57 protein-coding genes and 2 riboswitches (2 of these 59 cut by a window edge) are annotated in these 57,671 nt (G+C 39.2%); of the genes, 48 read left to right on the top strand and 9 right to left on the bottom strand.

Features of this window, described 5'->3' with window-relative positions; all coding sequences use genetic code 11:
- A protein-coding gene (locus ACFX4G_RS19070; RefSeq protein ID WP_377576175.1) for an LLM class flavin-dependent oxidoreductase crosses the window boundary here: on the top strand, window positions 1-707 show its 3' portion. Its footprint begins 289 nt before the window's first position; only the last 707 of its 996 coding nucleotides appear in the window; its start codon lies beyond the left edge, outside the window; its stop codon occupies window positions 705-707.
- 17 nt (window positions 708-724) lie between these two features.
- Here the strand turns inward: ACFX4G_RS19070 and ACFX4G_RS19065 are convergent, their stop codons facing one another.
- The gene (locus ACFX4G_RS19065) at window positions 725-1,639 is read right to left on the bottom strand and encodes an aminoglycoside phosphotransferase family protein (protein ID WP_377576172.1); all 915 of its coding nucleotides are present in this window, start codon (window positions 1,637-1,639) and stop codon (window positions 725-727) included.
- 92 nt (window positions 1,640-1,731) lie between these two features.
- Here ACFX4G_RS19065 and ACFX4G_RS19060 point away from each other — a divergent pair, with 92 nt between their 5' ends.
- Complete coding sequence (locus tag ACFX4G_RS19060; RefSeq protein ID WP_377576169.1) at window positions 1,732-1,929, top strand: hypothetical protein; 198 nt, start codon at window positions 1,732-1,734, stop codon at window positions 1,927-1,929.
- 130 nt (window positions 1,930-2,059) lie between these two features.
- Window positions 2,060-2,473 carry a GNAT family N-acetyltransferase gene (locus ACFX4G_RS19055; RefSeq protein WP_043982969.1) on the top strand — a complete coding sequence of 138 codons (414 nt, stop codon included), beginning with the start codon at window positions 2,060-2,062 and terminating at the stop codon, window positions 2,471-2,473.
- A 40-nt stretch (window positions 2,474-2,513) separates the two neighbouring features.
- Here ACFX4G_RS19055 and ACFX4G_RS19050 read toward each other — a convergent pair whose 3' ends face one another.
- Together ACFX4G_RS19050 and ACFX4G_RS19045 are read right to left on the bottom strand one after the other, a co-directional pair.
- On the bottom strand, window positions 2,514-4,100 hold the full coding sequence (locus tag ACFX4G_RS19050) for an MptA/MptB family glycosyltransferase (RefSeq protein WP_377576166.1): 1,587 nt from the start codon (window positions 4,098-4,100) through the stop codon (window positions 2,514-2,516).
- Window positions 4,101-4,254: 154 nt separating this feature from the next.
- Window positions 4,255-4,791: an IseA DL-endopeptidase inhibitor family protein gene (locus ACFX4G_RS19045; protein WP_014459798.1), complete on the bottom strand. Its 537-nt coding sequence runs from the start codon at window positions 4,789-4,791 to the stop codon at window positions 4,255-4,257.
- Window positions 4,792-5,083: 292 nt separating this feature from the next.
- Between ACFX4G_RS19045 and ACFX4G_RS19040 the strand changes: the two genes are divergently transcribed.
- From ACFX4G_RS19040 to ACFX4G_RS18975, 14 genes are all read left to right on the top strand, one after another.
- A complete protein-coding gene (locus tag ACFX4G_RS19040) occupies window positions 5,084-5,206 on the top strand; it encodes a hypothetical protein (protein ID WP_013057357.1) in 123 nt (40 codons plus the stop codon).
- 299 nt (window positions 5,207-5,505) lie between these two features.
- Window positions 5,506-6,741 (top strand): Zn-dependent hydrolase, encoded by a 1,236-nt coding sequence (locus ACFX4G_RS19035; RefSeq protein ID WP_097823228.1) that lies wholly within the window; start codon window positions 5,506-5,508, stop codon window positions 6,739-6,741.
- Window positions 6,742-6,907: 166 nt separating this feature from the next.
- Window positions 6,908-7,546, top strand: a complete 639-nt coding sequence (locus ACFX4G_RS19030; RefSeq protein ID WP_340447600.1) for a response regulator — start codon at window positions 6,908-6,910, stop codon at window positions 7,544-7,546.
- Between the two features lie 4 nt (window positions 7,547-7,550).
- Window positions 7,551-8,672, top strand: a complete 1,122-nt coding sequence (locus tag ACFX4G_RS19025) for a sensor histidine kinase (protein WP_162214366.1) — start codon at window positions 7,551-7,553, stop codon at window positions 8,670-8,672.
- A gap of 101 nt (window positions 8,673-8,773) precedes the next feature.
- Window positions 8,774-9,712 carry an ABC transporter ATP-binding protein gene (locus ACFX4G_RS19020; protein ID WP_043982960.1) on the top strand — a complete coding sequence of 313 codons (939 nt, stop codon included), beginning with the start codon at window positions 8,774-8,776 and terminating at the stop codon, window positions 9,710-9,712.
- A 19-nt stretch (window positions 9,713-9,731) separates the two neighbouring features.
- Window positions 9,732-10,838, top strand: coding sequence for an ABC transporter permease (locus ACFX4G_RS19015; RefSeq protein ID WP_377576161.1), 1,107 nt, complete (start codon window positions 9,732-9,734; stop codon window positions 10,836-10,838).
- A gap of 1 nt (window position 10,839) precedes the next feature.
- Complete coding sequence (locus ACFX4G_RS19010; RefSeq protein WP_377576158.1) at window positions 10,840-11,988, top strand: ABC transporter permease; 1,149 nt, start codon at window positions 10,840-10,842, stop codon at window positions 11,986-11,988.
- A 245-nt stretch (window positions 11,989-12,233) separates the two neighbouring features.
- Window positions 12,234-13,424 carry an iron-containing alcohol dehydrogenase gene (locus ACFX4G_RS19005; protein WP_162214363.1) on the top strand — a complete coding sequence of 397 codons (1,191 nt, stop codon included), beginning with the start codon at window positions 12,234-12,236 and terminating at the stop codon, window positions 13,422-13,424.
- A gap of 45 nt (window positions 13,425-13,469) precedes the next feature.
- A complete protein-coding gene (locus ACFX4G_RS19000) occupies window positions 13,470-14,903 on the top strand; it encodes a GntP family permease (protein ID WP_013083445.1) in 1,434 nt (477 codons plus the stop codon).
- A 336-nt stretch (window positions 14,904-15,239) separates the two neighbouring features.
- Window positions 15,240-15,566 (top strand): IDEAL domain-containing protein, encoded by a 327-nt coding sequence (locus ACFX4G_RS18995; protein ID WP_013083444.1) that lies wholly within the window; start codon window positions 15,240-15,242, stop codon window positions 15,564-15,566.
- A 120-nt stretch (window positions 15,567-15,686) separates the two neighbouring features.
- Window positions 15,687-16,259 carry a DJ-1/PfpI family protein gene (locus ACFX4G_RS18990; protein ID WP_162214362.1) on the top strand — a complete coding sequence of 191 codons (573 nt, stop codon included), beginning with the start codon at window positions 15,687-15,689 and terminating at the stop codon, window positions 16,257-16,259.
- A gap of 71 nt (window positions 16,260-16,330) precedes the next feature.
- Window positions 16,331-17,443, top strand: coding sequence for a CdaR family transcriptional regulator (locus tag ACFX4G_RS18985; protein WP_377576153.1), 1,113 nt, complete (start codon window positions 16,331-16,333; stop codon window positions 17,441-17,443).
- Between the two features lie 128 nt (window positions 17,444-17,571).
- On the top strand, window positions 17,572-18,984 hold the full coding sequence (gene glcD / locus ACFX4G_RS18980) for a glycolate oxidase subunit GlcD (protein WP_043982949.1): 1,413 nt from the start codon (window positions 17,572-17,574) through the stop codon (window positions 18,982-18,984).
- On the top strand, window positions 18,981-20,300 hold the full coding sequence (locus tag ACFX4G_RS18975; RefSeq protein ID WP_043982946.1) for a (Fe-S)-binding protein: 1,320 nt from the start codon (window positions 18,981-18,983) through the stop codon (window positions 20,298-20,300). Before glcD ends, ACFX4G_RS18975 begins: the two co-directional genes overlap by 4 nt.
- 28 nt (window positions 20,301-20,328) lie before the next feature.
- Here ACFX4G_RS18975 and ACFX4G_RS18970 read toward each other — a convergent pair whose 3' ends face one another.
- Window positions 20,329-21,333, bottom strand: a complete 1,005-nt coding sequence (locus ACFX4G_RS18970) for an LLM class flavin-dependent oxidoreductase (RefSeq protein WP_377576150.1) — start codon at window positions 21,331-21,333, stop codon at window positions 20,329-20,331.
- A 234-nt stretch (window positions 21,334-21,567) separates the two neighbouring features.
- Here ACFX4G_RS18970 and ACFX4G_RS18965 point away from each other — a divergent pair, with 234 nt between their 5' ends.
- The 4 genes from ACFX4G_RS18965 (at window position 21,568) to ACFX4G_RS18950 (ending at window position 24,740) form a co-directional block, all read left to right on the top strand.
- Window positions 21,568-22,203 carry a DUF1796 family putative cysteine peptidase gene (locus tag ACFX4G_RS18965; RefSeq protein WP_043982941.1) on the top strand — a complete coding sequence of 212 codons (636 nt, stop codon included), beginning with the start codon at window positions 21,568-21,570 and terminating at the stop codon, window positions 22,201-22,203.
- Window positions 22,204-22,291: 88 nt separating this feature from the next.
- Window positions 22,292-22,573 carry a hypothetical protein gene (locus ACFX4G_RS18960; protein ID WP_013083437.1) on the top strand — a complete coding sequence of 94 codons (282 nt, stop codon included), beginning with the start codon at window positions 22,292-22,294 and terminating at the stop codon, window positions 22,571-22,573.
- Window positions 22,574-22,672: 99 nt separating this feature from the next.
- Window positions 22,673-23,077, top strand: a complete 405-nt coding sequence (locus ACFX4G_RS18955; RefSeq protein ID WP_043982937.1) for a YkvA family protein — start codon at window positions 22,673-22,675, stop codon at window positions 23,075-23,077.
- A 706-nt stretch (window positions 23,078-23,783) separates the two neighbouring features.
- Window positions 23,784-24,740, top strand: a complete 957-nt coding sequence (locus ACFX4G_RS18950) for an AEC family transporter (protein ID WP_025751675.1) — start codon at window positions 23,784-23,786, stop codon at window positions 24,738-24,740.
- A 69-nt stretch (window positions 24,741-24,809) separates the two neighbouring features.
- Here ACFX4G_RS18950 and ACFX4G_RS18945 read toward each other — a convergent pair whose 3' ends face one another.
- Complete coding sequence (locus ACFX4G_RS18945) at window positions 24,810-25,679, bottom strand: LysR family transcriptional regulator (protein WP_043982936.1); 870 nt, start codon at window positions 25,677-25,679, stop codon at window positions 24,810-24,812.
- Between the two features lie 113 nt (window positions 25,680-25,792).
- On the opposite strand from ACFX4G_RS18945, the gene ACFX4G_RS18940 reads away from it, so the two are divergent.
- The 4 genes from ACFX4G_RS18940 to ACFX4G_RS18925 are packed head-to-tail and all read left to right on the top strand — an operon-like array spanning window position 25,793 to window position 28,531.
- Window positions 25,793-26,374, top strand: coding sequence for a non-oxidative hydroxyarylic acid decarboxylases subunit B (locus ACFX4G_RS18940; RefSeq protein WP_165575067.1), 582 nt, complete (start codon window positions 25,793-25,795; stop codon window positions 26,372-26,374).
- A 2-nt stretch (window positions 26,375-26,376) separates the two neighbouring features.
- Entirely contained in the window at window positions 26,377-27,798 is a 1,422-nt protein-coding gene (locus ACFX4G_RS18935; RefSeq protein ID WP_377576146.1) for a non-oxidative hydroxyarylic acid decarboxylases subunit C, read from the top strand.
- A 16-nt stretch (window positions 27,799-27,814) separates the two neighbouring features.
- Complete coding sequence (locus tag ACFX4G_RS18930; RefSeq protein ID WP_116516046.1) at window positions 27,815-28,039, top strand: non-oxidative hydroxyarylic acid decarboxylases subunit D; 225 nt, start codon at window positions 27,815-27,817, stop codon at window positions 28,037-28,039.
- 21 nt (window positions 28,040-28,060) lie between these two features.
- A complete protein-coding gene (locus ACFX4G_RS18925; RefSeq protein WP_323619014.1) occupies window positions 28,061-28,531 on the top strand; it encodes a hypothetical protein in 471 nt (156 codons plus the stop codon).
- A 17-nt stretch (window positions 28,532-28,548) separates the two neighbouring features.
- On the opposite strand, the gene ACFX4G_RS18920 is transcribed toward ACFX4G_RS18925, so the two are convergent.
- Window positions 28,549-30,627: a helix-turn-helix domain-containing protein gene (locus tag ACFX4G_RS18920; protein WP_377576143.1), complete on the bottom strand. Its 2,079-nt coding sequence runs from the start codon at window positions 30,625-30,627 to the stop codon at window positions 28,549-28,551.
- 169 nt (window positions 30,628-30,796) lie between these two features.
- Here ACFX4G_RS18920 and ACFX4G_RS18915 point away from each other — a divergent pair, with 169 nt between their 5' ends.
- From ACFX4G_RS18915 to ACFX4G_RS18900, 4 genes are all read left to right on the top strand, one after another.
- Window positions 30,797-32,020 (top strand): MFS transporter, encoded by a 1,224-nt coding sequence (locus ACFX4G_RS18915; protein ID WP_162214356.1) that lies wholly within the window; start codon window positions 30,797-30,799, stop codon window positions 32,018-32,020.
- 22 nt (window positions 32,021-32,042) lie between these two features.
- Complete coding sequence (locus ACFX4G_RS18910; RefSeq protein WP_237074973.1) at window positions 32,043-33,494, top strand: M20 family metallopeptidase; 1,452 nt, start codon at window positions 32,043-32,045, stop codon at window positions 33,492-33,494.
- 237 nt (window positions 33,495-33,731) lie between these two features.
- Window positions 33,732-35,435 (top strand): NAD-dependent malic enzyme, encoded by a 1,704-nt coding sequence (locus ACFX4G_RS18905; RefSeq protein WP_237074972.1) that lies wholly within the window; start codon window positions 33,732-33,734, stop codon window positions 35,433-35,435.
- 11 nt (window positions 35,436-35,446) lie between these two features.
- The gene (locus ACFX4G_RS18900; RefSeq protein WP_043982913.1) at window positions 35,447-36,403 is read left to right on the top strand and encodes an AEC family transporter; all 957 of its coding nucleotides are present in this window, start codon (window positions 35,447-35,449) and stop codon (window positions 36,401-36,403) included.
- Between the two features lie 45 nt (window positions 36,404-36,448).
- Here ACFX4G_RS18900 and ACFX4G_RS18895 read toward each other — a convergent pair whose 3' ends face one another.
- Both ACFX4G_RS18895 and ACFX4G_RS18890 read right to left on the bottom strand, forming a co-directional pair.
- On the bottom strand, window positions 36,449-37,627 hold the full coding sequence (locus tag ACFX4G_RS18895) for an NAD(P)/FAD-dependent oxidoreductase (protein WP_013057328.1): 1,179 nt from the start codon (window positions 37,625-37,627) through the stop codon (window positions 36,449-36,451).
- A 33-nt stretch (window positions 37,628-37,660) separates the two neighbouring features.
- Window positions 37,661-38,113, bottom strand: coding sequence for a DUF1641 domain-containing protein (locus tag ACFX4G_RS18890; protein WP_013057327.1), 453 nt, complete (start codon window positions 38,111-38,113; stop codon window positions 37,661-37,663).
- 429 nt (window positions 38,114-38,542) lie between these two features.
- On the opposite strand from ACFX4G_RS18890, the gene ACFX4G_RS18885 reads away from it, so the two are divergent.
- From ACFX4G_RS18885 to ACFX4G_RS18865, 5 genes are all read left to right on the top strand, one after another.
- On the top strand, window positions 38,543-38,959 hold the full coding sequence (locus ACFX4G_RS18885) for a hypothetical protein (RefSeq protein ID WP_043982911.1): 417 nt from the start codon (window positions 38,543-38,545) through the stop codon (window positions 38,957-38,959).
- Window positions 38,956-40,239: an ammonium transporter gene (locus tag ACFX4G_RS18880; RefSeq protein ID WP_025751686.1), complete on the top strand. Its 1,284-nt coding sequence runs from the start codon at window positions 38,956-38,958 to the stop codon at window positions 40,237-40,239. Before ACFX4G_RS18885 ends, ACFX4G_RS18880 begins: the two co-directional genes overlap by 4 nt.
- 133 nt (window positions 40,240-40,372) lie before the next feature.
- Complete coding sequence (locus tag ACFX4G_RS18875) at window positions 40,373-40,570, top strand: IDEAL domain-containing protein (protein ID WP_013057324.1); 198 nt, start codon at window positions 40,373-40,375, stop codon at window positions 40,568-40,570.
- 186 nt (window positions 40,571-40,756) lie between these two features.
- The gene (locus tag ACFX4G_RS18870; protein WP_377576139.1) at window positions 40,757-41,914 is read left to right on the top strand and encodes a hypothetical protein; all 1,158 of its coding nucleotides are present in this window, start codon (window positions 40,757-40,759) and stop codon (window positions 41,912-41,914) included.
- Window positions 41,915-41,928: 14 nt separating this feature from the next.
- Window positions 41,929-42,306, top strand: a complete 378-nt coding sequence (locus tag ACFX4G_RS18865; protein WP_043982905.1) for a hypothetical protein — start codon at window positions 41,929-41,931, stop codon at window positions 42,304-42,306.
- 39 nt (window positions 42,307-42,345) lie between these two features.
- Here ACFX4G_RS18865 and brnQ read toward each other — a convergent pair whose 3' ends face one another.
- Window positions 42,346-43,701: a branched-chain amino acid transport system II carrier protein gene (brnQ, locus tag ACFX4G_RS18860; RefSeq protein ID WP_034651532.1), complete on the bottom strand. Its 1,356-nt coding sequence runs from the start codon at window positions 43,699-43,701 to the stop codon at window positions 42,346-42,348.
- 386 nt (window positions 43,702-44,087) lie between these two features.
- On the opposite strand from brnQ, the gene ACFX4G_RS18855 reads away from it, so the two are divergent.
- The 14 genes from ACFX4G_RS18855 to ACFX4G_RS18790 all read left to right on the top strand — a co-directional run.
- Window positions 44,088-45,359 (top strand): cation:dicarboxylate symporter family transporter, encoded by a 1,272-nt coding sequence (locus ACFX4G_RS18855; RefSeq protein WP_014459829.1) that lies wholly within the window; start codon window positions 44,088-44,090, stop codon window positions 45,357-45,359.
- 109 nt (window positions 45,360-45,468) lie between these two features.
- A complete protein-coding gene (locus ACFX4G_RS18850; RefSeq protein WP_377576136.1) occupies window positions 45,469-46,506 on the top strand; it encodes a M42 family metallopeptidase in 1,038 nt (345 codons plus the stop codon).
- Window positions 46,507-46,856: 350 nt separating this feature from the next.
- Complete coding sequence (locus tag ACFX4G_RS18845; protein WP_013057318.1) at window positions 46,857-47,015, top strand: hypothetical protein; 159 nt, start codon at window positions 46,857-46,859, stop codon at window positions 47,013-47,015.
- 146 nt (window positions 47,016-47,161) lie between these two features.
- Window positions 47,162-47,340: riboswitch (cobalamin riboswitch) on the top strand.
- A 118-nt stretch (window positions 47,341-47,458) separates the two neighbouring features.
- Window positions 47,459-47,638: riboswitch (cobalamin riboswitch) on the top strand.
- Between the two features lie 101 nt (window positions 47,639-47,739).
- A complete protein-coding gene (locus tag ACFX4G_RS18840) occupies window positions 47,740-48,120 on the top strand; it encodes a (2Fe-2S) ferredoxin domain-containing protein (protein ID WP_043982900.1) in 381 nt (126 codons plus the stop codon).
- A gap of 13 nt (window positions 48,121-48,133) precedes the next feature.
- Window positions 48,134-49,756 (top strand): precorrin-3B C(17)-methyltransferase, encoded by a 1,623-nt coding sequence (cobJ, locus tag ACFX4G_RS18835; RefSeq protein ID WP_377576134.1) that lies wholly within the window; start codon window positions 48,134-48,136, stop codon window positions 49,754-49,756.
- A gap of 18 nt (window positions 49,757-49,774) precedes the next feature.
- Window positions 49,775-50,686, top strand: coding sequence for a sirohydrochlorin chelatase (locus ACFX4G_RS18830; protein ID WP_075421809.1), 912 nt, complete (start codon window positions 49,775-49,777; stop codon window positions 50,684-50,686).
- Entirely contained in the window at window positions 50,683-51,450 is a 768-nt protein-coding gene (gene cobK, locus ACFX4G_RS18825) for a precorrin-6A reductase (protein ID WP_377576132.1), read from the top strand. The genes ACFX4G_RS18830 and cobK overlap by 4 nt, the downstream gene beginning before the upstream one ends.
- Before the next feature lie 5 nt (window positions 51,451-51,455).
- A complete protein-coding gene (locus ACFX4G_RS18820; RefSeq protein WP_013083415.1) occupies window positions 51,456-52,103 on the top strand; it encodes a precorrin-8X methylmutase in 648 nt (215 codons plus the stop codon).
- 3 nt (window positions 52,104-52,106) lie between these two features.
- Window positions 52,107-53,210, top strand: coding sequence for a cobalt-precorrin-5B (C(1))-methyltransferase (locus ACFX4G_RS18815; RefSeq protein WP_043982896.1), 1,104 nt, complete (start codon window positions 52,107-52,109; stop codon window positions 53,208-53,210).
- On the top strand, window positions 53,200-54,396 hold the full coding sequence (gene cbiE / locus ACFX4G_RS18810; protein ID WP_340447323.1) for a precorrin-6y C5,15-methyltransferase (decarboxylating) subunit CbiE: 1,197 nt from the start codon (window positions 53,200-53,202) through the stop codon (window positions 54,394-54,396). The genes ACFX4G_RS18815 and cbiE overlap by 11 nt, the downstream gene beginning before the upstream one ends.
- 2 nt (window positions 54,397-54,398) lie before the next feature.
- Window positions 54,399-55,100: a precorrin-2 C(20)-methyltransferase gene (cobI, locus tag ACFX4G_RS18805; RefSeq protein ID WP_013057310.1), complete on the top strand. Its 702-nt coding sequence runs from the start codon at window positions 54,399-54,401 to the stop codon at window positions 55,098-55,100.
- A complete protein-coding gene (gene cobM / locus ACFX4G_RS18800; protein WP_025751698.1) occupies window positions 55,097-55,873 on the top strand; it encodes a precorrin-4 C(11)-methyltransferase in 777 nt (258 codons plus the stop codon). The genes cobI and cobM overlap by 4 nt, the downstream gene beginning before the upstream one ends.
- On the top strand, window positions 55,870-56,994 hold the full coding sequence (locus tag ACFX4G_RS18795; protein ID WP_377576127.1) for a cobalt-precorrin 5A hydrolase: 1,125 nt from the start codon (window positions 55,870-55,872) through the stop codon (window positions 56,992-56,994). Before cobM ends, ACFX4G_RS18795 begins: the two co-directional genes overlap by 4 nt.
- 13 nt (window positions 56,995-57,007) lie before the next feature.
- Window positions 57,008-57,671 carry the 5' end (the start) of a cobyrinic acid a,c-diamide synthase CobB gene (locus ACFX4G_RS18790; protein ID WP_043982891.1) on the top strand. 719 nt of this gene lie beyond the right edge of the window, so the window shows 664 of its 1,383 coding nt (coding positions 1-664); its start codon is at window positions 57,008-57,010; its stop codon lies beyond the right edge, outside the window.

The raw sequence follows: 57,671 nt of genomic DNA, 5'->3' as shown, positions 1-57,671 counted from the left end.
TTCCAGGGCGCGTTGATTTAGGGATTGGGCGCGCGCCGGGTGGATCGGCTGAAGCAACAAATGCGCTGTCGGATAATTTTTTACAGCAAGTATTTAAAATGCCTGAACTTGTTGAAGAGCTTCTGCAGTTTTTAGACGATAAATTTCCGGCTGAACATGAATACGCAAAGCTTTCAGCTTCGCCGCTGCCTCCTATCTCTCCGGAACCTTGGCTGCTTGGCACAAGTAAGAAAAGTGCCGAGCTCGCCGCTAGAAACGGAATGGCCTATACGTTTGGACAGTTTATGAGTGAACAAGACGGTTCAGCTATTATTGATCAGTACAAACAGGCATTTCAGCCAAGACGGACCGGTGATCAGCCCTATGCCATTGTCACTGTATCGGTCATTTGCGCTGAAACAACGGAGCAAGCCCATCGCATCGCAACGAGCTCACTCGTATGGAAAATTCAGCAGGATAAAATGGAAGCAAAAGGTGTGCCTTCTATTGAAGAAGCGGCCAGCTATCCGCTGACGGAAGAAGAAGAGAAAAAAATGAAGAAGATGAAAGAAGCTATGATTATCGGAAACCCGGAAGAAGTACACGTCCGTCTTCAAGAAGTTCAAGCACGCTACGGAGCGGATGAACTCATGCTTGTCACCATTACACACGATCCGGCTGACAGATTAAAATCATATGAGCTTGTCGCAGAGAAATGCAAAAAATAAGAGCCAAATGTCGGCTCTTATTTTTTATGCCCGTAATAGTACTCAAATAAGTGCTGAAATGCTTCTATAGCACGTAAAAAAGAAGCGGCATCTTGGCGGTCCTCTATTAACCAGCACGTGGCTAGTACAGAATGAGCGTATCCCCACAGTAAAATGCGTTTTTTACTTACGTTCAGTTCTTTTACAAATATATTGATTCGATAGTCAATTGTCTCTGCCACGTTTGTCTTAGGCAGGTGATTTAAAAGAAAAGGGATAATTTCGTACTCTTTTTCTCCAATTAACCCTTTTGGATCAATTATTTTCCACGCCTCACCAGACTGTAAGATGTTATCATGATGCAAGTCGCCGTGAAGCAAAAAAAGCTGCTGAGAAGTGCGGTTTAATTCAGAGAAAACGGCTAGTGCGTGTTGAAGCGTTTCAGAAGAAAGAAAATCAATACCGCTTGGATACATTTGTGTATACTCTCGAAGCTGTTTCTCTCTTTTAACGGCTGTTTCGATAGTGGAGTCCGAGTGAGGCACGCGCCATAGAGATTTCATGAGCCTAGCAGCGATTAACGCAGCTTCTTCTTTAGTTGATAAAGAGGAAAGCGGCCATCCGGGAGATAGCTTTTCAAGCAGTAGAATGCCTTTTTCAGCATCGCTGTCCACTATTTTTACCGTGTTCTCACCAGCTAGTGCTGTCAGTGCTTCTTGCTCATGAAGCAGCTCTGAAGGCTCTACAAAGAGTTTTACAACTAGTTCGCTACCATCTGCTTTGCGCGCAGGGGCAACAAAGTGGTAAGAAAGGGGAAAGTGACTGTGAATGTTGATACGCCAGCGCTCTTCACAGTAGCGAATAAGCTGAGGAAAGCCAGTTAGCCACTTTTGACCTTTATGAGAGTGAAGGTGAGTAATCGTATCACAAAACGTTTGAGGCAACGTATGCATGCGTTTGTCTCCTTTGTTGTTTCCAATTTTTTCTGATAAACTCATCATATACGGTTTATATAGAATCTGTAAAGAAGGAGGAGATCCTACATATGAAGAAAAAGAAGGTGAAATCCCCTTGGGCTCTTGCGGGGTTCCCAGTTTATATCATTGGGTTTTCACTTTTACTTGCTGGAAGCGCACCGGAGTGGCTAGAAACGGTGAGTAAAATCATGATTGTTCTTGGAGTCATTTTGCTTATAATCGCAGAAATTGATCTTAAAAAACGAAAAAAATCAGTACAAGCCTAAAAAACTGCCGTTCGGCAGTTTTTTTATTTGGAGAAAGGGTAACAAGATAACTAGATAAAAATGTTGAATTATTATTCTGTTTGATGTATAAATATAATATATAAACAACGGTATTGAGAGGAGAATGAACGTGTCTTACGTAATAAAAAAAGAGGTTCCGTCATTTGAGCAGTTTGCAGCTTTGCATGAAGCGAGCGGATTACATAAAAGTAAAAAAGGCAATTATACAAAAGAACAGCTGTTTGAAGCCGCAGCCAACAGCTGGTTTAGAGTCGGTATTTACGACCATGAACAATTAATTGCATTTGGCCGTATGATTTCAGACGGAATTTACCAAGCGCTTATTTGCGACGTGATGGTAGATCCCACATACCAAAACAAAGGGCTTGGAAAGCAAATTATTCAAGAGCTGTTGACGAAATGCGAAGAAAGCGGAATTGAATCGATTCAGCTGTTTGCAGCAAAAGGAAAGCATCATTTTTATAAAAAATTAGGGTTTCAAGAAAGAGAAGAAGACGCGCCAGGCATGTCGCTTGTTATATAAAAAAGCTCAGTGATCAGTCATACTCACTGAGCTTTTTGTATTATGCAGTTTTTAAAACCGTACTTTTTTGAACTAAATTCCAAGCAACTTTTACTAAATAAACAACAAGCAAAACGTTTAGCATAGACGTAGCAAACATAGAAAACGGATAGGACGTACTGTTTTGCATATTGCTGTCACCGTATAAAACAAAAAAAGTGTTCATAAAAATACTGATGCTAAATCCAAGGGATAAGTAAAGCAAGTTTTTGTCTTTTAAATAAATATAAGCGAGCAAAGCAAGAGCTGCTGCTGGAAATAAGTAGCGTTCATGCATGCTTGAAGAAAACGTAAATACCCCGGAAATTTGAATAAGTGCTGCAAGAGCGGCGTATTTAAAGCTGCGCCCTTTTATATAAATAAGCCATGAAAAAACAGTTGTTGCGACGATAAAAATAAGTCCCCACGTATGATAGCTGAAAAACAGCATCGTTGCAGAGCTGTCTTTATAGTTTGCGCCTATTAAACTAAAAAAGTTATAGGCGTTAACAGAAGCATACGGGTACTCTCCAATGGTGGATGAGAATAAATCAATAATCCACGTAGGACTTTTTCCTGCTGAAAAAGGCAATAAAATCACAGCAGCAGTGAAAGCCGCCGTTAAAGCAATGCCGAAGAAATGTTTCACTTGCTTTAGGCGGATGAGCTCGAAAAACAAAATAGGCAGGATAATAATCGCCTGCGGCTTCATTAAGACCGCTGCTGTAAAAATAACGGCCGACGCATAAATTCTTTTTTCCGTAATCATTACAATTGCTAGGACAATAAGTAAAGTGAAAAATGAATCGACTTGTCCCCAAAACGTTGAATTAACTAAAATGGCCGGATTAAATAAATACCCAATTGCTAACAGATAGGCAAAAGAAGGTGCCAAGTATTTACGAGCTAAACGATAGAGTAAATAAGATGTGACGACATCTGCTAAAATAGGCGGGATTTTAATCAACAGCGAAAAATACTGCTGAAAATCCGGTAAACTGCCAACTTTCCCAACGATAAACAAGATATAAATATAAAACGGCGGATAATCGCTTCCGCTTTTAGCATAGAAATTTGAAAAATGATTAGCCGCAACCGATGCCCAGTTTTTGAAAAGAGACGCATCCATATGAGAGCCTACCCACGGAATCAGCGCAATCCGGATAAATAGTCCAGTGCCAAGTAATGACCATAAAATAACGCGGGAATGCCCTATTGAATGATGCCATTTCTTTTTCTTTAATAATCCGTAAACGAAAGCTGCTGCTATAAAAAAGCCCACCGTATAAAGAGCGAGCGGCGTTTCATAGTCTTTATTAGCTCCTTGACCTCCGGCACCGTTATCCATAGATAGATTATGAAAAGGCGTTACGTGTTCTCCGGAATTGCTAGACGAAGCGGAACCGTTTCCTGAAGGAAGACGATGATCCCTCGAATTATTATCAGGAGCAGATATACCATTCGTAATCTTTTTTAACTGATGACTTTCTTGAATCGAAAATAAATGTTCTTCTCCTTTATAGTGTGATAGTGAAACGATACTGAAAACAAATGCTAAAAGAAAAGCAGCCATTACGATAAAAGCCGTTCTTTTTTGTAGTATGTTCATATAAAATCCTCCGATGACAATGTATCGAATAAGTAGTAGTGTGTCTCCATACTATAAGGGGAGTTGGTGAAAATAAAGTGAAACTTCTTTAATAAAGAGCGGAAGAGAGAGCATAAAAAAACAAGGCCTTAGAAGACCTTGTTTTTTATATTGCTTATAGTACAGCATCAAACTTATTTACTTTCCACTGTGAACCAGATTTATAAAATGTAACGGTGCGTTTTACACTTCCTCCGTCAACTGTTGGAACCGTAAATTGATAAGAGCGGACATCGGCACGTTGATAAGTTAGTTTTGCTTTTGCTTTGTTCCACTCTAGCATGCTGAATCCGTCACCGACAGGACGAGCAAGCTTTCCGTTATATGTGATGTAGCGATAATTTGTTAATCCTTTTTGAATAGCACTGTTTGTAAAAGTTTCAGATAAGTAGCTTACTAGTTTGCTTTTTGTATTAAAATCTTGACAAAGATATGAGTACTGAGTGCCTTTATAATTAAATGTTTTTTGAGTACATAAATTACCTTTAGATCCATGAAGTGCATTCCAGAAATGGTTGCTTGCGTTTGCTGCAATTTTTACCGCATTAGTCGTTGATAGATTTTGTGATGCTGCTTGAGCTGTAACTCCTGTGCTTAGTGAAAAGAAAAGAGCAAGTGATGCTAAGATTATTCCAAATTTTTTCATTTCCATTTCCCTCCTACTCATTCATTGAAATATATGTAACATTCATGCTGTTAATATTACAATTGTTACATTTATATTACAATACTTCTTTAAAGAAATAAAGAGTATTTCTTATATATGTTTGAATTATTCCCGTATTTTCTTAAATAAAACGTAGAATTAAAAGAAAACATATAAACAGTATGTCAATTATGTGTCACATATTTCGTCGCTTTACAAGTTCGTATATAATAGGAATAAACCGACCAGTATGCTGATGTAGGTAAATAGGTCAGGCACAAAAGGAGAACGTAGACTAATGGGTGTTTCAGAAGTAACATCAGGAATTATTATTACCACTGCTGTAATTGCTATTGTGATTATTACAGTCGGTGTTTTAGCTACAATGATTGCGATTGCGAAGAAAGCAAATAAAAAGTAAGTATGTAGAGGAGAGTTAGTATAATAACTAATTCTCTTTTTTTTGAAAAAAACCTATCGCTATTTTTATAATAAAAATGCATAAATAACGCGTGCATTATTCATAGAAAAAAGCAGGAAATTTACGTTTTGAAGCTAATAGATACATAAGGCAAACTGCGCACTTTCATTATAAAAATAATGGAAGGGGTTCTAACAGACTTCAAGTGATATCGCCTATTTTATGTCATAATGAATGATATTCATTAACACAGCATCTTAGACGCACTTTATAACCAAATAATGAGGAGAGTGGTTGAGTTGCAACGACAAAAAGTAGCAGTGAATGGAGAAAGGTTAAAAAATACGCTTGAACGATTTGCCGATTATGGACGAACACCTAATAACGGTGTAACCCGCCTAGCGCTGTCAGAAGAAGATCGCCTAGCACGAGATTATTTTTGCTCATGCTGCCGGGATCTTGGAATGGATATTAAAATCGATGACCTTGGATGTATTTACGCCACGCTTGAAGGACTAGAAGATAAGCCGCCTGTTGTGATTGGCTCACACATGGACAGCGTAAAAAAAGGCGGAAGGTTTGATGGAATCCTCGGTGTAGTTGCAGGGTTAGAGTTAGTAAGGACGCTGGTTGAACATAATATTAAGCCGAAGGTGCCGATTATGATTGTTAACTTTACGAATGAAGAAGGAGCGCGTTTTGAGCCTTCTATGATGGCTTCAGGTATTTTATCGGGCAAGTTTCAAAAAGACGTTATGATGAAGAAGACAGATGTTGACGGCGTGACGTTTAAGCAAGCCCTTCAATCATGCGGATATGAAGGCGATACGAGTAACCGTCTTACTGAAGCATCGGCATTTGTAGAATTACATATTGAGCAAGGGCCTATTCTAGAACGAGAAGCCAAATCAATCGGTGTAGTCGAGTGCGTGCTCGGAATGGTATGCTATGAAATTGAAGTTACCGGGGAGTCAGATCACGCCGGGACGACGCCGATGGACATGCGGAAAGACGCGCTTTTTGCAACTAATAATTTAATTGCTGAAGCTCGTCATGAGCTCGGCAGATTAGATTCAAATTTAGTCTATACAATGGGTCGTATGAACGTACTGCCTAATATTCATACCGTTATTCCAAATAAAGTTATTTTTTCGCTTGAAGCGAGACATACGGATGAAGATGTCATTGCATCTGTGGAAAAAATTATTCAATCACTGCCTGATCAAGCGGAGCTGTTAGAAGGCTGCGAAGTGCGGGTGACCAAGCTTTGGGGTCGCGATACCGTGTGGTTTGATAAAACGGTTTGCGATGAAGTGGAAGAGTCGGTTCGTTCCCTTGGCTATTCCTACAAGCGAATGGTAAGCGGAGCTGGACATGACGCACAGTTTTTAGCTAGCTATATTCCGACGGCTATGATTTTTATACCGAGCGTAAACGGAAAAAGTCATTGTGAGGAAGAGTTCACTCCTTGGGAAGAATGTGAAAAAGGTGTAAACGTACTTTTAGAAACAGTGATTAAGTTAGCTCAGAAGTAATGAGATAAAAGAGTAAACCTGCGGAGGTTTGCTCTTTTTTAGTGCTTAGAAAGACTGTGAACTATCGCATTGAACTTTTGGTTTATTATGGCTACAATAAATGAGAAGCATCCGGATGGATGTGAAAAAAGGATGTGAAAAAAGTGAGGTCTTCTCACTTACAGAAATGAAAATTACTATTATTATTGCAGATGATAATTCATTTATTCGAGAAGGAATGAAAATTATATTAAATACATACGAGGAATTCGACGTTGTTGCTACTTTAAAAGATGGTCAGGAAGCCGTTCAATATTGCAAGAATCATTCCGTTGATATTGCATTGTTAGATGTAAGAATGCCTGTTATGGACGGTGTAGAGGCTACAAAGCTTATTTCAGAGTCAACGAAAGCAAAGCCACTTATTTTAACTACGTTTGATGACGATGAATATATAATTGATGCCGTAAAAAACGGAGCTAAAGGCTACTTGTTAAAAAATACAGAACCAGAGCGCATTCGAGACGCAATCAAAAGCGTGTTCAACGGACATACGGTTCTTCAAGATGTTGTGCTAGATAAGATTAAATCAAGTTTAAACGCTGTAACTGAGCGCGAGTCAAAAGCGGATATGACCCAGTTTACAGAGCGCGAAACGAGCATTATGACGCTGATTGCCAAGGGGCTTTCAAATAAAGAAATTTCTAAAACACTTTTTATTTCAGAGGGTACCGTAGCAAACTATATTAGTTCGATTTTAAGTAAAACGGGACTTGAGCATCGCACTCAAATTGCTATTTATTACTTAACGGGTAAAGGGAAGTAGGGCTATGGAAGTCGGATTAATGATGACTAAGCTCATCCTTATACTGTTTTTGGCTATTACGTACATTCAGTTTAATTATGTACACTCGATTTCAGCTATTGTGTTAGCACTGCTTCTTTACAGCTGTGTTAATATTGCAGCGTCCATTGTGAAAAAGAGCGCGTTCAAGCGCATGTTTATTGTTAGTTCAATTGTCCTTATTCTATATTGTGCGTATAAACTTCATCCTTTGTTTTTTCTTCTTTTGCCGCTAAACCTTTGTGAGCTTATTGGAGAATCAGTCGTGAAAAAATGGATGGTGCTGCTGATTGTTTTGCTTCCAATGCTGCTTGTTCCCTCTGACATTAGCGCGCTGTATGTGTTAGTCGCTGCGCTTACTTTCTTTATTTATACAGGAGCAGCTCGCTATCAAAAGAGGACAATCAATTATGAACAAAAGCTCGATGAAATGAGAGTAAGTATGCAAAAGCTGCAAAAGCATGTGAATGAAAATAAAGAGTATGTGAGACAGTCTCAATATGCTTCAAAATTAGAAGAGCGAAATCGATTATCGCAGGAAATTCACGATAAGATTGGTCATTCAATGACAGGAGCGCTTATTCAAATGGAGGCAGCAAAGCATGTAATGAAGCAAGATGAAGAAAAAGCGCTGTCTCTTCTTCAAAATGCAATTACAATTTCGAAAGAAGGCATTGAAGAAATCAGGTTAACGTTAAAAAGTATAAAGCCTCCCGCTGAGCAAATAGGAATCAGCAGGCTTAAATTATTTATTGGTGAATTTGAGGCTAAACATAGTATCGCAATGCCTCTTGTATACAAAGGTAATTTGGATCTTATCACCCCTCTTCAGTGGAAAATTATCCATGAAAATATAACGGAAGCTATTACGAATGCCTTAAAATATGCAGAAGCAACGATGATTGCCATTGAGCTTCATGTACTAAATAAAATGGTTAAAGTAGAAGTCAAAGACAATGGAAAAGGGGCTCACTTGTTTCAAAAAGGCCTTGGCATTGCAGGAATGGAAGAGCGAGCTGCTTCCATTAACGGAACGGTGATCGTTGACGGGGCAAACGGGTTTTCTGTTACCACACTGCTGCCGATAGGTGAGAAACTTCATACATAAATAATGAGATTTCTCATGGAGAAAAGGTGAACTTATGCACTGACGTAAGTTTGCCTTTTTTTCATAAAATAAGGATATACCAACACACTAGAGGTGAAATGATGAACGTATTATCAATTCAAAAATTAACAAAGAAATTTGGAGATTTTATTGCGGTAGATAATTTGTCTTTACAAGTAGAAGAAGGAGATATATTCGGCTTTTTAGGAACAAACGGAGCAGGAAAAAGCACAACGATTCATATGGTAGCTAGTCTGCTTCAAAGCAACAGCGGCGATATTGAAGTACTTGGGAAAAATATAAAGAAACACCGAAATTTTGCAAAGATGAACATTGGAATTGTTCCGCAGGACTTAGCGATTTATGAAGATTTGACAGCCTATGAAAATGTGAAGTTTTTTGCAGGTCTCTACGGATTAAGAGGGTCACTTCTTAACGAACGAGTCGAAGAAGCTTTAGCGTTTGTAGGGCTTTTAGATAAACAAAAGGCGTATCCGAAAAGCTTTTCAGGAGGAATGAAAAGAAGGTTAAATATCGCATGCGCAATTGCTCATCGCCCGAAGCTTATCATTATGGATGAACCGACGGTTGGCATTGATCCTCAGTCGCGAAATTATATTTTAACATCTGTAAAAAAGCTAAATGAAATGGGAAGCACAATCATTTATACCAGTCACTATATGGAAGAAGTAGAAGAGGTATGTACAAAAATTGCGATTATTGATCATGGCAAGATTATTGCTGAAGGAACAAAAGAGCAGCTGAAAGCTATTATCACTGATACAAAAGATATTTGGATTGAAGTAAAAGAAGCGGACGATATAGATTGCAGCGGTCTAAAAGAAATTCCGGGCGTAACAGCCGTTACGTATGAAGATGGAATCATTAAAATTAATTCAAGCGCCGAAGTGAATAACTTGAACAAAGTCATTCATTATTTAATGACGCATCATATCGAAATTAAAGCAGTTAAAGAACAAGCCCCTAATTTAGAGACGGTCTTTCTCACGCTGACAGGGCGCAGTTTAAGAGATCTATAAAAGAAAGGAGGAATAACGAATGAATATTATTGCAATTGCTTTGAAAGAAATGAAAAGTGATCTGCGAGATAAGCGTGCATTTATCTTTATGATTCTCTTTCCGCTGGTTCTTGTCCTTATTTTAGGAACAGCTTTGTCTCAAGCCTTTAATAACGATATGAAGATAGACGACAGTTATGTTCTCTATAAAATCGACACAAGTAATGAAGAATCTGCTGCTTTTAAGCAGTTTGCTGCCCATGCAGAAAAATCGGGCATTCACTTTAAAGCGCTGAAAAAAGATCAGAATGGAAAAAAAGAAGTAAAAGAGCAGCGCTATACAGCTTATGTAGAAATGAAAGACGGAGACATTCATCTCTACGGAAATGAAGAAAACAGCATTGAATTCAACATGGTCCAAGGTATGTTAAGCACTTTTGTGGATAAGTACAATGTGGCTATGGAAGTGGCTAAAGTAAACCCTCAGCAAGTGGATAATCTGCTCCGTGCGTCTAAGCATGACTATATTCAAGAAACATCTCTTCATTCTCAAAAACAGCCAAATTCAATAGACTACTACGCCATTTCAATGACAACTATGATTGTTTTGTACGGATCTATCTCAGCGAGTTATTTAATTAGAGGAGAGCGTATGCGAAATACAGCTAGTCGATTAGTAGCCGCGCCGGTTAAAACCGCTGAAATTTTTGTCGGAAAAATTTTAGGTACTGTTTTGGTTCACGCCATTTGTGTGTTAGTCGTCATTATGTCGACTAAATATTTTTTTGATGCCAACTGGGGAGATCATTTACTCTTAGTACTCGTAATGTTAGTATCTCAGATTCTTTTTGCCATTAGCTTTGGGTTAGGAGTGAGCTACCTTACGAAGACGGAAGCGGCGTCAAGAGCAATTATTATGGTTGTTATTCAAGTGTCGTGTATTGTGGGAGGAACCTATTTTCAAAATGAATCTGGAGAGGGATTCGTCAATGTATCACCTTTAACCTGGATGAATAATGGACTTATTAAATTGATTTATACAAATGATATCGGCGCTTCTCTTTCAGTTATCGGGTTGAACGTAGGCTTCTCTATTTTATTCCTGGGCATAGCAATTGTGCTTTTGAGAAAAAGAGAGGGGTTATAACATGAAAAATATCATGTGGCTTGTCACAAATATGCTAAGAAATATGCTGCTTAGAAACAAAAGGACGCTTGTGCTTGTTATTGGTTTGCCTATTGCAGGGGTTTTAATGTCCGTTCTTATTTATGGAAATGCAGGAGGGACTTCGGTGAATATCGGAGTTGTCAATCACGACTCAACGGATATTACAAAAGATACCGTTCAGTTTTTAAAAGGGCTGCATAAAACAAATGTTAAAATACTCACTGACAAAGAAGTGGATCATGAGATTACGTCAAAGAAAGTTGATGCGGTTATTACCTTTGAAAAAGGGTTTTCTGACAGCGTCAAAGCGAACAAACCAGATCATATTACAATCACTTCAATAAAAGGAGCAGAAGTAACGAGCTTTATTAAGTCTTATTTGTATCAATATATTGACAATATTTCTTCGCTGAATCAAGCTGCTGAAGGCGACGATGCGGCGTTTAAACAAATGTATGAGAATTATCAAAAAGCGCCATTCCACGTCTCGACGCATGCCCTTAAAGACAAAGGAACCGATCAAAACATTGTCAAGCAGACAATTGGATATTTAATCATGTTTATGCTTTTTTCTGCGGTGAATTTATCGGCTCTTATCACAAAAGAAAAAGAGCAGCGAACGTATTTTAGACTGTTAGCTTCGCCAGTTAGCGCAAGGCAATACATGATATCCAATGTTATTACAAATATGATTTTATTAACTCTGCAAGTAATGATTACACTTGTTTGTATTATGACTCTTTTTCACGTAGATATGAACATTCCCGTATGGCAGCTGTTTTTCATTTTAGTTTTGTTTGGTCTAGTAGCCATCGGCTTGTCTCTTGTAATTATCGCTTTTACAGAAAGTTCAAAAGCAGCGAATGGTCTTCAGACGCTTATCATCACGCCAACTTGTTTACTGTCCGGCTGCTTTTTTCCGCCTGAATTTATGCCGGATGTGATGCAGAAAATAGCCGACTTTCTTCCTCAAACGTGGGTATTAAGTACGTTAAAAAGTGTTCAACAAGGAGCTGATTTAAGCAGCCTATGGTTAAATATCAGCATTTTACTAGCTTTTGCACTTGTTTTTTTCCTGCTGTCTATTTATAAATTAAATCGAAATAATACTGTTCAAAAGTTTATTTAAATGGTAAAGTCAGAGAATACCTCTGGCTTTTTTTGTAATTTTTAAAAAGTTACAAAAAAAGATTGAAAAATATAAGATGAAATTTTAGAATGAAAGAGGAAAGGGGTATACAAAAAGAGAATAAATAGGGGAGAAAAACGAAGTTCATGTTGGTTTTTTGCACAAATAAATGAAATCGCTTACATAAGTCAGCATGAAAGTACGGAAGGAGAGATTGTCAGCGAGATAACAAAGGGGGAAAAACAGTGGGAATTTATGAACTACTTGTACCACGCACGGTTTTATATGGAGAAGGATCATTTTCTAAAATTGGAGAACAGGCTGCACTGCTTGGGACAAAGGCATTGCTTATAAGTGATGACGTTATGGTGAAAGCAGGCAATGTAGAAACTTGCCGTCGTTACTTAGCAGAGGCTGGCATGGACTGTGCCGTGTATACAGGCGTAAATTCAGAGCCGACAGATATTCATCTAGATGAAGCGCTTGTTATATGTAAAACGGAGCAGTGCGATGTGGTTATTGCCTTAGGGGGAGGCAGCTGTATCGATACTGGAAAAGCGGTTGCCATTATGATGACAAATGAAGGGCATCTACGAACGTATTTTCAAAATCAACAAGAGTTTCAAGATAGTCCTCTTCCTTTGGTTGCCGTGCCTACGACTGCTGGAACAGGCTCAGAAGTGACGAAAGCGACGGTTATTACAGACACGGCGTATGATGTAAAAATGATGCTCGCAAGGCCTCAATTATTGCCTGATACAGCCATTGTTGATCCGTTATTAACGCTATCATGTCCGAAACACGTAACGGCAGCTACAGGAATTGATGCACTCAGTCATGCAGTGGAAGCGTATTTGTCTAAAAAAGCACATCCTTTTACAGATTCACTTGCGCTTCAAGCAATTGAGTTAATCATGAAAAATATCCGTCTTGTGTATAGAAATGGAGAAAATGTTCAAGCAAGAAACGAAATGGCCTATGCATCTATGCTGGCAGGAATGGCATTTTCAAATTCATCTGTTGCTCTAGTGCACGGTATGTCAAGACCTATTGGCGCGTTATTCCATGTGCCGCACGGTATTTCTAATGCGATGCTCCTGCCTGCGGTTTTGGACTATACAAAAGAGGCTTCAATCGATCGTTTAGGTGAAATAGGACAAGCTCTTTTTCCGAACGTATCATATACAAAAAAAGAGGGAGCAGATGTGTTAATTGAAGCCATCAAGCAGCTTTGTATCGACTTAGAGATTCCTAATCTTCAATCGTGGGGCATTGATCGCCAGCTATTTTACGCGGCGGTTGAGAAAATGGCAGCGGATGCGATTCAAAGCGGAAGTCCTGCTAACCATCCGGTTGTACCGACGGCAGAAGAAATTATCCAGCTGTATTACACGTGCTATGAATATGAGTTTGAGTCTGCACTTTATAAAAAATAAGATAAATTCAAAACAAATTGAATGAGGGATGAAAGGGGAAACGTTATGGATTTGCTGATTATTTTGCTGTCTCTGGGGCTTTTAATGCTGGTTGCTTACCGCGGATTTTCAGTTATTTTGTTTGCTCCATTGTGTGCGCTGCTAGCTGTTATTTTAACGGAACCAAGCTATGCACTCCCGTTTTTCTCAAACGTTTTTATGGAGAAAATGGTTGGGTTTATTAAAAACTACTTCCCTGTCTTTCTATTAGGAGCAGTCTTCGGGAAAATGGTAGAAATGTCTGGAGTCGCTGAATCGATTGCGAAAACAATTGTTAAAGTAGTAGGGGCTAAACGCGCCATCTTGGCTATTGTTTTAATGGGAGCAATCTTAACTTACAGCGGGGTAAGTTTATTCGTTGTTGCGTTTGCAGTTTATCCGTTTGCGGCTAACTTATTCCGCGAAGCGAATATTCCAAAACGATTAGTACCGGGAACGATTGCATTAGGAGCTATTTCGTTCACCATGGATGCACTTCCGGGTACACCGCAAATTCAAAACGTTATTCCAACGACTTTTTTTAAAACAGACATCTATGCTGCTCCGACACTGGGGATTATCGGATCGGTGATTGTCTTTAGCTTAGGTCTTTGGTATTTAGAAAGCCGAAGCAAAAAAGCAAGAAAAGCTGGAGAAGGCTACTATGGGTTTAATAATGAACTAGCGGCTGCTGCAGAGCTAGAAAAAGAGTCTGTACCTTCTACAGAACCTAAATATGAACCTAGCGTAGCAAGACAGATTCTTGCATTTGTTCCGCTCGTGCTTGTAGGGGTGGCAAACAAATTTTTTACTGTTTCTATTCCAAAGTGGTACCCAGACGGTTTTGATTTTGCCAAAATTGGTCTTGAAGCGTTCGGAAAAGTAGATTTAACCGCAGTTGTTGGTATTTGGTCAGTGGAATTGGCACTTGTTATTGGAATTATCACAACGATTGCGTATGACTGGAAGAGAGTGACCACCGGTTTCCAAGCTGGTCTTAACGCAAGTATTGGCGGAGCGCTTCTCGCTGCGATGAACACGGGAGCTGAGTATGGCTTTGGAGGCGTCATTTCATCTCTTCCTGGCTTTGCAACCGTTCGTGATGGTATTTCACATACCTTTACAAATCCGCTTGTCAATGGAGCCGTTACGACAAACATTTTAGCCGGTATTACAGGCTCTGCTTCTGGAGGTATGGGAATTGCGCTTAGTGCGATGGGAGATAAGTATGTAGAAGCTATTAATCAGTACAACATTCCTCCTGAAGTTATGCACAGAGTTGTAGCGATGGCATCAGGCGGTATGGATACGCTTCCTCATAACGGAGCTGTTATTACCCTACTTGCTATTACCGGGTTAACCCACAAGCAGTCTTACCGAGATATTTTTGCCATCACTGTTATAAAAACGCTTGCATGTTTCTTAATTATTGGAATCTACAGCTTAACTGGACTCGTCTAACAAATAAAGAGGCTGAGTTTAGTTAAAGAAAAATCCGAACGATGAATCGTTCGGATTTTTTTATTGTTGTGGTGAACATAGATTTCATGTATATAGGTGCTTTTAGCGGTTGATTGGAGCGGAGCCTTGCACGGAAATCAGTAGCGGTTTCACAAGGAATCTTTATCTCCTTTGTTTGTCTATAGGTTGCAGTGATTTAGTTGTATATCAAGCTTTTGGCTCTAAAACAGATTCTTTGACTTTCTAAACTGTAAGTATTATGATTACACTACTTTCTGCAGTACTATATGCCGTTACATTAATTCTTAGCATGTTTATGAAGAAAGGAGAATGACTGTGAAGCTATTTGAAGGAAATTTAAAAGTAGGCGATTGGGTCAAAGGAAAGTCTCGCGACGGTGAACTTATATACGGATATATTAAAACGATTAATCCATCTAAAAAAGCAGCACTAATTAACGTTGTAAAAAGTGATGATGAAAAAATGGTCGGCACAACCATTGGCATGATGGATGAAAAAATAGAGAAGCTGCCCCTTCAAAAAACAGCGCACGAAGAGCAGATTCTTTCATTGATTGATCTTGCGCTGCTAACGAAAGACAAGGCTTGGTTTAGTGAATTAACAGCTGAATTAAAAAGATTACAAGATAAAAAGCAAGGCTGACATTCCTGATAAGGAATGAAGGCCCTGCTTTTTTTATTATTCATAGGGGAAAAGCAGGAATGGAAAGCAGCTTGCGAGAAGAAGTAAGTGACAATATTAAGAAAGAAAAGGTGATAAAAGATGAGTAAACGTGTCTTGATTTTAACAGGAGATGCCGTGGAGGCTTTAGAAGTTTTTTATCCGTATTATCGCTGTTTAGAAGAAGATATTCAGTGTACCATTGCTTCTCCCGTGAAAAAGAAGCTTCAAACGGTTGTTCATGATTTCCTTCCAGAAATGGAAACATTCACTGAGAAAACGGGATATAAAATTGATTCTCACGCTTCTGTTGATGAAGTGGATCCTGCCGATTATGATGGTCTTATTATTCCTGGAGGACGGGCGCCTGAATACATTCGAATGAACACAAAAGTTCAGGAAATTGCTGCGCATTTTTTAAAAGAAAATAAACCTTTAGGCGTTATTTGTCATGGTCAGCTCGTGTTAACGACGGTTAGAGAGTATATGCAGGACAGAGAAGTGACAGCGTATCCTGCTTGCCGACCGGAAGTAGAAGCGGCGGGTGCTGTATTTGTTGAACAGACGCTTCACGTAGACAGAAACCTAGTAACCGGGCAAGCTTGGCCGGATTTACCTAAATTTATGAAAGAGTTTTTTAACGTGCTAAAAAAAGCTGAAAAAGTGAACGCATAATAAAAAAAGCGGGCTGAGAGAAAACCATTCTTTCAGCTCTTTTAATTGATGATAGGTGAGGTGTAAACAACGTGCAGCTAGTGTCTGAACTGTCGAAGAAAATTATAAAAGAAGTACAGCTTGTGATAAAAGAACATGTAATTGTAACGGATACACGCGGAATTATTATTGCGTCTACAGAAGAAAAGCGGGTTGGTTCTTTTCATGAAGGCGCGTGGAACGTGATGCAAAAAAAGAAAAAACTATATATATCTAAAAAAGAAGCAGCTGATTTAAAAGGAGTTAAGCCAGGAATTAATTTGCCTATCAGTTATCAAGGAGACGTTATTGGCGTTATTGGCATTACAGGTATTCCAGAAGCTGTTGAGCCTTTTGCAGACATTATTCGAAGATTAACAGAGCTAATTATTCGCGAGGCATATTACATAGAAACAAAGGAATGGGAAAATAAAGGAGTAGAAGCTTTTTTTCGTGAATGGATTTATAGCCAGCAGGTAGATGCAGAATTTATTGAACGAGGCCATATTTTAGGAGTACAAGTAGACAGCTCTTATTGCTGCACGCTGTTTCAAATTGATTCATCTCTTTCTAAAAAGAAGCAGCAGCAGGTACAGGAAATGATTCGCTACTGGTTTGAAAGTCATAAAGGTCAAGGAGATTATATCGCAAATTGGGGGTACGATCGCTTGCTTTTACTTAAAGAGGTTGTAGGTGAAAAGGCAAGGCAAGGATTTAAAGAAGAATTAATAAAATGTCAGCAGTATATTCAAGCAAACAACCAAGTTATGATCACTATTGGTATAGGAAAGCCAGCGGAGCAATTTAATTTGCATGCTTCATATGAAGAAGCGAAAAAAGCGCTTAAAGTGGCTTCAAAACGTCAAACCGTTGTTTTTTATGAGGAGCTGCTGATGGACATGATGTTAGAAGACGTTTCTGAACCTGTAAAAAAGGAATTCTTGAGTCGAGTGCTTTCTTCCATTCAAAAAGAAAAAGAGCTTCTCGAAACGCTGAAATGCTATTTAGCCAACGATCAATCGTTGAAAAAAACGGCGTTTGATTTACATATTCATATTAATACGCTTCATTACCGCTTGAAGCAAATGAAAGAACTAACAGACATTGATCCAAAAAGCGTAAAGGGTATCACGCTTTTTTACCTTGCGCTGTCTCTATTGGAGTAAGTGCGCCCTTCATTAGATAAACATACAAAAAATGAGTTTTTAAAGCGCTTTTTTTTAGTTTTTTATCCATAGTCCCTCGTGGCTTCTGCAACTATAATAAGATTAAGAGATATATAAGGAGGAACGTTATGCTTAATGAACGAACAAAAGCAAAGCTCATTGAAGTTGTAGGATCAGCCAATTTTCAAGATAGCAGTGAAGCAAGACTCGTGTACTCTTATGACGCAACACCTAACTTTCAGTCGCTTCCTGATGCGGTTATTATGCCTGAAAACAAAGATCAAGTGAAAAGAATTTTAACGATATGCAACGAAGATCATGTTCCTATTGTGCCAAGAGGTTCAGGTACAAATTTAAGCGCAGGAACGTGTCCAACGCAAGGCGGAATTGTTCTTACATTTAACCGAATGAATAACATTTTGGAAATTGATGAAGAAAATTTAACCGCTACCGTGCAGCCGGGTGTTATCACGTTAGACTTAATTAACGCCGTAGAGGCAAAAGGTTTATTTTATCCTCCTGATCCAAGCTCTATGAAAATATCAACCATCGGAGGGAACATCAATGAGTGCTCAGGAGGATTACGAGGCTTAAAATACGGCGTAACAAAAGATTACGTTCTTGGTCTTGAAGTAGTTCTTGCAAACGGAGACTGCATTAAGACAGGAGGCAAGCTGGCTAAAGATGTAGCTGGCTACGATTTAACGAACTTGTTTGTCGGTTCTGAAGGAACGCTTGGCGTCGTGACAGAAGCCATTTTAAAGCTCATTCCAATACCTGAAACAAAACAAACTCTGCTCGCGCTGTTTGAAGACATGGACGCAGCTGCTAAGACGGTTTCAGCAATTATCGCCAATAAGATTATTCCAGCCACGCTTGAATTTTTAGATCAGCCGACGTGCGAAGTAGTAGAAGATTTTGCGCAAGTTGGTCTACCAACAGATGTAAACGCTGTCTTATTGATTGAACAAGACGGTCCCCCGGAAGTGGTGAGTCGGGATATTGAAATGATCTCACGCATCTGCAGCGAAGGAAATGCTGTATCTGTAAAAGTAGCGGCTTCGCAAGCAGAAGCAGAAGCGTTAAGTACAGCAAGAAGATCAGCTCTTTCTGCTTTAGCACGGATGAAGCCAACGACGATTTTAGAAGACGCAACCGTCCCGCGGTCTAAAATTAGCGAAATGGTCAAAGCGATTAATGAAATTGCTGTAACATATAACGTTAAGATCTGTACGTTTGGTCATGCAGGAGACGGAAATCTGCATCCGACTTGTTTAACAGATGCGCGCGACAAAGAAGAGCTTCACCGCGTCGAACAAGCTTTTGAAGCGATTTTTCATAAAGCCATTGAGCTTGGAGGAACGATTACAGGTGAACACGGAGTAGGAGAAATGAAAGCACCGTATTTGGCATTGAAGATGGGCGGAGAAGGAGTAGCTGCGATGAAAGCAATTAAGTATGCTTTGGACCCGCAAGGAATTATGAATCCAGGGAAAATTTTTGCTAAAGACACGAGAAAAAGAGTGGTGGTTCGTTCATGACGGCAACAAAAGACATTCAGCAAGCATTCAAAGAACGGTTAGATTATGACGAGTTAATGAATTGTATGAGATGCGGTTTTTGTTTGCCAAGCTGTCCGACGTATGGACAAACGAATCAATATGAAGCAGCGTCACCGCGCGGAAGAATTGCTTTGATGAAAGGAGTTGTAGACGGACTTATTGAACCTGATGAATCTGTTGAAAAGCAATTGAATCTTTGTCTTGGCTGCCGAGCGTGTGAGCCTGTTTGTCCTTCGGGTGTGAAGTACGGACACTTATTAGAAGAAGCGCGTGATATTATTCAGCAGAAAAAAAGGCATAAATGGCCGGTAAAAGCGCTCAGGAATATGGTGTTTGAACAGCTTTTTCCTCATAAAGAACGATTAAAAAATGTACATTCTCTGCTTGCTTTCTATCAAAGAAGCGGCTTGCAAAAAGCTGTTCAAAAAACAAACGTACTAAACGTCCTTCCTGGTAATCTAGCACAAATGGAAAAAACGCTTCCGCTTGTGCCAACCAAAAAAGAAATGAAGAAACGGCCGTTTTTATTTGAAGCAGAAGGAACAAGAGAGCGTACGGTTGCTTTTTTTACAGGGTGTTTAATGGATACGATGTTTATGGAAACAAACAACGCGACGATTGCACTTTTACAAAAAGCGGGGTGTAAGGTCGTTATACCAGAAGTGCAGACGTGCTGCGGCGCACTGCATGCGCATGGAGGAGAAAAAGATCAGGCAAAGAAGTTAGCGAAGCAAAATATCATGGCGTTTGAATCCATTCAAGCGGATGATATTGTTCTTAATGCAGGAGGCTGCGGTGCGCTGTTGGTAGAATACGATCATTTATTAAAAGAGGAACCGGAATGGAAAGAAAGAGCAGAGGCCTTTTCTGCAAAAGTGAAAGATTTTTCAGAGATTCTAGTGCAGCAACAGTTTGTGGAAAAACAAAAGTTATCGCTGCCAAGTCAAATTATTACGTATCAAGACTCGTGTCATTTAAGAAACGTGATGAAAACGTCCAGCGCACCGAGAAAACTGATCCAAGCGATTAACGGAACGGTGTTTAATGAAATGGAAAATGCGGATCATTGCTGTGGCTCAGCTGGTATTTATAATCTAACGGAACAAGAGATGTCTATGCAAATTTTAGATTATAAAATGGAAAAAGTGAAAGAAGCCCATGCACATACGATTGTAACAGCAAACCCGGGCTGTCTCATTCAAATGAAGCTAGGGGTAGTCAGAGAAGGAGTAGAAGAAAGTGTAAGGGCCGTTCATCTTGCAGATTTACTTCTTGAAGCAGTAGAAAGCAAATAAAAAGGCCGGACGTGTCCGGCCTTTTTTATTATTTGAACAGCTGAGAAACAATTTCGTACGAACGAAGGCGAGCTTTGTGATCGTAAATTTGAGCGTTAATCATCAGTTCATCTGCTTCTGTTTCTTCAATAAACTGTTCCAGCTTGACTTTAATCGTCTCAGGACTTCCGACAATAGAAGAGCCCAGCTGCTGTTGAAGAGAAGCTTTTTCAAAGTCAGTCCATAGTTCATCCATATTATCCACAGGAGCTTTTAGTTTACCCGGTGTGTTTCGAATTAAATTTAGAAACTGCTGCTGCATAGAAGTAGCCAAACGTTCAGCTTCTCTATCTGTATCAGCAGCGATTACGTTTACACCTAACATTGCATATGGTTTGTCTAACACGTCGGACGGCTTAAAATAACGGCGATACATGTTAAGAGCTGTCATTGTATTATTAGGCGAAAAGTGACTTGCAAATGAAAATGGCAAGCCTAGCTGTGCAGAAAGCTGTGCGCTAAAACCGCTTGAGCCAAGCAGCCAAATCGGAATATTTAAACCTTGACCGGGAACAGCTTTAACGCGCATCTGACTTTCTGAAGCCGGTTTAAAGTATTCTTGCAGTTCAGCCAGCTGTTCTGGGAAGTCACTGCCGTCGCTTCTGCGGTCGCGTCGCAGAGCTTGTGCTGTCAGCTGATCTGTCCCTGGGGCTCTTCCTAAGCCTAAATCAATACGTCCTGGAAATAGTGATTCAAGCGTGCCAAAATGCTCAGCAATAACAAGCGGAGAATGGTTAGGAAGCATAATACCTCCAGAGCCTACGCGAATGCGTGACGTGCCTGCAGCTACATGACCAATTACAACGGATGTAGCGGAGCTTGCGATACCTGTCATATTATGATGTTCAGCTAGCCAGTAGCGGTTATACCCCCATTTTTCAGCGTGCTGAGCTAAATCTAATGTATTTCTAAGTGAGTCAGATACAGCTCCTCCTTCAACTACAGGAGAAAGATCCAATACGGAAATCGGAATATCTTTTAATGCTTTACTCATCAATTTCATCTTCTTTCTTTAAAGACTTCATAGGCCTTGTTATTTCAATGGAATACAAGTATTTTAACAATAATCTTTCGAGTTCCAAAATATTTTGCTTCGGTTATTTTCCTTTACGTTATTGTTCTTTATTTATACAAGCTTTTGAGAAACAAAAAGCTTGTACGGTATAAGGCAGAAGCCGCCTCTTTCTATAAAAAGCTGTCATATTTTATAGTAGAAGGGAGGATGAATATGGTTACTTTAAATGAACTAAAAAGCAAGCAGTACGATATGATATACAGTTTAGGCTATAACTGTTTTCCAGGGATATACATGAAAAAATATTCTTTGCGAAAACAAGCCGGCGTGATTGATTGGTGTATTAGCATTTCTCTTTCTCACGTCAATCAGCTGTTGAAAAATCGCTGTAAAGACTTATTTGTATATGAACACTTAACCTATATCAGTTCTTTCGGAGATGGTTCCACGCTTAGACTGCGTGATAAGGTGTATCAAATTGATTCTGCTCATGATTTTCCGTCGTCTATTAATACGGATACTAACTGGCTTTCATATAATGAAGTCAAAGAAAAATATGAACGGAGAACGGAGCGATTTTTAACGTCGATGGAGACCAGTTCTTGTATATTGTTTATTCGCATGGGCGGAACGTATGAAGAAGCGAAAGAATTAGAGCATATTTTAAAGGGAATGGTCAAAAACGATTTCTATATACTGCTGCTGACAAACAGTGAAAAAAAACTTTTGTCAGAAGCTAACTGGGACTTGTCTTATACATGTGTCTTACATGCACCTATTTTTTCAATGGACGTGCTGCGCGATGATACAGTATGGGAAGAGCTCTTAAGCGGGCTTGTTATAAAATAAAAGAAACTCTTTTTGTTTAATACGGGAATGAAAAAGCTCGTTTTTTTCATAGACTTTGTTATATCTGTGTATCAAAGGAGATGAAAAGATGGAGTCCAATGTGCGGAAGGCAATAAAAGAAATTGTATGGCTGCTGCTAGAACAAGACCAGCGCTGGAATGAGTATCTAGTACAGCTGGAGGATTTGAAAATACAAGTGGATTTGAATAGTTCCGCATATGAAGTTCTGAGAAAGATGACAGGGAATTACGAAGTGCTGCTTGAACATATGGATCTCATTCAGCAGTTTGAAAATCATTCTAAAAGTGAAACAGCGCTGAATGACTTAGTTACCATCGTTATGAAGCATTACTCATTAAAAAATTCATAAGCCTGCTTTGTGCAGGTTTATGGAGTTTAAGCTCTCAATGGAATTCGGTAGAGATAATCGTTTATAATAAGTACATATGGTGATGAAAGGGTGATCGATATGGAAGAAAAACAAGAAATTGTACCCGTTCGTACAGAGGAAACAGCCAAATATTATTCGGAAGAAAAATTTTGGGACAAGCTTAAAAAGTTTGGTAAAAAAGCGGGAGCAAACGTTGTTTATGCCGTATTGCTTTTATACTACACGCTACAAAAACCTGATATTCCCCCAAAAGCAAAAGCAGTCATTATAGGAGCGTTAGGTTATTTTATTCTTCCTTTAGATTTAATTCCGGACTTTGCAGCAGGAGTTGGATTTACAGATGATTTAGGAGCTCTCGGGCTTGCATTGATTCAAGTTGCCATGTACATTGATGAAGGTGTTAAACTGAAAGCAAAAGAAAAAATTAAAGCGTGGTTTTCAGAAGAACACAATTTTTCCATTATTGATGCTAAAATAAAGTAACGTTATGATCGAAATGTAATTATTAAATAAAGTGAGCAAAAGAAGGTGATAGATGAATCATCTTCTTTTTAAGCGATAATATATAGGCTTTTATGACTACTTTAATCCGTTTTGTGTAAAAAAAACAGGATTAAAATATTTTTTTCATTAAAATTTTAAGCAATGTAATTGAATAATTGCCCTACAAATGTTAAGTTAAAACATGTTCATAAATTCGTCACAGAAAGCAGTATACAAATAAGTAAGATTGTTTGTAAAAACTTTGTGAAATTATGGAACTTTTTAACTGAGAGTTTCAAACTCTTAGAGATTCTTCCTCATCAATCAGAAGTCGCTTTCTTTCGTTCCAAGATTAAGCATCTTTCATTTGAAGGTGTTTTTTTTCAGCTTAAGTAAGCCAACAACATGATTGTATGACAAGTTTTTGCTAAGGTTGTAGAGTTACTGTATTGTATGACAAATTTTGTGTGATTTGATTTAACTAAATGAACAGCTTCGAAGTAAATAAATGATTGCAGAAAAACAAAGTCCATGCGTTTTCATGAACCATTATACGTTACTTCATATTTGTAGAGATGTTTAGCAAAAAGGGAGATGAATGGCCTGACGTAAACAATATCCATAGACAAGCCTTAGAAGATAATTATCTTTCTAAGAAAGCAAATTTATATGATTGATTCTAATCTAAACAATGGAGTGTTCAAAAATGGAAATTAGTCAAATCTTTATTATTTTAACCCCAATCTTTTTCGTTATTTTGCTAGGTTATTTAGCAGGGTACTTTAAAAAGTTTGATGCAACAACATCTAAAGGGTTAAATACGCTTGTAACAAAATTTGCGTTACCTGCACATCTATTCGTTGGTATTACAACAACATCAAAACAAACGCTTATTGAAAAATGGCCGTTTTTACTAGCATTAGTTCTTGGTATTATTGGATTTTATGTTCTTTTCTTACTTGTGGCAAAATATGTATTCAAATACTCACTAACAGGCGCGTCTATGTTCTCTTTAAACTCTACGCAGCCAACGTTTGCGTTTATGGGTATTCCCGTATTAGGTAGCTTGTTTGGCGCGGATGTAGTAGCAATTCCAATCGCCATTACTGGTATCGTAGTAAATGCGATGCTTGATCCTTTAGCAACTATTATTGGTACGGTTGGACAACGCGAAAGAAGTGAAGGGGATTCAGAAGAAAGCTTATTTAAAGTAACCATTAAATCAATCTTACACGGTCTTTCTGAGCCGTTAGCTTGTGTTCCGTTAATCGCAGTAGTATTAGTATTATGTGGATTCCAATCTCCAGATTTATTATCAAGCAGTTTAAATCAAATTGGCTCAATTACATCAGGTGCGGCTCTATTCGCAGTTGGGGTAACAATTGGTATTCGTAAAATTCAATTTAGCCCATCGGCATTTGGTATTGCAATTTTGAAAGTGGCTATTCAGCCGCTTGTAATGTTAGGAATTGCAACAGCAATGGGTCTATCATCAGCTGATATCGTAAAATTAGTATTATTAGTAGCGTTCCCAGGTTCAGCTGTAGCAGCGATGATTTCAGTTCGCTTTGACAGCCTAGCTGGTGAAACAGCTTCAGCATTCGTACTTAGTGCCATTATGTCACTTGTTACATTACCATTGTTAATTTCTTGGTTAATGTAATCACATGCATGGATATAGAACAAAAAAGGCTTTGCTATTTTAGCAAAGTCTTTTTTTGTATATCTATACTTAAAAAAGCTTTAAAAATTCTTGAGCGATTTTGGGAAGATAACTGTCGGTACGCCACGTAACTAAAGGCTCAATTACAAATGGATTATCTTCTATGTTTAAAATTTTAATACGTTCTAGTGAAAAAGAGGAAAGCATTGAATAAGGAACAATGGCAGCACCAAGGCCACGACATACTAAATTAAGAAGCATCGCTGAGTCATGGCATTCGCATAAAATATTAGGTGTTATATCCATCTTTTTAAATTCCTTCACAATGCGATTATATATGCTTATTTCCCGGTTTGAGCGAAGAAGAATAAGAGGGAGAGAAGCAATTTCGACGACTGAAATCTTTTCTGTTGCATAACCACTTTCTTTAGGAACAGCTACAACAAAAACATCTGGTGCAAGTGTTTTTGTTTTGACATGTTTATAAGGTAAGTCAGTAGTAGTGACTGCTACATCGATTTTTCCTTCTGTTAATAATTCGTTTAAGTGAGCTGGTTCGTTTTCATAGATGTTAAAGGTGCTGTTTGGGTACTGTTTTTGAATAATAGTTAGCTTATCGAGAACCGTTGATGCACAGTAGATTGTGCATCCAATTTCAAGTTTTTCATTTGTTACGTTTTTACATTCCTGTACTTCCAATACTGATTTTTCGACCCTTTGCACAATTTCTTTCGCTCGTTTTAAAAAAAGCTCTCCTTCTACCGTTAACAATAAGCGCTTGTTATTATTTCGTTCAAAAAGCAAAAGCCCTAGCTCATTTTCGAGCTGTTTTAGCTGCCTGCTTAAAGGAGGCTGAGCCATATGCAGGCGCTTTGCTGCTTTGGTCACATTTAATTCTTCAGCTATGACAATAAAATAATGCAGCTGTCTTAATTCCACTGTATTCAACTCCATACTTTAAAGGTATTATTATATATTTTATCAATATTTTAATTGTATGGAAAATGAGTGTAAAGTTAAATGTGTAACCAACGCAGAGAGGAGGAAGAGAAATGAAAATAGCTGTAGGAATCACAGGAGCCACGGGAGCTATTCTAGGTATTCGAATTTTAGAGCTTTTGAAGAAGTCTTCTGTTGAAACGCATTTAGTCATGTCGACTTGGGCTCATGCCACAATTAAGTTAGAAACACCGTATAGCGTTCAGCAAGTAGAAGCACTAGCAGATTATTGTTATTCATATCAAGACCAAGCAGCGAAAATTTCGAGCGGTTCTTTTCGTATAGATGGAATGATTGTTAGTCCTTGCAGTATGAAAACATTAGCATCTATTCGAATGGGACTAGCAGATAACTTAATAGCGAGAACGGCAGATGTGATGTTAAAAGAAAGAAAGCCACTTGTGTTACTTCCTCGAGAAACGCCTTTGAATACGATTCACTTAGAAAACATGCTGGATCTTTCAAAAATGGGCGCTATCCTTGTGCCTCCTATGCCGGCATTTTATAACAAGCCTGAAACGATTGATGATATTGTCACTCATATTGCTGTTCGAACGTTAGATCAATTAGGAATTGAGCTTCCTGAGGCAAAAAGATGGAATGGAATTAAACATTTATCACAAGGAGGAAAATAAACATGGCTTATAAAGACTTTAGAGATTTCCTTAATACGCTACATAAAGAAGGGCAGCTACTGACGATTACAGATGAAGTGCAGCCTGATCCAGATTTAGGTTCAGCAGGTCAAGCCATCAGTAATTTAGGAGATCAAACGCCGGGATTATTATTTACCAATATTTATGGGTACAACGATGCCAAGGTAGCCCTAAACGTAATGGGTTCCTGGTCAAATCACGCGTTAATGATGGGAATGCCTAAATCAACTCCTGTAAAAGAACAGTTCTTTGAGTTTGCTCGGAGATATGAAAAATTTCCTGTCAAAGTAAAAAGAGAAGAAACGTCGCCATTTCATGAGTGTGAGATTAAAGATGATATTAACTTATTCGACCTTTTGCCGTTGTTTCGCTTGAATCAAGGAGACGGAGGCTACTATCTAGATAAAGCGTGCGTTATTTCTCGTGATCAGCATGATAAAGAGAACTTTGGCAAGCAAAACGTAGGTATATATCGTATGCAGGTCAAAGGGAAAGACCGTCTAGGCATTCAACCTGTGCCGCAGCATGATATTGCCATTCACTTGAAACAAGCCGAAGAAAAAGGTGAAAACCTCCCTGTATCAATTGCTTTAGGATGTGAGCCTGCGATTGTCACAGCAGCCGCTACGCCGCTTCATTACGATCAATCAGAGTATGAAATGGCAGGAGCTATTCAAGGTGAGCCATACAGAATTGTGAAGTCTCAGCTTTCTGATTTAGATGTACCTTGGGGAGCAGAAGTGATTTTAGAGGGAGAAATTTTAGCTGGTGAACGTGAATATGAAGGTCCTTTTGGCGAATTTACAGGTCATTACTCCGGCGGCAGAAGCATGCCTGTTATCAAAATAAATCGTGTATACCATCGCAAAGATCCTATTTTTGAAAGTTTATATATCGGTATGCCTTGGACAGAAACAGATTATTTAATTGGAATTAATACAAGCGTTCCTTTATATCAGCAGCTAAAAGAAGCATATCCTGAAGAGATTGAAGCTGTGAACGCGATGTATACTCATGGTCTCGTTGCTATCGTTTCAACAAAAAGCCGATACGGAGGATTTGCTAAGGCGGTTGGTATGAGGGCATTGACTACGCCCCATGGATTAGGATATTGCAAGCTAGTTATTTTAGTAGATGAAGATGTGGATCCGTTTAATTTACCGCAAGTCATGTGGGCGCTATCGACAAAAATGCACCCAAAACACGATGTTATAACAGTGCCTAATCTTTCAGTTCTGCCACTTGATCCAGGATCTGAGCCGGCTGGTATTACAGATAAAATGATTTTGGATGCTACAACACCGGTTGCACCGGAAACAAGAGGCCACTATTCTCAGCCTTTAGATACACCACTTGAAACTGAGAAATGGGAAAAAATCTTAACGAATATGATGCAAAAATAAACAAGGAGGAATCGACATGCATACTTGTCCAAGATGTGAAGCCAAACAAGCGAACTTAGTATCTAAATCACCAGTTGAAGGAGCCTGGGAGATTTACTTATGCAGCGTGTGTTTGTTTACCTGGCGTTCTTCTGAACCTGAGACCATCACCAATCCTGAAAAATACCCTCGACCATTTAAAGTCAATCCAAAAGACGTACCGCTGGCAACGCACGTGCCTCCTGTGCCACCCCGATCTTAATCAGCAAAGGTGGTAAGTAAAATGAATAAAGCAGAGCTGCCAAAAGCCGTGCGCGTATTTTTAAATGGAAAAGACTTAGAAAGAAAGCAGCATGATGCAATGCTGCTATCTACAGTGACATCCGAGGGTTTTCCTCATGTAGCCATGATTAGCGCAGGAGAGCTGGTAGCTATTAGCTCTTCACGCGTCAAGCTGTTAGTATGGAAAGATACAACGTCTTCAACAAACATGATACAGAATCATAAGACAACCGTTACATTAGTTGTTGAAGGAAAAGCTTATTACATTAAATTTTGGCTAAAAAAAGAAGCTTCTGTGTTATCAGGCTATGAGCTATTTACGGGAGAAGTAGCCGCTGTTAAAGAAGATTACGCAAAATATGCAGTTTTAACATCAGGAATTCAATTTCAGCTTCATGATTCCAAAGAGGTACTGAGCCGCTGGAAGCAATCAATTGAGGCTGTTCTTTCTACTGAAAAAACCGATTCTTAAAAATAAGAATCGGTTTTTTAGCTGTAGTGAAATTTTTTTAAATAGCATGCTAGCTGAACTTTTAATAGGTGTTCACTGTTTGTAAATGATATGTTCATTTTTTCTTCAATTTTTTTCAACCGCTGATAGAGTGTATTAACATGAATATGAAGCTGCTTAGCTGTAAGTGAAGCAGAGCGGTTATTATCTAAATACGCTTCTAGCGTTTGCTCTAAAGGTTCATCGTTTGAATGATTGTTTTTAAGAGGGAGAAATACTTCATCAATAAAGGTTTTGACTTCTTCTTTCGATTGATTAATAAATAGCCGGTTAATTCCTATTTCCTCATACAACATGCATCCATCTTGCTGCTGAGACAAAAGGTAAGAGACAGCTTTTTCAGCTTCACTATAACTTTTTCCTATTTGAGTAAAGTGAGAATACCGACTTCCAATCCCTGTTTTTACACGACATTCATTGTAGTAACGCCATTTTGAGAGTAAATCTTCTAATTGTTTGATAATAGCATGATGTTTTTCATAAGGGTCAAGCGTAAATACAATGGTTACTTTGGTGTCGAATCCGTATACGACCGGTGCTTTTGAGCTGAAAACCGATTTGATGTCAGATACAAGGCGATGAAGGTGTAAGTTTAAGAGCTGCAGGTCCGCTTGTGAACGAATGGTAATGAGAGCGACCAGAATATGCTTTTTTGTATCAATGTTTAACTCAGCCGCTTTTTGATACAGCAAAGTGGTGTCATAACACGATAAGTATTCACTAAATAATTCATGTGTTCGCTTGTAAAATAAATCAACTAACGTTTGTTTTTTCAGCATTTCTAATGCAATAACAGAGCTGCTTTGTTCGAGTGCCACTTGATCTAGAGAGGAAAGATTTCCTAGATTTGCTTGCATAATAAGTAACCCTAAGAGCGTGTCAATGCCGTGTATGGGGTGAATGTACACACTGTGTGCCTCATTGTTTGCCTCAATAGTATAAAAACAAGGCTTTGTATGTAAAAGAAAATGCGTGTGAAATTCAGCTGCTTTTGTGTCTATATCAAAGAATTTTAAAAAGCCATAGGTCTTATTATCAACAAAATCTACAATGGTGACAGGAGATGTAACCATTCGGCGCAATTCGGTAAGTATCGGTTCAATTCCTTTACTTTGAAGTGAAACATTCATGAATGTACGATGAATTTGATCGCGGCGTATTAAAAGTTCATTTTGGTTTTTTACATCTTCAAAAAGCGCTGAGTTTAAGAGAGCAATCGATACTTGATCGGAAAAGCTTTCTAACAATTCTTTATCCTCTTCATTTAAAAGAGGGGTTGTACCGTTTTGATAAATAATGAGTACGCATACCGTTTGTTCTTCCATACAAATTGGGACAGAAATAATAGATTGAATGTTTGTAAACGTATAGGACTGATTAAGATAATGAATATTGTCGTCAGTCATAGTAGAAGAATCGCGTAATATAGCCTTTAAGTTTGTATACATATAGCTTTTATTATGCTGAAATGTCTTTCCGATAATTCCTTCGCCAACTTTCATTTTCATGTTTTGAATTTCATTGTTTGGCCCCCCGGACCAGGCGCGAGGCAAAAGAAATTGAGTGGAAGAATCAAACATCCACAGCACGCCCATATCCGCAACAGAAATAACTGAAAGAGCATTTTCAAGAATTCTTGTTAATAGAAAATCTGAGTCTTGTAAAAGTGAGATTTCCTTAATGCTTTTCATAAGCACGTTTAAAATGTGCTCATGCCGCTCTAGCTTTTTTTGCAGCATATAAGGAGAAAAGGTAGCTGATAGCTGTTTTATTTGTGGGGGTGTCCAGTCATGCTTAGCAAGTATGCGAACAACAAACGCATAGCGATTTGGAAAGGATAAATAAATTTCCTCGAACTCTTCATATGCCGTATGCTTTTGAAAGGAATCACTGCCGTTATGTAGGCTAGTGGGAGGAGTGTAAGTCAGGGATGAGCATGAAGAACTGGAAAAAATCACGTTAAAATTTGCAGAATCAATACTTGCCCAAATCTGATAAGGACTATTTTTGATAATAGATGTAAGATAACCTTTCATATTAGCTAATAAATCACTCATGTTAACAACCCCTTATAGACTACTTAATGTAAAAAAATACATAGTTATAGTTCTTATTATATAGAAATACACATTGAAAAAATAGTCAGAATTTTTTAATATTTATATAACGAATTGATTTGTTACAAAACATTACATTAAATGGAATAAAAAGGAGATGAGTGCATTTATGTTAGTAAGGTCGAACTGGAAATACGTCATTTTATTTTTATTATTTTTAGGCTGGTCGCTTGGAAACTTAGATCGTTTTATTATTAATTACGCTATTTTAGATATTTCGAAAGATCTACATCTGAATGCTTCTTCTACAGGCATCATCTTAAGCAGCTTTTTTGCAGGATACGCACTGATGCAAATACCTGGGGGGTGGCTAGCAGACCGCTTTGGATTTAAAAAAGTCATTACAATCGCCGTTCTTTTATGGTCTTTGTTTACGGTTTTTACCGGAATGGCCTGGTCTTTTGCTTCTATTATTATCATTCGCTTTTTATTTGGTTTAGGGGAAGGAAGTTATTTTCCATCTGCATCAAAAGGAATCGCAGGGTGGTTTCCTCAGCAAGAACGCAGTAGAGCCATGTCCTTTTTGTTATCGTCAGGTACGATTATGGGCGTGGTTACACCAATTCTAGCGACGCAGCTGATGCAAACGATAAGCTGGAGAAGTATCTTTTATATCATAGGAGCCATCGGACTCGTTATTACAGTTCTGTTTGTTTTTTTACTGAAAGAAAAGCAGCAGAGAGAAAAAACAGAGACTTCTGCTATTCCTGCTAAGCAGATGACATTAAAAGAAATTATCAAAACTCCGATGATTTGGAATTTATTTATTGCATACTTCAGTATCTACGCCATTAACTGGGGGCTCATGTCGTGGATGCCTACATATTTAGCCGAAGTAAGACATCTGAATTTAACGGACATCGGTTTTCTTTCCGCTATCCCAGCATTTGTAGGCATTATAGGAATGTTTGTTAGCGGCTTTGTTTTAGACAAGCTTCCGGACGGAAAAGACAAGACGATAGCGGCGGTGTTTGGTTTACTGATGGGTATTTTTCTTTGCTTTATGGCCATTTCACCTAGCGTAGGCATGTTTATCGTTTTTCAAAGTGCCGTCACCTTACTGTTTTCGTTTAATGTGATTTTAATCGCTTCAGCTCCTTTAAAAATGCTGCCTGAATCAGTGGTCGGTTCAGCAAATGGTTTTATTAATACAGGGGCTCAAGCAGCCGGCGTATTAACCCCGATGCTTATTGGTTTTTTAGTACAGTCGTTTGGCGGGTCGTATAATGCAGCGTTTGCTTTATTAATTATCTGCGCTCTTGTCTGTGCTATTTCGTTATTTTCGATTCGACCTGCAAAAGTGGTAGTGGACGCACAAAATGCTGTTAAATAATGAGGAAAAAGGAGAGTGTCTCATGGATATTATTAAAGAAGTCGAACAACTTATTGAAAAAAAGCGAAACGAGCTAACTCAAATCAGTGATCAAATATGGGAATATGCAGAAACGAGGTTTGAAGAGTATAAGTCGGCACAGCTAATTTGCGACATGTTAGAAAAAGAAGAGTTTACGCTTCGTACACATATCGCTAACCTTGAAACAGGTTTTATTGGAAGTTACGGGAACGGTTATCCGATCATCGCTATTCTCGGTGAATACGATGCGCTTACGGGGCTGAGTCAAAAAGATAAGTGCGCAGTAGCAGATCCGGTCAAAAAAAACGGAAATGGCCATGGGTGTGGACATAACCTACTTGGCGTAGGCTCACTAGCAGCTGCGCTTGCTGTCAAAGAATATTTAAAAGAAAAAAATGTTCCGGGGACCGTTCGATACTATGGATGTCCAGCCGAAGAAAGTGGTTACGGAAAGACGTATATGGTACGAGAAGGAATTTTTCACGATGTAGACGTCGCGTTGTCATGGCATCCCGCTACCGTTAATGGTGTTATGCATACGTCATCAAATGCGGTTTTGCAAGCAACTTTTAAATTTAAAGGAAGAAGCAGTCATGCAGCTGCTAGTCCTCATCTTGGCAGAAGCGCTTTAGACGCTGTAGAGTTGATGAACATTGGTGTAAATTATATGCGTGAACATATGATTGATGAAGCGCGCGTACACTATGCGATTACAAACAGCGGAGGCATCTCTCCTAATGTTGTTCAAGCAGAAGCGGAAGTCATGTACTTAATTCGTGCTCCGAAGCCATCTCAAGTAAAAGAACTTTTTAAACGCGTTGTGAAAATTGCAAATGGAGCAGCTTTAATGACTGAAACACAAATGGAACAGGAAATTCAAGGAGCCTGTGCTAATCTAATTCCAAATCAAACAATGGAGCAGCTGATGCATAAACAAATGATGCAGATAAATTTGGCTGAGGTGAAACATGAAGAAATAGCTTTTGCCAAAGCTATTTACGAGTCTACATCCGCTGAAGATAAAGAAGCAGCAAAAAAACAAGTGGGTTCACTGCTAGACAAAGCTTTAGCGGATCATCCAGTCTTCAATCAAATTGCTCCTATGTCTAAAAATGTTTCCTTCATGACAGGATCAACTGATGTCGCAGACGTTAGCTGGAATGTTCCAACTGCACAGTGCGTGACCGCAACGTGGGCTTATGCTACGCCGTTTCATACATGGCAAGCTGTTGCTCAAGGGAAAACGGAGTATGCGCACGATGCGATGTTATTGGCTGGAAAAGCCATCGCGGCTACGGCGATTGAAATGATAGAAAATCAAGAGCTGATTAGTCAAGCCAAACAAGAGCTGGAGGATAGACTAGAAGGGGAAAGCTATGAATGTCTTGTGCCTTCCCATATACAGCCGCCTAATTACTCAGAAAGTGAGCAAGAAGACTATAGCGTAGTATAAAAAACGAAGCGGGGAAAAACGTATTTTCGTGTAAGGAAGATCCGAACGATGAATCGTTCGGATTTTTTATTGTTAGGTTGAACACAGGTTTCATTTATCCCGTTTGTTCGTCTTTAGATTGGATTGATGTAGTTATGGCTCAATCTCTTTTTTGTTTTCATTAAAAATAAATGGTTAAAAATATATCTCTTTGCTGAACCTAACCCTATCTAATTGTTCAAGAAAAGAGGTAAAAACATGAGAGCATATAAAGTAGAAAAAGATGGGTCAATTTCAACTTCACTAAAAGGAAAATCAGTTTTATCTACTTCTTATTTAAATAAAGGTTCTGCTTTTACTGAAGAAGAAAGAGAAGAGCTTCATCTGCAGGGACTTCTCCCTCCAACGGTTTTAACGTTAGAAGAACAGGCAAAAAGAGCATATGAACAGTTCAAAAAAGCACCGAATGATCTTCAAAAAAATAATTCGTTGAATGATCTACATAACCGGAACGTTGTCTTATTTTATCGTTTATTAACCGATCATTTAAGTGAAATGCTTCCCATTATTTACACACCTACTGTAGGTCAATCCATCCAAGAATACAGCCATGAATACCATCGACCTGACGGACTATATTTATCCGTAAATGAAGCGGATCGATTAAGTGATGCGATTGAAAACTTAGGACTCGACGGCGAAGATATTGATTTGCTTGTTGTAACGGATTCAGAAAGTATTTTAGGAATTGGGGACTGGGGTGTAGGAGGAATAAATATTGCCGTTGGAAAGTTAGCGGTCTACACAGCTGCAGCGGGAATTGACCCAAGCCGCGTACTGCCTGTTGTTCTTGACATGGGAACCAATAACAAAAAGCTTCTTGAAGATCCTTTGTATTTAGGAAATCGTCATGAACGAGTAAAAGGAGAAGACTATAATCGTTTTATTGCTCAATTTGTAAAAGAAATAACGACCAAGTTTCCTAAAGCGCTTCTTCATTGGGAGGATCTTGGGAATATTAACGCGCGTCACATTATGAAAGAATACGGCGATAAAATTTTAACGTTTAATGATGATATTCAAGGAACCGGAGTAATTACTCTTGCAGCCGTTTTAACAGCGGTGCGCATTACAGGAACGCCCCTAAAAGATCAGAGGGTTGTTGTATTTGGACCGGGATCTGCTGGAATCGGGAATGCTGATCGTATTCATAGTTCGATGATGCTTGAAGGGCTGTCTGAAGAAGAAGCATATGATCGTTTTTGGGCATATGATTACAGAGGTCTGTTAACCGAAGATATGGAAGATTTAGCTCCTTTTCAACAGCCATATGTTCGCCAAAATGAAGAGATTAAAGAATGGGAAAAAGACGATGAAAATAAAATTTCACTGTTGGAGCTTGTTAAGCAAGTGAAGCCAACGATTTTAATTGGAACGTCAGGCGTCACGGATGCTTTTACTGAAAAAATTATTAAAGAAATGGCAAAGCATGTAGAGCGCCCGGTGATTATGCCGCTTTCAAACCCAACTAAACTTGCTGAAGCTGTTCCGGAAAATATTATAAAATGGACGGAAGGAAAAGCCCTTATTGCAACGGGAAGTCCATTTGAACCCGTTGAATATAACGGGCACACTTATGAAATCGGACAGGCTAATAATGCGTTTGTGTTTCCGGGTCTTGGTTTAGGTGCAATTGTCGTTCGCGCTCAAAAGTTTACTGAATCTATGTTTGCAGAAGCAGCCAATGCAGTAGCGCGTATAGCAGAAACAGATACAAAAGGAGATACGCTTCTTCCCAACATTAAAGATCTTCAAAAAGTATCAAAGGCGGTTGCTGTAGCAGTTGCTGATGCTGCTGTAAAAGATAACGTAGCAACTGTTACGGAGCAAAATGTAAATAAACTTGTAGAAGCAGCGGTATGGCAGCCTGCTTATAAACCGGTTAAGGCAAAAAATGAATGAGGTGATGATAAATGAGCATAGGTCAAATTTTTCTCATTCTCGCGCCTATCTTTTTTGTCATTTTGCTTGGTTATTTAGCAGGGCACTTTAAAAAATTTGATAAGCAAACGTCTAAGGGGCTCAACACATTAGTAACGAAGTTTGCGCTTCCTGCACACTTATTTGTAGGTGTAACGACAACCCCAAGAAAAACACTCATAGACGAATGGCCGTTTTTAGTAACGCTGATTTTAGGAATCGTCGGGTTTTACCTCATTATATTGCTCGTCGTGAAGTATGCAGGGAAGCATACGTTAACTTCTTCTTCTATGTTTGCCCTAAACTCAGCTCAGCCAACGTTTGCTTTTATGGGCATTCCAGTACTCGGAGGATTGTTCGGTGCAGGCGCCGTAGCGATTCCAATTGCCATAACAGGCATCGTAGTAAACGCGATTTTAGATCCGCTGGCAACGATTTTAGGAACCGTTGGACAACGGGGGCGAAAAGAAGGGGAAGAGAAAACAAGTTTATTCAAAGTAACGGTTCATTCCATTTTGCATGGTTTATCTGAGCCTTTGGCATGTGTACCGTTAATTGGAGTGATTTTAACGCTTTGCGGCTTTCAGTCACCTAAACTTTTACAGGATATGCTTGATCAAATCGGAAGTATCACATCGGGAGCAGCTTTGTTTGCGGTAGGAGTAACGATTGGAATTGGAAAAATTAACTTCAGTAAAGGTGCGCTTGGGATCGCTGTCTTAAAAGTAGCGGTTCAACCCATCGTTATGCTCGGAATTGCAGTATGGATAGGATTATCTTCAGATGAAGTGACAAAAGCTATTTTGCTGGTAGCTTTTCCTGGGTCTGCTGTAGCTGCGATGATTGCTTTGCGGTTTGAAAGCTTGGAAAATGAAACGGCGTCTGCTTTTGTCATTAGTGCTATTTTATCGTTGATTACGCTGCCGCTTCTTATTTCTTGGCTTATGTAAATAAAAAAACGAAAGAGGAGAATTCCTCTTTCGTTTTAAGACGGATTAATAAGCTAATGCAAATAATCCTTTGATATGAGATAAGTAACGAACGTTACTTGCTTCTTTCATAAGTGATGCTGGTAAACCTTTTAATTGCGTTTTGTTTCCGCCGATTGTACCAATTGCATCTTTGCGTCCAAGACTTCCTAGTGTACCAGAGAAGACAGGAACGAATGATTCCATTGCTCCGCCGCGAATAGCTACTGCTAAGTTCACGCCTACAACTTCACCCATTTGCCAAGCTAATTGAGCAGTAGGTGGGTAAGGGCGACCTTCTGGACCCATTACAACCGCTGAGTCACCAGCAAGGAATACATCTTTATGAGATGTAGATTGTAAGAATTCATTTACAAGTGCACGACCGCGGTTTACTTCGATACCTGAGTTAGCAACTACAGAGTTACCTTGAACTCCGCCAGTCCATACCATTGTTTTTGTTTCAATTTTGCTGCCGTCTTTAAGTTCAACAGTTGTAGCATCCATTTTTGTTACAGGTGTACCAGTAACAAATGTAACGCCACGTTTTGTTAAGCTTGATTGAGCGCGCTCTACTAATTCAGCAGGGAAGCCTGGAAGAACTGTAGGAGCTGCTTCTACACAGTATAGAGAAATTTCTTTCGGATCAACACCGTGTTTTAGACATAGGCTTGGCATTAAGTCAGCGTATTCACCAACAAGTTCGATACCTGTTAATCCGCCACCACCAACTACGATTGTACCGTCAGCTTTATTTTTTGTTTTGCTGTATTCAGCGATACAAGCTTCTACGTGTGCACGTAAACGGTTTGCATCATTTACTGATTTAAGAACGAAGCTGTGCTCTTCTAAACCAGGGATACCGAAGTAAGCAGTTTCACTACCTAAAGCTGTAACAAGGTAGTCGTAGCTTAATTTTGTACCATCTTCAAGAGATACTTCACGTTGATCTGGTGAGATTTCTTTTACCGTTGCAATTTTTAAATCAACGTTGTAGTTTTTAAGTAATTTATCAAGTGGTAAAGCTACCGCTTGTTCAGAAACGCCGCCTACAGCTAGACGGTGTAATTCTGTAATGATTTGGTGAGTAGCAAAACGGTTCACTACTGTAATTTTTGCTTCATCCGCACTTAGGTGTTGGCGAGCTGTCATTGCAGTTAATAAACCACCGTAACCGCCGCCTAAAATTAAAATATGTTTTGACATAGTCGATCCTCCGTCCACACTTTTTAATGAAAATTATTTTTGTTTTTCGTTTGTAATGTCTAAATACGCTTGTGCAAAGCGGAATAGTTTTTGAGCTTGTGGATCTTTAAGCATGCGTAATAAACCGAATAAACCGATTGAATTAGAAGCATTTGCTTCTGCACGATCGTTTGCTTCGATTGCAGTAGCTGCAAGACCTTTTACTGTTCCTTCTACCGGCTCGATAAATTCTTTTACTCCACCAAGTAGATCTTCTTTTAATACGTCGTCAGTTAATAATGATTGCGCAACGTCGTAAGTTTTTGTAAGCACCGTTACCATTTCAGATAATTTTGGTAAATTATCTACAAGAACAGTAAGAGCTTCTTGTACTTCAGGCTTTAACAATTGATCTAACACATCCGCTTGACCTTTGTTAACTGCCGCTTCTGTTTGTACAGCAGCATTTTCCTCTGCAGCTGATTTTTGAATAGTTGATTGAGACATGAAAAGTCCTCCTTTGCTGGATACTGTTGCATATGTAGTTCCTAGTTATCTGCTAGACTTTCAAACTACATTGTGAAGTTGTGAAATCTTGCACATAATTCTATTTTAATTTTAATACGAGATAAAATCAACTCATTTCGTTGAAAAAATAAGTGAAGAACCTCGTAACCCTTTGTTTAATAAAAGTTTATAAGAAATAAAGCCAATAATTGCCTAGGTAAATAAAATTAAAATAGGGAACTAACATGATTCCTCTTCCTACGATAAAACAAATAACGTCATATTTCAACACATACGAACTTAATATTCTATAAGTAGTAAAAAGATAGGGCGCATTTACTATTTAAAGAGTTTTCAAAAAATTACATTGACTTACTATAGCGTTCTACATATAATCAGAATATAACATCTTATGTAAGGAGATATAACATGGTTATAGTGGATGAACTTTATCATAATGTGATCATTACATTGCCTCAATTAAAATTAATTGAATTTATAATGAAGTTAAAAGAAGCTAAAGCACAAGAAATAGAAGATATAAAAACGAAAATTAGTAAATACGAAGAGAAGAAACGTGCTGAAGAAGCTTGGTATCAATCACTATCACCGTTTCGTAAATTTTTTACCGGGCGTCCTTTAAGTCAGCATCAAGCGGTCGAGTATATGGTATACGTAAAGGAACGCTTTAAAAAAATTGATCACCTTAAAGCACAAATGCGAGAACTTCATGAAGTTCTTGAATTAATAAAAGCGGAAAATGAAGAAACAAGTGAAATTACGCTTTCGCCTGCTATTGTACAAGAAATAAAACGATTAAAAAGCAGTGGAGGCGTTGGGATATGAGTGTTAATGAACTAAGTTTAGGGATAAATACAACGTGGGTCGTGTTAACAGCGGCGATGATTTTGTTAATGGAAGGCGGCTTTGCCTTGTTAGAGGCAGGTTTTGTCCGCTATAAAAATAGCGTGAATATTATTATGAAAGTATTCGCTGATATTACAATAGGAACGCTTTGTTTCTATTTAATTGGTTTTGGATTAATGTACGGTGATGATTTAGGTGGAGTTGTTGGTAAAAGCGGTTTTGCGCTCTCGGGTAATTTATCGCACCTTGACATTCCAATTGGACTTGAAACGTTTTGGCTGTTTCAATGTGCGTTTGTTATTGCGGTCATTTCTATCGTTTCTGGAGCGGTAGCAGAACGAATTAATTTCCGCGCATATCTTTTATATGCGATTTTGATGACTACATTTATTTATCCTATAGCCGGCCACTGGATTTGGGGAGGCGGATGGATTAGTAAGTTAGGGATGCTTGATTTTGCCGGTTCGGCAGTTATCCATGCTCTTGGCGGTTTTTCAGCTTTAGCAGCTGCAATAATGATTGGACCGAGGAAAGGGAAGTTCACGAAAAATGGAATCAGTTCTGTTTCTCTTCCAAGCAATTTGCCGCTTGCATCAGTGGGTGCTTTTTTATTATGGTTTGGATGGTTCGGGTTTAATGCAGGAAGTACGCTAAGTGCCACTGACGTTAGAATTGGTCACATTGCTATTGTCACAATGTTATCAGCAGCAGCAGGCGGAGCAGCTACTTTATTTTATACTTTATTTCGCTACAACCGTTCAGATGCACCTTCTGTAATAAATGGATCGCTTGCCGGACTGGTTGGCATTACGGCCGGGTGCGCTTTTGTTAACACACCATCTGCTATTTTTATTGGAGCTGTATCTGGCTTATTAATGATGGCAGCTACAAACTGGCTCGAAGCACGTCAAATCGACGATCCTGTAGGAGCTTTTCCTGTACACGCTGCTTCGGGAATATGGGGTACGTTGGCTGTAGGCTTGTTTTCTACAGACGGCGGTGTGTTTACCGGAGGAGGCTGGACGTTACTTGGCGTTCAACTTCTTGGGTTAATCGCTCTATGCGCTTGGGGATTTGTTACGACGTGGATAGGGTTAAAGGTTATTTCCTTGGTGGTTCCGCTTCGATCTACGGAAGAAGAAGAAGAAGTGGGCTTAGATATCAGCTACCACGGTATCATGGCAGCTCATCAGGCTCCTGAATTTATTGAATATGAAAACTACTATGCGGAAGTAAAAGAAAAAGCCGCAGATTCGTAATAAAAGGCCGCGCTTTATAACAAAAGGGCGGCCTTTTTATATGAAAAAAATAGATTTAAAATACTTGGTTTAAATGATTGAAAAGTCAGAATATTTGTGTTATATTATAAAAAAGCCAAGGAGTTGATTTCTTATGAAAAAGAATTTACTTAATTCACCGCAAAAATCCAACGGAAAGGTGCTTGATGCATTATTCGCTGAGATGATTTTAGACAAGGCGATTGCAGAATTTCGTAAAGCACAGCTAAAAGAAGAAATCGACCGCACGCTATTGATGAAAAATAAAGAAGAGTTTTTGAAACTCTCATCAGAACTTAAACAAATTTCTTAATTACTTACTATACTTCACACACCATCTATTTTTAGGTGGTGTGTTTTATTTTTGAGACCTACTAAAAGGGATTAATTAGTAATAATTATGAATATATTCCTATTTAAAACTTTATTTACATTAATTGTATTGACTTCTTTTATGGATTTTTTTAACATAAACAAGAATTAAAGAGGAGGGGTTTGGTTGGGACATCTATTATTAGTAGATAGCTTGATTGCGGGTATTGTTTGCATTGTGTTAGGAATTTTATTTAGAGCTCATAAAACAAGCAAATTTTTGTATGGCATAGGGATTGTATTTGGTCTTATTTTTGTCATTGGGACGGTCACTCATTCTCCATCTAATACAGAAACTTCATCAGTTACAGCTGAGAAAGTAGAAGCAAATCAAAAAGACAGTAAAGACACATCAGAACTTAAAGCTCTCGTTACTAAGGGAATGACAGATAAGGAATTTCAAAAAGAAAAAGAGAAAGCCGCTTTTCAACAGTCAGACTTAATTGCGTTAGGTAACGGAGAAGTCGGATATGTGATCAAAGCTGAAGACGGTTACGTTGTAGCTGATACGAATGGCGAAACCATTTCAAGCGTTGAAACGTTTAAAACGGCTGATGAAGTAGAACAGTATGAATTAAATGAAGTTAAAAAAGTACATAAAGATGTAAGGACAGTTGATGCTCATTATACAGCTTCAGATTTAGAAAGCTTAGAAGATTTTGATCAAAAAATTAATGAAGTGCTGAAGCGCGTTAATCTTACAAAAAAGGAGTTTAATGAACTAAAATTAAAGGATGTTAAAACATTAACTTCTCATGAAATAGAAGTAATGAAGGCTATACGTGACTCTGTTTCACCCCTTACAAAAGATACGCTGCTGCAAAAAACGATCCCTGCTAAAGATATTGAAAAGTATGTAGATGGATCTTATACAGCAGTGGGAGGATATGTAGCTAAAGCTGAAGATGTTCATGATATTACTTCGTACAAAGATTTTGTTGAAAGCTTACGTTTAGATTACACCGATGGTTCAGGCAAAAGGCCGTTTCCTGAAGAAGGATCGACATACGGCGTAATCAAATTCAAATCGCAAGCGGTAAGCCATGTTGATATTCCCTACGGGACTGTGTTCGGAGGAAAAACAACAGACGGACCTCCATGTACGCTTAATGGGTTTACAGGATCTCGAAACGGGGAAACCGTTCCAGAGTTCAAATTTGATAACTATTATCCACCAGCAAACGGAGCGGAACTATACCAAGTGGTAAATGGGGAAGAAGTACTTTTAGCTACCTATGTGGTAGAAGAAAAACGATTTGTGCCAGCGGTTGCTAATCCAATGTAAAGGACTGGTTTTTTGTGATTCGAAAAGGTTTGTATGCAGCATATAATGAACGAGATTACGAATGTTATGAAACGGAAAACGGGTGTGTAAAGCTGATTAGCTATGATAAAGGCGATGTAGCAAATGGATTCATTCCATACAATGACACTACTTTCACAAAAGAAGTTCCTCGTGATGCTGTTGAAGAAGTGTTTTTTGTAGCTCCGTATGCTACTTATCAAAATGAAACGTTTGGTGTGTCAGATGCTTCTGATCGTCGAGTGCTTTTGACCACATCTGAAAAAGAAAAAGCTGATAAATATCATTTTCAACGAACGGATAAATATCTATACGAAAAACATGTGTTAAAAGAAGAAGTAAAGTTAATGGAGAAAAAAACTCCTTATTCATAAGACCCCATAATAAAAAGAGGATGCACTCGCATCCTCTTTTTATTTAATCAATTTTCTTGAAGTGTTTCTGTTCGTATTATCATTTGTACGAAGGAAGGTAATGCCAAGACCGATTAATCCTCCTACGATAGCAGGAACTACCCAGCCGAGACCCACTCCATACATAGGTAGAATGGATGTAAACAGATCGTTTACTGCCGCAATTTTGAATCCAGCAGCATTTAAGCCATCAAATAAACTAACGATAAACGTGAACAGAAGGCTTACTTGGTAAACTTCAGAACGTCCTTTAAATAAAGGATGTAAGAATGTTAAAGCAATTAACACAATAGCTAACGGATAAATAGCTGTTAAGACGGGAACCGAAATAGCGATTAATTCCGTTAAACCAAAGTTTGCTACAACGGCGCTGAATGCTGATAAAATGACAGCAATCAACTTATAAGAAACCCTTGGAAACAGCTTATGGAAGAAAGATGAACAAGATGTTACAAGGCCTACACTTGTTGTTAAACAAGCAACGGTAATCATCAGACCTAAAAGAATTCCTCCGTAAGAGCCGAAGTAGTAATTTGATACTTCAGCCAAAACCGTACCTCCATTATCAAGACGTCCAAGCTCTGATACGCTTGAAGCACCCATATAAGACAATGCACTATAAATAAGAGCTAAAATAACGGCAGCGATAGCCGTAGCTTTTGCACAAATTGTGATGATTTGTCGGTTGGTTTTTGCTCCTTTTTCTTTAATTGCATTAATAATAATAATTCCAAAAACAAATGATGCTAGGGTATCCATTGTTAAGTAGCCTTCTTGGAAGCCTTTAAAAAATGAGTGTGTTGTATAAGCTTCGCTTGGTGCTTCAAATTTTCCAATTGGGTTCACAACGGCTACAACTACCAATATTCCAATAAACGTTAATTTAATAGGTGTTAAAACTTTTCCTACTAAATCGACAATTTTCGCAGGATTTAGCGAAAAAAAGCAGGTAATAGTAAAGAAAATTACCGTGAAAATGATAAGGGGAAGATGCCCTGGATTTTCTGATAAAAAAGGCTTAACGCCAATTTCGAACGAAACGCTTCCCGTTCTTGGCATCGCAAAAAGCGGTCCGATTGCCAAGTATAAAATCGTAGTAAAGATAATACCGAACGCTGGGTGTACGCGACTAGCTAAAGACTGCAAATCCTCTTTTCCGGAAAAACCAAATGCGAGAACGCCTAGAAGAGGCAGACCTACACCCGTTACTAAAAATCCAGCGTTTGCTGACCAAATATTGCTTCCAGCAGACTGACCTAACATTGCAGGGAAGATTAAATTACCTGCGCCGAAGAATAGGGCAAAAAGCATAAAGCCAATAACCACTATAAATGAAAAAGGAACTTTGTTTGACACGTTAAAACCTCCAAAATTATAAATGCTTTTTATTATCGCGTTGAATAATTAAAATTTTCAGAATTTTATATTCGAATAATAAAAATAAACATGTATCGTATTATACTAACCTAAAATGCATATTTCAATATAAAATTTTATTTTTTTAATTTATTCGCTGAAATAGCAAAAATAGAAAAATACTTAGCAAAAAAATCTCAATATACAACAATTATTTGATATGATAAAACAGAACCGTGGCTTTTAAAAATTCGCATGTGCGGCCTTACATCCTTTTAGTAAAGAACTGTTTACATAAGGTGCTGTAAGGATGTATATTTATACACGGTTCGCGGAACCGCATATGCTCGATGGATGAAAGTCAACTGTGCGAAAGGAGCAAGAAAGTGAAAAGGTTAGGTCTAGCAACTCAGATTCTAATTGGACTGATTTTAGGCGTAGCTGTAGGTGCTATTTTTTATGGAAGCGATACAGCCATTTCTATTTTACAGCCGGTTGGAGACATATTTATTCATTTAATTAAGATGATTGTCGTACCGATTGTGATTTCAGCATTAATCGTAGCGGTCGCAGGAGTAGGCGATATCAAAAAATTAGGTAAGCTTGGCGGAAAAACAATTCTTTATTTTGAAATTGTTACAACCATTGCTATTGTAGTGGGGATTATTGCCGCGAACTTATTCCACCCTGGTGCAGGGGTTGATATGGGACATATTGAAAAAAGCGATATTTCTCAATATGAGGCAACGGCAAAAACGTCTGAAAGTACAGGCATTGCTCAAGAGCTTCTTCATATTGTTCCAACAAACGTCTTTCAATCGGTAGCAGAGGGCGATCTTTTACCAATCATTTTATTTTCCGTACTGTTTGGTGTAGGCGTAGCTTCGATTGGAGAGAGAGGAAAACCTGTTTTAGCCTTTTTTGAAGGCGTCTTGGATGCAATGTTTTGGGTAACTAATTTGGTGATGAAATTTGCTCCAGTAGGTGTATTTGCACTTATTGGTGTTAATATTATAAAGTTTGGTGTCGGATCACTTATTCCATTAGGAAAATTAGTGTTCGCCGTTTACTTCACCATGATTTTCTTTGTGCTTGTGGTTCTTGGAATTATTGCTAAAATGGCTGGAACAAGCATGTTTACGCTGATAAAAGTGTTAAAAGACGAGCTGCTTCTTGCTTTTACAACGGCAAGTTCAGAAGCCGTTTTACCATCTCTTATCAAAAAGATGGAAGACTTCGGTTGTTCTAAATCGGTTACATCGTTTGTTATTCCAACAGGCTACACGTTTAACTTAGATGGTTCAACCATTTATCAGGCGCTGGCATCGCTGTTTATTGCTCAAATGTACGGCATCGACCTTTCCATTATGGATCAAATTCAGCTCCTTCTTGTGCTAATGTTAACCTCAAAAGGAATGGCTGGTGTACCGGGAGCATCGTTTGTAGTTGTACTTGCTACACTTGAATCTATGGGCTTCCCTCTTGAAGGCATGGCATTTATTGCAGGAATTGACCGCATTCTTGATATGATGCGTACCACAGTTAACGTAGTAGGAAATGCTTTAGCTGCAATTGTGATGTCAAAGTCTGAAGGCGAATTTGATAAGCAAAAATCATTAAATTATACAAATGAATTAAAGAAATCAAACATAGCTTAAAACAAAACAAGCCGGGCAGCTGCCCGGCTTGTTTTGTTTGGAGCTGACTATTATCTTTTTTGAAACATATGGTAAAATAAAAGAAATGAGAGACAAAGGAAGTGTCATAATGACGGAAACTGTTCAGTTAATTAAAAAGCTTGTTTCGATTCCCAGTCCTTCTGGAAATACAGAAAAGGTAATTTCATTTGTCGAAGACTATATAAAAAAGCTAAATATTCAAACGTATCGCAATCGAAAAGGAGGCTTAGTCGCTACTATTCCCGGTAAAGATACAGATCACCACCGCATGCTGACGGCTCATGTCGATACTTTGGGTGCTATGGTAAAAGAAATCAAACCGAGTGGACGTCTGAAAATCGACTTGATTGGAGGGTTTCGCTACAATTCTATTGAAGGAGAATATTGTGAAATTGAAACTTCATCAGGAGAAGTATTTACAGGAACCATCCTTATGCATCAAACATCCGTTCATGTGTATAAAGATGCAGGTAAAGCTGAGCGAAATCAAGAAAATATAGAAATTCGATTGGATGAAAAAGTACATAGCGCAGAAGATGTTCGCAGCCTTGGAATTGAAGTAGGCGACTTTGTTTCGTTTGATCCTCGTGTAGAAATAACAAAAAGCGGTTTTATTAAATCTCGTCATCTCGATGATAAAGCAAGCGTAGCTTTATTGCTTCAGCTCATAAAAACAATTCAAGAAGAACAGATCGAACTGCCATACACTACGCATTTTCTCATTTCAAATAATGAAGAAATTGGATACGGAGGGAATTCGAACATTACGCCTCAAACAGTAGAATACTTAGCGGTTGATATGGGTGCTATGGGAGATGGACAATCTACCGATGAATACACCGTGTCTATTTGTGTAAAAGATTCAAGCGGCCCATATCATTACGGTTTGAGAAAGCATTTGGTGGAGCTAGCTAAGCAGCATGATATTCAGTACAAATTAGATATTTATCCGTTTTACGGATCAGATGCTTCTGCTGCTATTCGTGCCGGACACGATATCGTACACGGCTTAATTGGTCCAGGAATTGATTCTTCTCATGCGTTTGAGAGAACGCATCAAGATTCATTAAACCATACGTATAAGCTTCTTTATCACTATGTGCAATCGAACATGGTTCTGCTTTAAGAAAGCAATATTTAATTAGTGTATTTTTATGCAAAATAAAGAGCAGGATGAGATTGTGATGTCTGTACTTTCCTTTCCTAAAAAAGAAGCCGGCTGTCCGGCTTCTTTTTTTAATAAATACTATATATTTTTTACTGGTGAAGCAACAGTTGGTTAAAAAAGCACCTTTTTAAAGAGGTATAATATTGCTTAAACCTTTTGTACATTTTGTTCATTTACAGAAGTTAAAATGTTTTTAAATTTTTAAAAGTTTCTTGTGACAAGTTTTGTAGAATGGGTTTTCAAAAGGAAATGGTTTCGGCATAATGTGGATATAGCGATCACTACAATAATCGGAGGCGAATCTTTTCATGTGGGTACTGACGGTATATGCTGGAAAAGAAATGAAAATGTTTGAATTTGAAACTGAAAAGCAGGCGAGAGAAGCTTTTGCCAAAACAAATGGCTGTAAAGTTCTTTCAGAAGTGGTGTATTATAATGATCCTCATTTAACATTAGTAGCTATATAATGAAAAAACAAGAGCTGACTTTATGCTCTTGTTTTTTTATAGGTGCTTGTATCTTCCGAAAAGAATAGAGTTGAAATAAAAAAAAATGTACGCTATGATATGGTAGTTACTTCTATTATTCTGATAGTTTAAAAGGTTCATATATATCAAACAGCAACAGTAAAGATGCCAAGAAGGCTTAATAGGGAAACTGGTGAAAGACCAGTACTGCCCCCGCAACTGTAAGTGTGGACGAACGAGTATAACCACTGTGAAAAAATCACGGGAAGGTTCTCAAGTAGAATGATACACAAGTCAGGAGACCTGTCTTTATTGTGAAGTTTCTATTTCTCCGGGGAGCGGGAAGGGAAACGTTGGCTTAAAGTGGCATTCGTGTACACTCTTATTCTGACGTTTTACCCGCTCGCATATTAGCGAAGCGGGTTTTTCTCGTATCGAAAAACTACATATCGTGCAAAAAAGGTGCGCAATGTTCACATTGCGTTAAATGGGAAGTCTGGTGTGAAGCCAGCGCGGTACCCGCCACTGTGAAGAGGAGCTGATTGCATATGCCACTGTATTTGGGAAGGCGCAATCAAGTGATGAATCGAAGTCAGGAAACCAGCCTTTTTCTAATGCGAAGCTTACCCTACGGGATATAGGTGGAAGTGCAAAAACTTAGTTTGAATTTTCTGCGCCTCTATCATTGATAGAGGCGCTTTTTTTAGTAAAGGAGCGAATGAGTGTGACGACGTGGAACTTAAACGGAACAAAACATCACGTATTGATTTGTAATGGAAGCAGCTGTATGAGAAAAGGTGGAGAAGAAGCCACACAAGCTATTCGAAATAAAGTGACGGAACTGGATTTGGATGAAACGGTTCATACAACGCGTACGCGCTGTAACGGACGATGCAAAGATGCTCCTGTAGCTATCGTCTATCCTTCAGGAGATTGGTACAAGCAGGTCACTGAAACCGTGGCTCACCGGATTGTCGAAGAGCATTTAGCAGGAGGCTGCAGTGTAAAGGAATCGCTTATTTATGAATATGATCAAAATGGTTTCGTTTCTCCGGAAAACAGTGACTCCATAGAAGGAATTGACAAAGTAAAAAGTAACGCATAAAGGAGGAGCTAGCATGAAAGGTAAACTGTTAGTTATTGGATTTGGGCCGGGGAGCTTTGAACATATTACACAGCGAGCAAGAGAAGCCATTCAAGAAAGTGATATGATCATCGGTTACAAAACCTATGTGGAATTAATTCAAGGACTGTTAACGAATCAGCAAATTATTAGTACGGGAATGACCGAAGAAGTAAGCCGTGCACAGGAAGCTGTAAAGCAAGCCGAAGCAGGAAAAACCGTAGCTGTCATTTCGAGCGGAGATGCAGGAGTATACGGAATGGCAGGCCTTGTATATGAAGTGTTGATTGAAAAAGGCTGGAAAAAAGAAACGGGCGTAGAGCTGGAAGTAATTCCTGGCATTTCGGCTATCAATTCATGCGCATCTCTCCTTGGAGCGCCCGTGATGCACGATGCTTGTACGATTAGTTTAAGTGACCACCTTACGCCGTGGGATCTAATCGAAAAAAGAATTGAAGCAGCTGCACAAGCAGATTTTGTAGTGGCTTTTTACAACCCAAAGAGCGGAAGACGAACAAGACAAATTGTTGAAGCGCAAAGGATTCTATTAAAGTACCGTTCTCCTGATACGCCTGTTGGTCTTGTGAAAAGCGCTTATCGTGACCGTGAAGAAATCGTAATGACTAACTTAAAAGACATGTTAAACCATGAAATAGGCATGCTGACTACCGTTGTTGTCGGAAATTCATCTACGTTCTTTTACGACGATTTAATGATTACACCACGCGGGTATCAGCGGAAATATACCCTCAACCAAACGGAGCAGCCGCTAAGACCGCATCAGCGACTTCGAAAAGAAGCAGAACCATGGGCTCTCGATCAAGAAGAGACTGTAGAGCAAACAGCTTCAGCAATTGAAGCAGTTCAGACCAAACCAGAAGAAACAGCAACTTCACGAGCTCTTGCAGAAGAAGCGCTTCAAGCAATTTTAGGTGAAACCACTTCTGGGGTCGTACACCAGCCAATACAGTCAATTTTCGAAGTCGCGGTTAGTCCAGGACTTGCCAATAAGAAATTCACGCCTGTTCAAATGACAACACTAGCAGAAGTTGTTGGTGAAAAAGGTACGATGGAGTATACACCTGACCATCAAATCAAACTTCAAATTCCAACAGCCCAGCCAGATGTGATTATTAAAAAGCTCCAAGCAGCTTCCTTTTTACTATCTCCGGTCGGAGACGTGTTCACAATTAAAGCGTGTGATTTTTGTGATGGAGAAAAAAGCGATGCTATTCCACATACGGAAGAATTACAAAAACGCCTCGGGGGAATGGACATGCCAAAAGAGCTGAAGCTTGGTATTAATGGATGCGGTATGGCCTGTTATGGCGCAGTTCAAGAAGATATCGGCATTGTCTATAGAAAAGGTGCGTTTGATTTATTTTTAGGAGCTAAAACGGTTGGACGAAATGCGCATTCAGGTCAAATTGTGGCGGAAGGCATAGCACCCGATGACATTGTTGAAATAGTGGAGAACATTGTCCATGAATATAAAGAAAAAGGTCATCCTAATGAGCGATTTCATAAATTCTTTAAGCGTGTGAAGAACGTTTATGGATTCGACTATCAAGATATAACACCAAAAATAAAAGTAGAACCAGCTCCGTGTGGAGATTAAAAAATGGGAGGGCATTATATGAAATCAGTTTTATTTGTCGGTCATGGAAGCAGAGATCCTGAAGGGAACGATCAAATTCGCGAATTTATTTCGACTATGAAGCATGATTGGGACGCATCTATCTTAATAGAAACGTGTTTTCTAGAATTTGAACGCCCAAATGTAAGTCAAGGCATTGATACATGTGTGGCAAAAGGAGCAAAAGATGTAGTTGTAATTCCAATTATGCTCTTGCCTGCTGGCCACTCTAAAATACATATTCCGGCGGCTATAGATGAAGCTAAGGAAAAATATCCACACGTAAACTTCGTATACGGACGTCCCATTGGCGTTCATGAAGAAGCCCTTGAAATTTTAAAAACGAGATTACAAGAATCAGGAGAGAATTTAGAAACTCCAGCTGAAGACACGGCTGTTATCGTCTTAGGGCGAGGGGGAAGTGATCCTGATGCAAACAGTGATTTATATAAAATTACGCGCCTTCTTTGGGAAAAAACAAATTATAAAATCGTTGAAACTTCTTTTATGGGCGTGACCGCTCCACTGATTGATGAAGGCGTGGAGCGATGTTTGAAATTGGGCGCTAAAAAAGTGGTTATTCTCCCGTATTTCTTATTTACAGGAGTATTAATTAAGCGATTAGAAGAAATGGTGAAGCAGTATAAAATGCAGCATGAAAACATTGAGTTTAAGCTCGCCGGCTATTTCGGTTTTCACCCAAAACTGCAGACAATTTTAAAAGAACGTGCTGAAGAAGGATTAGAAGGTGAAGTGAAAATGAACTGCGATACGTGTCAATATCGCCTTGGCATTATGGAGCATATTGATCACCATCATCATCACGATCATGACCATGATCACGGACACCATCACCACGATCACCATCATGACCACGATCATCATGAAGATAAGGTCGGCGAGCTAAAATGATTTTATTGTTAGCCGGAACTAGCGATGCACGTGCATTAGCCGTGCAAGTGAAAAAAGCAGGTCATGAGGTTACGGCAACGGTTGTAACCGAAAACGCAGCTATCGAATTACAGCGTGCAGAAGTGAAAGTGAAAATTGGACGTCTCACAAAAGAAGATATGATGGATTTTGTAAACGAACATCGTGTAAAAGCTATTGTGGATGCAAGTCATCCTTTTGCAGAAGAAGCATCTAAAAATGCTATCGGCGCGGCTGCTGAAACAGCGATTCCTTACATACGCTATGAGCGGGCTTCGCAGGCTTTTACCTATGATAATATGACAATGGTTTCTACGTATGAAGAAGCAGCAGAAGTAGCAGCTGAGAAAAAAGGAGTTATTATGCTGACAACAGGCAGCAAAACGCTGCAGGTTTTTACAGAAAAGCTGCTTCCTCTTTCAGATGTACGGCTTGTTGCTCGTATGCTTCCAAGGCTGGATAATATGGAAAAGTGCCAGCAATTGGGATTTTCGCAAAAAAATATTATTGCTATTCAAGGGCCGTTTACAAAAGAGTTTGATCGAGCGCTGTATAAGCAATACGGAGTGACGGTCATGGTCACAAAAGAAAGCGGAAAAGTTGGATCTGTGGATGAAAAAGTGGAAGCAGCTAAAGAGTTAGGCTTAGATATTATTATGATTGGGCGACCGGAAATTGAGTATGGAACCGTGTATTCCACTTTTGAAGAAGTGGTTCATGCTTTAGTAAACCAAAATAGGAGTTGATTGAGATGGATTTTCGTACAGAATTTAAACCGTTAACTGTTCAGCCTCAGCAAATAGAAGGAAAAAGTTTTGAGATGATTACAGAAGAGCTTGGGCCTCATCCGTTTACAGACGAACAGTACCCAATTGTTCAGCGCGTAATTCATGCGTCTGCAGACTTTGAGCTTGGACGCAGCATGCTGTTTCATCCGGATGCGATTCAAGCAGGAATTAAAGCTATTCGCAGCGGCAAGCAAGTGGTTGCAGATGTACAAATGGTGCAAGTAGGAACAAACAAGCAGCGAATTGAAAAACACGGCGGTGAAATCAAAGTTTATATTTCGGATCCGGACGTAATGGAAGAAGCAAAGCGCTTAAATACAACGCGTGCAATTATTTCTATGCGAAAAGCCATCAAAGAAGCAGACGGTGGAATTTTTGCAATTGGGAACGCACCCACAGCTTTACTTGAATTAATTCGTTTGATTAAAGAAGGAGAAGCGAAGCCTGGGCTTGTTATTGGTCTGCCGGTAGGATTTGTTTCAGCAGCTGAATCTAAAGAAGAACTTGCAAAACTTGACGTGCCGTTTATTACAAACATCGGGCGAAAAGGCGGCAGTACGGTAACGGTTGCTGCATTAAATGCAATTTCAATTCTTGCAGATCAGGTGTAACGCATGAAGGAAGTACCAAAAGAACCTAAGAAACTCAGAGAAGGCTATACGACGGGCGCTTGTGCAACGGCAGCTACGAGAGCAGCTCTGCTTACGCTAATTTCAGGAGAAGTGCAAGATGAGTCAACGATTTACCTACCTGTCGGCCGCTTTGCTACGTTTCATCTTGAAGAATGCGAGTATCGCACAAGCAGCGCTGTAGCTAGCATCATTAAAGATGCTGGAGATGATCCCGATGCCACGCACGGAGCGCTGATTATTTCTGAAGTTTCGTGGTGTAATGGTGCAGGCATTATCATTGATGGAGGAGTGGGAGTAGGGCGTGTAACAAAGCCCGGCCTCCCGGTTCCTGTCGGTGAAGCAGCCATTAACCCTGTTCCAAGAAAGATGCTGAAAGAAACGGCTGAACAGCTTCTAGCTGAATACAATATACAAAAAGGCGTTAAGATTGTCATCTCGGTTCCTGAAGGAGAAGAAATGGCGAAAAAGACATTAAATGCGCGTCTAGGTATTTTAGGAGGCATTTCGATACTGGGGACGCGGGGAATTGTCGTTCCGTTCTCAACAGCTGCTTATAAAGCAAGTATCGTGCAGGCAATCAGCGTTGCTAAAGCGAGTAATTGTGAGCACGTTGTCATTACGACAGGGGGCCGAAGCGAAAAGTATGGAATGAAACAGTTCCCTGAACTTCCGGAAGAAGCATTTATCGAAATGGGAGATTTTGTTGGATTTACGTTAAAACAATGTAAAAAGCAAGGAATGAAAAAAGTATCGCTCGTAGGCATGATGGGAAAGTTTTCAAAAGTCGCGCAAGGCGTTATGATGGTTCATTCAAAAAGTGCACCCATTGATTTTAATTTTTTAGCAAAAGCAGCTTCTGAGTCAGGCGCTTCTGCTGAACTGGTAGAGGAAATAAAAGGTGCAAACACAGCTTCTCAAGTGGGGGATTTAATGACGCAAAGCGGTCATCATAAGTTTTTTGAAAAACTGTGCGAGTACTGCTGTTTATCAGCATTAAAGGAAGTAGGGGACGGAATCGATGTCGATACGTCTCTTTACACATTAAAAGGAGATTTTTTAGGACAGGCGGTGCAACATGGCAATTAAAATTATTGGAATTGGTGACGATGGGAAGTTAAGCTTGCTTCCTATGTATGAACAGTGGGTGTATGAAAGTGATGTGCTAATTGGAGGAAAGCGTCACCTGGATTTTTTTCAAGATTTCGAAGGAGAAAAAGTAGCGATTGAAGGGGGTCTTTCTCCTCTTGTTGAACGTTTAAAAAACGAAGAAGGAAATGTGGTTGTGTTAGCGTCAGGCGACCCGTTATTTTACGGAATAGGAAGCTATCTTTCTACGAAGCTAGACGTTGAAATATATCCTTATTTAAGTTCTATTCAGCTTGCATTCTCACGTTTAAAAGAGCGATGGCAAGACGCTTATTTTACAAGCGTGCACGGCAGGAGCATAAAAGGGCTGGCTCAGCGCATTGACGGCTATAAAACAGTGGCGATTTTAACCGATGAGCAAAATTCTCCTAGTGCTCTGGCAAACTACTTATTATCATTCGGCATGACGGAATACAAGATGTTTGTAGCAGAGAATTTAGGAGGAGAAACGGAGCGCTGTCAGCTGCTTTCGCTGGAAGAAGCGGCGAATCAACTGTTTTCTCCGCTTAATGTCGTGATATTAAAACAGGTAGAAAAAACCCCAGTCTGGCCTCTCGGAATAGAGGACGATGAATTTATTCAACGCAAGCCGGACAAGGGGCTTATTACTAAAAAAGAAGTTCGCACACTTAGTATTAGCGCCCTGCAGCTAAAGAGAGACAGCGTCGTATGGGATATCGGAACATGTACGGGTTCAGTCGCAATTGAAGCGGCTAAAATTGCGCGTGAAGGACAAATTTTTGCCGTGGAAAAAAACGAAGCAGACTTAGAAAACTGCAGGGAAAATCTATTGAAATTTCGAGTAGACGCCCACACTGTGCACGGGAAGGCACCGGAAGGGTTAAGTGAGTTTGCTGATCCTGACGCGGTGTTTATTGGAGGCACAGCAGGAGGCATGGAAACCATTTTAGACGTGTGCTGCAGCCGGTTAAATGCAGGAGGGCGCATCGTATTAAATGCCGTAACGATTGAAAATTTAGCAGAAGCAATGAAAGCTTTTAAAGAGCGAGGATTCGAGACTGCTGTTACCCTTGCACAAATTTCAAGAAGCAAGCCCATTTTACATTTAACGCGATTTGACGCTTTAAACCCCATTTATATTATTACAGCCAAAAGAGGAGAATGAATATGATTGGAACATTGTACGGACTTGGAGTTGGACCGGGAGATCCAGAACTTATTACAGTAAAAGCATTTCGTAAATTAAAAGAATCACCCGTTATTGCGTACCCGAAAAAACAAAAAGGAAGCAAAAGCTACGCCCAAAAAATTATTGATGTCTATTTCAGTGCAAATGAAAAAGATATGCTGGGCCTTGTGTTTCCAATGACAAAAGATCCTGCTATTTTGGAAAGAAAATGGACCGAAACGGTAGAACGAGTATGGGAAAAGCTCCAGGAAGGAAAAGATGTAGCATTTGTCACAGAGGGAGACCCTATGCTTTACAGTACGTTTATTCACATGATGCGTCTAATGCAAGAACGTCATCCTGAAGCTCCGATTCAAGTAATTCCTGGTATTTCATCCATTAATGGAGCTGCATCTCGTTTAGGTATTCCGTTAGCAGACGGTGATGAACATGTAGCAATTGTTCCTGCTCGTGAAGATTATGAAACAATGAAAAAAGTATTAATGGAAAACGACTGCGTCATTTTTATTAAAGTGGCCAAAGTCATCGATTTTATGGTCGGTCTTTTAAAAGAGCTTGATCTGCTTGAAAAAGCGTCAGTGGTGACAAAAGTAACGTCAGATGAAGAAATTATCTGGAAAGCTTCAGAACTAGAAGGAGCCGATTTACAATACTTAACGCTAATGGTGGTGCGAAAATGAAGTTATACATAATCGGAGCTGGACCCGGAGATCCAGATTTAATTACCGTAAAAGGCTTAAAATTACTTCAGCAAGCAGATGTTGTCTTGTACGCTGACTCACTGGTAAGTCAAGAGCTAGTTGCTAAGTCTAAACCAGGAGCTGAAGTGTTAAAAACAGCGGGTATGCATCTAGAAGAAATGGTCGGTACGATGCTTGAACGCATGCGTGAAGGAAAAATGGTTGTAAGAGTACATACCGGAGATCCTGCTATGTACGGAGCCATTATGGAACAAATGGTGCTTTTAAAAAGAGAAGGCGTTGATATTGAAATCGTTCCGGGCGTCAGCTCCGTATTCGCTGCTGCTGCAGCGGCTGAAGCAGAATTAACCATTCCAGATTTGACTCAAACGGTTATTTTAACTCGTGCTGAAGGAAGAACGCCTGTACCTGAGTTTGAAAAATTAACTGATTTAGCAAAACATAAATGTACCATTGCGTTATTTTTAAGCGCGACGCTCACAAAAAAAGTAATGAAAGAATTTATAAGCGCGGGTTGGAGTGAAGACACGCCGGTTGTAGTAGTCTATAAAGCAACGTGGCCAGATGAAAAAATTGTTCGCACAACGGTAAAAGACCTAGATGATGCTATGCGAACAAACGGCATTCGCAAGCAGGCGATGATTTTGGCAGGCTGGGCACTTGATCCACACATTCATGACAAAGATTATCGTTCAAAACTTTATGACAAAACATTTACCCATGGCTTTCGAAGAGGAGTGAAGTCGGAATGATTCAACTCCAAGAAGGAAAAAAAGCCTTCATTACACAGCGCGGAGATTATGCCGTTGTAGCTATCACAAAACACGGCGTAGAAATTGCAAGAAATCTAGGCCGCACTTTTCAGCAGTCTGATGTGTATTACATGAGCAAGTTTGAAAAAGGAGACGAACAAGAGCAGAACATCCAGCTGTTTTCAGGAAGCGTTCGGATGCTTTTGCCTTCTCTTTTTGAATCGTATAAAGGACTTATTATTATTATCTCACTGGGAGCAGTTGTGCGTATGATTGCCCCTATTTTAAAAGATAAGAAAACCGATCCTGCGGTTGTTGTCATTGATGATAAAGGTGAAAATGTCATTAGCGTGCTTTCGGGTCATATCGGAGGAGCAAATGAGCTTACGCGTGAAGTTGCGGCAGCTCTTGAAGCTCATCCTGTCATTACAACAGCATCCGATGTGCAAAAAACAATTCCGGTTGATTTATTTGGTAAGCGCTTTGGATGGGTGTGGGAATCAGCAGAAAAACTAACGCCTGTCAGCGCTTCTGTGGTGAATGAAGAAGAAATAGCAGTGGTTCAAGAATCAGGTGAAAAGAACTGGTGGCATTATGAGCACCCTGTTCCAGCTAACATTAAAACATATTCATCGATTCAGACAGCTCTTGAAGCATTGCCACATGCAGCTTTGGTCGTAACGCATCGCAATTTAAAAAAAGAGGAAGAAGCAATCTTAGAAAACGGTGTTCTTTACCGTCCAAAAGTACTAGCGATTGGGATGGGGTGCAACAGAGGAACAAGTGCAGCGGAAATTGAAACCGTTATTGAAAAAACGCTTGCTGAACTTCAGTTTTCAATGAAAAGTGTAAAAGCATTATGTACAATAGAGATAAAGAAAGATGAAGAAGGGCTATTAGAAGTGGCGTCTAAGTACGGCTGGGAGTTTGTCTATTATTCGCCCCAAGAGCTAAACAGCATAAGTATCCAACAGCCTTCAGATACTGTCTTTAAATATACAGGTGCATATGGCGTGAGTGAACCTGCTGCTATGTTATACAGCGGTGCTGATAAGCTTGAACTTGTGAAGAAAAAGTCAGGGAATGTCACCATTTCAGTGGCGCTTATTCCCTATGACTAAAGGAGAGAACAACATGTCAAACAGAAGACTCGTCATTGCCGGTACTGGAAGTGGCGTAGGGAAAACAACACTTACAATCGGGCTGATGGCAGCATTAAGACAAGCTGGTTACAGAGTTCAAGGGTTTAAATGCGGACCCGATTATATTGATCCAACGTATCATACGGCTGTTACAGAACGAACGTCTCGAAATATAGACAGCTGGATGCTTGAACACGATATGGTTAGAGAAATTGTCGCTCGTGCTAGTGAAGATGCTGATATTTCCATCATGGAAGGAGTTATGGGATTTTTCGATGGGAAAAACCCGTTAACGAACGAAGGAACAACAGCAGAAATCAGCTTAATCACCAATAGCCCTGTCCTTTTAGTTGTCAATTGTGCTAGTATGGCTAGAAGTGCAGCGGCGATTGTAAAAGGGTTTCAGCAATTTTTACCGGAAGCTAACATCGTTGGTGTAATTGCTAACCGGGTTGGAAGTGAAGGACATTATAAACTTGTTAAGGCAGCGATTGAGCAGGAATGTCATATCCCTGTAGTAGGCTACTTGAAAAGAAACGATGATCTTACGATTCCTGAACGTCACCTCGGGCTCATTCCGTCGATTGAACGAGGAGAGTTAACACCGTTTTTTGAACAGTTAGGAAAGCTTGTTCATGATACAATTGATATCGAAA

The sequence above is a fragment of the Priestia sp. YIM B13486 genome, assembly GCF_042787865.1.
GTDB classification, from domain to species: domain Bacteria; phylum Bacillota; class Bacilli; order Bacillales; family Bacillaceae_H; genus Priestia; species Priestia megaterium.
Note: the sequence above shows the minus strand (reverse complement) of the source record. Positions and strands in the feature narration are given on the sequence as shown.

Bases quoted from the DNA above. Each gene is read 5' to 3' on its own strand.
- ACFX4G_RS19065 (WP_377576172.1), bottom strand. From the start codon at position 1,639: ATGCATACGTTGCCTCAAACGTTTTGTGATACGATTACTCACCTTCAC.
- ACFX4G_RS19060 (WP_377576169.1), top strand. From the start codon at position 1,732: ATGAAGAAAAAGAAGGTGAAATCCCCTTGGGCTCTTGCGGGGTTCCCA.
- ACFX4G_RS19050 (WP_377576166.1), bottom strand. From the start codon at position 4,100: ATGAACATACTACAAAAAAGAACGGCTTTTATCGTAATGGCTGCTTTT.
- ACFX4G_RS19045 (WP_014459798.1), bottom strand. From the start codon at position 4,791: ATGGAAATGAAAAAATTTGGAATAATCTTAGCATCACTTGCTCTTTTC.
- ACFX4G_RS19040 (WP_013057357.1), top strand. From the start codon at position 5,084: ATGGGTGTTTCAGAAGTAACATCAGGAATTATTATTACCACTGCTGTA.
- ACFX4G_RS19030 (WP_340447600.1), top strand. From the start codon at position 6,908: ATGAAAATTACTATTATTATTGCAGATGATAATTCATTTATTCGAGAA.
- ACFX4G_RS19025 (WP_162214366.1), top strand. From the start codon at position 7,551: ATGGAAGTCGGATTAATGATGACTAAGCTCATCCTTATACTGTTTTTG.
- ACFX4G_RS19020 (WP_043982960.1), top strand. From the start codon at position 8,774: ATGAACGTATTATCAATTCAAAAATTAACAAAGAAATTTGGAGATTTT.
- ACFX4G_RS19015 (WP_377576161.1), top strand. From the start codon at position 9,732: ATGAATATTATTGCAATTGCTTTGAAAGAAATGAAAAGTGATCTGCGA.
- ACFX4G_RS19010 (WP_377576158.1), top strand. From the start codon at position 10,840: ATGAAAAATATCATGTGGCTTGTCACAAATATGCTAAGAAATATGCTG.
- ACFX4G_RS19000 (WP_013083445.1), top strand. From the start codon at position 13,470: ATGGATTTGCTGATTATTTTGCTGTCTCTGGGGCTTTTAATGCTGGTT.
- ACFX4G_RS18990 (WP_162214362.1), top strand. From the start codon at position 15,687: ATGAGTAAACGTGTCTTGATTTTAACAGGAGATGCCGTGGAGGCTTTA.
- glcD (WP_043982949.1), top strand. From the start codon at position 17,572: ATGCTTAATGAACGAACAAAAGCAAAGCTCATTGAAGTTGTAGGATCA.
- ACFX4G_RS18975 (WP_043982946.1), top strand. From the start codon at position 18,981: ATGACGGCAACAAAAGACATTCAGCAAGCATTCAAAGAACGGTTAGAT.
- ACFX4G_RS18970 (WP_377576150.1), bottom strand. From the start codon at position 21,333: ATGAGTAAAGCATTAAAAGATATTCCGATTTCCGTATTGGATCTTTCT.
- ACFX4G_RS18965 (WP_043982941.1), top strand. From the start codon at position 21,568: ATGGTTACTTTAAATGAACTAAAAAGCAAGCAGTACGATATGATATAC.
- ACFX4G_RS18960 (WP_013083437.1), top strand. From the start codon at position 22,292: ATGGAGTCCAATGTGCGGAAGGCAATAAAAGAAATTGTATGGCTGCTG.
- ACFX4G_RS18955 (WP_043982937.1), top strand. From the start codon at position 22,673: ATGGAAGAAAAACAAGAAATTGTACCCGTTCGTACAGAGGAAACAGCC.
- ACFX4G_RS18950 (WP_025751675.1), top strand. From the start codon at position 23,784: ATGGAAATTAGTCAAATCTTTATTATTTTAACCCCAATCTTTTTCGTT.
- ACFX4G_RS18940 (WP_165575067.1), top strand. From the start codon at position 25,793: ATGAAAATAGCTGTAGGAATCACAGGAGCCACGGGAGCTATTCTAGGT.
- ACFX4G_RS18935 (WP_377576146.1), top strand. From the start codon at position 26,377: ATGGCTTATAAAGACTTTAGAGATTTCCTTAATACGCTACATAAAGAA.
- ACFX4G_RS18930 (WP_116516046.1), top strand. From the start codon at position 27,815: ATGCATACTTGTCCAAGATGTGAAGCCAAACAAGCGAACTTAGTATCT.
- ACFX4G_RS18925 (WP_323619014.1), top strand. From the start codon at position 28,061: ATGAATAAAGCAGAGCTGCCAAAAGCCGTGCGCGTATTTTTAAATGGA.
- ACFX4G_RS18920 (WP_377576143.1), bottom strand. From the start codon at position 30,627: ATGAGTGATTTATTAGCTAATATGAAAGGTTATCTTACATCTATTATC.
- ACFX4G_RS18915 (WP_162214356.1), top strand. From the start codon at position 30,797: ATGTTAGTAAGGTCGAACTGGAAATACGTCATTTTATTTTTATTATTT.
- ACFX4G_RS18910 (WP_237074973.1), top strand. From the start codon at position 32,043: ATGGATATTATTAAAGAAGTCGAACAACTTATTGAAAAAAAGCGAAAC.
- ACFX4G_RS18905 (WP_237074972.1), top strand. From the start codon at position 33,732: ATGAGAGCATATAAAGTAGAAAAAGATGGGTCAATTTCAACTTCACTA.
- ACFX4G_RS18900 (WP_043982913.1), top strand. From the start codon at position 35,447: ATGAGCATAGGTCAAATTTTTCTCATTCTCGCGCCTATCTTTTTTGTC.
- ACFX4G_RS18895 (WP_013057328.1), bottom strand. From the start codon at position 37,627: ATGTCAAAACATATTTTAATTTTAGGCGGCGGTTACGGTGGTTTATTA.
- ACFX4G_RS18890 (WP_013057327.1), bottom strand. From the start codon at position 38,113: ATGTCTCAATCAACTATTCAAAAATCAGCTGCAGAGGAAAATGCTGCT.
- ACFX4G_RS18885 (WP_043982911.1), top strand. From the start codon at position 38,543: ATGGTTATAGTGGATGAACTTTATCATAATGTGATCATTACATTGCCT.
- ACFX4G_RS18880 (WP_025751686.1), top strand. From the start codon at position 38,956: ATGAGTGTTAATGAACTAAGTTTAGGGATAAATACAACGTGGGTCGTG.
- ACFX4G_RS18875 (WP_013057324.1), top strand. From the start codon at position 40,373: ATGAAAAAGAATTTACTTAATTCACCGCAAAAATCCAACGGAAAGGTG.
- ACFX4G_RS18850 (WP_377576136.1), top strand. From the start codon at position 45,469: ATGACGGAAACTGTTCAGTTAATTAAAAAGCTTGTTTCGATTCCCAGT.
- ACFX4G_RS18845 (WP_013057318.1), top strand. From the start codon at position 46,857: ATGTGGGTACTGACGGTATATGCTGGAAAAGAAATGAAAATGTTTGAA.
- cobJ (WP_377576134.1), top strand. From the start codon at position 48,134: ATGAAAGGTAAACTGTTAGTTATTGGATTTGGGCCGGGGAGCTTTGAA.
- ACFX4G_RS18830 (WP_075421809.1), top strand. From the start codon at position 49,775: ATGAAATCAGTTTTATTTGTCGGTCATGGAAGCAGAGATCCTGAAGGG.
- cobK (WP_377576132.1), top strand. From the start codon at position 50,683: ATGATTTTATTGTTAGCCGGAACTAGCGATGCACGTGCATTAGCCGTG.
- ACFX4G_RS18820 (WP_013083415.1), top strand. From the start codon at position 51,456: ATGGATTTTCGTACAGAATTTAAACCGTTAACTGTTCAGCCTCAGCAA.
- ACFX4G_RS18815 (WP_043982896.1), top strand. From the start codon at position 52,107: ATGAAGGAAGTACCAAAAGAACCTAAGAAACTCAGAGAAGGCTATACG.
- cbiE (WP_340447323.1), top strand. From the start codon at position 53,200: ATGGCAATTAAAATTATTGGAATTGGTGACGATGGGAAGTTAAGCTTG.
- cobI (WP_013057310.1), top strand. From the start codon at position 54,399: ATGATTGGAACATTGTACGGACTTGGAGTTGGACCGGGAGATCCAGAA.
- cobM (WP_025751698.1), top strand. From the start codon at position 55,097: ATGAAGTTATACATAATCGGAGCTGGACCCGGAGATCCAGATTTAATT.
- ACFX4G_RS18795 (WP_377576127.1), top strand. From the start codon at position 55,870: ATGATTCAACTCCAAGAAGGAAAAAAAGCCTTCATTACACAGCGCGGA.